General features: G+C 59.4%; 45 protein-coding genes and 1 tRNA gene. 17 read left to right on the forward strand and 29 right to left on the reverse strand.

The genetic code is table 11. The annotated features are described in order from the left end of the window. Positions 1 to 183: hypothetical protein (locus FVQ81_10175; GenBank protein MBW7996911.1), on the forward strand; the 183-nt coding region annotated here is incomplete at its 5' end. Here FVQ81_10175 and FVQ81_10180 read toward each other — a convergent pair. The 4 genes from FVQ81_10180 to FVQ81_10195 all read right to left on the reverse strand — a co-directional run bounded on the left by FVQ81_10180 (position 180) and on the right by FVQ81_10195 (position 5,417). Further along, complete coding sequence (locus tag FVQ81_10180; GenBank protein ID MBW7996912.1) at positions 180 to 1,481, reverse strand: hypothetical protein; 1,302 nt, start codon at positions 1,479 to 1,481, stop codon at positions 180 to 182. The genes FVQ81_10175 and FVQ81_10180 overlap by 4 nt on opposite strands. Positions 1,482 to 1,512: 31 nt before the next feature. After that, a complete protein-coding gene (locus FVQ81_10185) occupies positions 1,513 to 2,835 on the reverse strand; it encodes a hypothetical protein (protein ID MBW7996913.1) in 1,323 nt (440 codons plus the stop codon). A 93-nt stretch (positions 2,836 to 2,928) separates the two neighbouring features. Beyond that, a complete protein-coding gene (locus FVQ81_10190) occupies positions 2,929 to 4,113 on the reverse strand; it encodes a hypothetical protein (GenBank protein ID MBW7996914.1) in 1,185 nt (394 codons plus the stop codon). Then, positions 4,110 to 5,417, reverse strand: a complete 1,308-nt coding sequence (locus FVQ81_10195) for a Zn-dependent exopeptidase M28 (GenBank protein ID MBW7996915.1) — start codon at positions 5,415 to 5,417, stop codon at positions 4,110 to 4,112. Before FVQ81_10195 ends, FVQ81_10190 begins: the two co-directional genes overlap by 4 nt. A 31-nt stretch (positions 5,418 to 5,448) precedes the next feature. Here FVQ81_10195 and FVQ81_10200 point away from each other — a divergent pair, with 31 nt between their 5' ends. Continuing rightward, a complete protein-coding gene (locus FVQ81_10200; GenBank protein MBW7996916.1) occupies positions 5,449 to 7,821 on the forward strand; it encodes a tetratricopeptide repeat protein in 2,373 nt (790 codons plus the stop codon). Between the two features lie 72 nt (positions 7,822 to 7,893). Here the strand turns inward: FVQ81_10200 and FVQ81_10205 are convergent, their stop codons facing one another. The 5 genes from FVQ81_10205 to FVQ81_10225 all read right to left on the reverse strand — a co-directional run bounded on the left by FVQ81_10205 (position 7,894) and on the right by FVQ81_10225 (position 13,744). Continuing rightward, complete coding sequence (locus FVQ81_10205) at positions 7,894 to 8,607, reverse strand: outer membrane lipoprotein carrier protein LolA (protein ID MBW7996917.1); 714 nt, start codon at positions 8,605 to 8,607, stop codon at positions 7,894 to 7,896. 40 nt (positions 8,608 to 8,647) lie between these two features. Then, a complete protein-coding gene (locus FVQ81_10210) occupies positions 8,648 to 9,670 on the reverse strand; it encodes a radical SAM protein (protein ID MBW7996918.1) in 1,023 nt (340 codons plus the stop codon). Continuing rightward, the gene (locus FVQ81_10215) at positions 9,667 to 10,368 is read right to left on the reverse strand and encodes an ABC transporter ATP-binding protein (GenBank protein ID MBW7996919.1); all 702 of its coding nucleotides are present in this window, start codon (positions 10,366 to 10,368) and stop codon (positions 9,667 to 9,669) included. Before FVQ81_10215 ends, FVQ81_10210 begins: the two co-directional genes overlap by 4 nt. Before the next feature lie 150 nt (positions 10,369 to 10,518). Next, on the reverse strand, positions 10,519 to 12,891 hold the full coding sequence (locus tag FVQ81_10220) for a lytic transglycosylase domain-containing protein (protein MBW7996920.1): 2,373 nt from the start codon (positions 12,889 to 12,891) through the stop codon (positions 10,519 to 10,521). Positions 12,892 to 12,940: 49 nt separating this feature from the next. Next, complete coding sequence (locus FVQ81_10225; GenBank protein ID MBW7996921.1) at positions 12,941 to 13,744, reverse strand: inositol monophosphatase; 804 nt, start codon at positions 13,742 to 13,744, stop codon at positions 12,941 to 12,943. A gap of 128 nt (positions 13,745 to 13,872) precedes the next feature. Between FVQ81_10225 and FVQ81_10230 the strand changes: the two genes are divergently transcribed. The 4 genes from FVQ81_10230 to FVQ81_10245 are packed head-to-tail and all read left to right on the forward strand — an operon-like array spanning position 13,873 to position 18,378. Beyond that, on the forward strand, positions 13,873 to 15,120 hold the full coding sequence (locus FVQ81_10230; GenBank protein MBW7996922.1) for a DUF1343 domain-containing protein: 1,248 nt from the start codon (positions 13,873 to 13,875) through the stop codon (positions 15,118 to 15,120). Between the two features lie 18 nt (positions 15,121 to 15,138). Beyond that, positions 15,139 to 16,392 (forward strand): DUF819 family protein, encoded by a 1,254-nt coding sequence (locus tag FVQ81_10235; protein ID MBW7996923.1) that lies wholly within the window; start codon positions 15,139 to 15,141, stop codon positions 16,390 to 16,392. 11 nt (positions 16,393 to 16,403) lie between these two features. Then, a complete protein-coding gene (locus FVQ81_10240) occupies positions 16,404 to 16,748 on the forward strand; it encodes a hypothetical protein (GenBank protein ID MBW7996924.1) in 345 nt (114 codons plus the stop codon). A gap of 22 nt (positions 16,749 to 16,770) precedes the next feature. Next, positions 16,771 to 18,378: a SagB/ThcOx family dehydrogenase gene (locus tag FVQ81_10245; protein ID MBW7996925.1), complete on the forward strand. Its 1,608-nt coding sequence runs from the start codon at positions 16,771 to 16,773 to the stop codon at positions 18,376 to 18,378. 7 nt (positions 18,379 to 18,385) lie between these two features. On the opposite strand, the gene FVQ81_10250 is transcribed toward FVQ81_10245, so the two are convergent. Both FVQ81_10250 and FVQ81_10255 read right to left on the reverse strand, forming a co-directional pair. Then, complete coding sequence (locus tag FVQ81_10250; protein MBW7996926.1) at positions 18,386 to 19,780, reverse strand: sulfatase-like hydrolase/transferase; 1,395 nt, start codon at positions 19,778 to 19,780, stop codon at positions 18,386 to 18,388. A 228-nt stretch (positions 19,781 to 20,008) separates the two neighbouring features. Then, positions 20,009 to 20,893 (reverse strand): aldo/keto reductase, encoded by an 885-nt coding sequence (locus FVQ81_10255; GenBank protein ID MBW7996927.1) that lies wholly within the window; start codon positions 20,891 to 20,893, stop codon positions 20,009 to 20,011. 198 nt (positions 20,894 to 21,091) lie between these two features. Here FVQ81_10255 and FVQ81_10260 point away from each other — a divergent pair, with 198 nt between their 5' ends. The 4 genes from FVQ81_10260 to cysQ all read left to right on the forward strand — a co-directional run bounded on the left by FVQ81_10260 (position 21,092) and on the right by cysQ (position 27,925). After that, positions 21,092 to 23,059: a hypothetical protein gene (locus FVQ81_10260; GenBank protein ID MBW7996928.1), complete on the forward strand. Its 1,968-nt coding sequence runs from the start codon at positions 21,092 to 21,094 to the stop codon at positions 23,057 to 23,059. Positions 23,060 to 23,101: 42 nt separating this feature from the next. Continuing rightward, entirely contained in the window at positions 23,102 to 25,252 is a 2,151-nt protein-coding gene (locus tag FVQ81_10265; protein MBW7996929.1) for an alpha-galactosidase, read from the forward strand. 118 nt (positions 25,253 to 25,370) lie between these two features. Next, a complete protein-coding gene (locus tag FVQ81_10270; protein ID MBW7996930.1) occupies positions 25,371 to 27,107 on the forward strand; it encodes a bifunctional sulfate adenylyltransferase/adenylylsulfate kinase in 1,737 nt (578 codons plus the stop codon). Continuing rightward, the gene (cysQ, locus tag FVQ81_10275) at positions 27,104 to 27,925 is read left to right on the forward strand and encodes a 3'(2'),5'-bisphosphate nucleotidase CysQ (GenBank protein ID MBW7996931.1); all 822 of its coding nucleotides are present in this window, start codon (positions 27,104 to 27,106) and stop codon (positions 27,923 to 27,925) included. The genes FVQ81_10270 and cysQ overlap by 4 nt, the downstream gene beginning before the upstream one ends. A gap of 173 nt (positions 27,926 to 28,098) precedes the next feature. Here the strand turns inward: cysQ and FVQ81_10280 are convergent, their stop codons facing one another. The 6 genes from FVQ81_10280 to FVQ81_10305 form a co-directional block, all read right to left on the reverse strand. Next, positions 28,099 to 30,837, reverse strand: coding sequence for a DUF3365 domain-containing protein (locus FVQ81_10280; protein ID MBW7996932.1), 2,739 nt, complete (start codon positions 30,835 to 30,837; stop codon positions 28,099 to 28,101). Positions 30,838 to 31,511: 674 nt separating this feature from the next. Next, the gene (locus FVQ81_10285) at positions 31,512 to 31,769 is read right to left on the reverse strand and encodes a tyrosine-type recombinase/integrase (protein ID MBW7996933.1); all 258 of its coding nucleotides are present in this window, start codon (positions 31,767 to 31,769) and stop codon (positions 31,512 to 31,514) included. A 111-nt stretch (positions 31,770 to 31,880) separates the two neighbouring features. Then, positions 31,881 to 32,585, reverse strand: a complete 705-nt coding sequence (locus tag FVQ81_10290; GenBank protein MBW7996934.1) for an ATP-binding cassette domain-containing protein — start codon at positions 32,583 to 32,585, stop codon at positions 31,881 to 31,883. Further along, entirely contained in the window at positions 32,582 to 33,421 is an 840-nt protein-coding gene (locus FVQ81_10295; GenBank protein ID MBW7996935.1) for an ABC transporter permease, read from the reverse strand. The genes FVQ81_10290 and FVQ81_10295 overlap by 4 nt, the downstream gene beginning before the upstream one ends. After that, positions 33,418 to 34,911, reverse strand: coding sequence for a molybdate ABC transporter substrate-binding protein (gene modA / locus FVQ81_10300; protein ID MBW7996936.1), 1,494 nt, complete (start codon positions 34,909 to 34,911; stop codon positions 33,418 to 33,420). Before modA ends, FVQ81_10295 begins: the two co-directional genes overlap by 4 nt. Positions 34,912 to 35,123: 212 nt before the next feature. Beyond that, a complete protein-coding gene (locus tag FVQ81_10305) occupies positions 35,124 to 37,487 on the reverse strand; it encodes a TonB-dependent receptor (protein MBW7996937.1) in 2,364 nt (787 codons plus the stop codon). 793 nt (positions 37,488 to 38,280) lie between these two features. Between FVQ81_10305 and FVQ81_10310 the strand changes: the two genes are divergently transcribed. Both FVQ81_10310 and FVQ81_10315 read left to right on the forward strand, forming a co-directional pair. Next, positions 38,281 to 38,868 carry a hypothetical protein gene (locus FVQ81_10310; protein MBW7996938.1) on the forward strand — a complete coding sequence of 196 codons (588 nt, stop codon included), beginning with the start codon at positions 38,281 to 38,283 and terminating at the stop codon, positions 38,866 to 38,868. 180 nt (positions 38,869 to 39,048) lie between these two features. Continuing rightward, positions 39,049 to 39,261 carry a YceI family protein gene (locus FVQ81_10315; protein MBW7996939.1) on the forward strand — a complete coding sequence of 71 codons (213 nt, stop codon included), beginning with the start codon at positions 39,049 to 39,051 and terminating at the stop codon, positions 39,259 to 39,261. 246 nt (positions 39,262 to 39,507) lie between these two features. Here FVQ81_10315 and FVQ81_10320 read toward each other — a convergent pair whose 3' ends face one another. Further along, positions 39,508 to 40,926, reverse strand: a complete 1,419-nt coding sequence (locus FVQ81_10320) for a cytochrome C (protein ID MBW7996940.1) — start codon at positions 40,924 to 40,926, stop codon at positions 39,508 to 39,510. After that, positions 40,778 to 41,611, reverse strand: a complete 834-nt coding sequence (locus FVQ81_10325) for a hypothetical protein (GenBank protein ID MBW7996941.1) — start codon at positions 41,609 to 41,611, stop codon at positions 40,778 to 40,780. The genes FVQ81_10320 and FVQ81_10325 overlap by 149 nt, the downstream gene beginning before the upstream one ends. A 288-nt stretch (positions 41,612 to 41,899) precedes the next feature. On the opposite strand from FVQ81_10325, the gene FVQ81_10330 reads away from it, so the two are divergent. After that, entirely contained in the window at positions 41,900 to 42,010 is a 111-nt protein-coding gene (locus FVQ81_10330) for an IS3 family transposase (GenBank protein MBW7996942.1), read from the forward strand. A 267-nt stretch (positions 42,011 to 42,277) separates the two neighbouring features. On the opposite strand, the gene FVQ81_10335 is transcribed toward FVQ81_10330, so the two are convergent. From FVQ81_10335 to FVQ81_10380, 10 genes are all read right to left on the reverse strand, one after another. Further along, positions 42,278 to 42,354 (reverse strand) — tRNA-Pro (locus tag FVQ81_10335). A gap of 79 nt (positions 42,355 to 42,433) precedes the next feature. Beyond that, complete coding sequence (locus tag FVQ81_10340; GenBank protein MBW7996943.1) at positions 42,434 to 42,790, reverse strand: MerR family transcriptional regulator; 357 nt, start codon at positions 42,788 to 42,790, stop codon at positions 42,434 to 42,436. A gap of 53 nt (positions 42,791 to 42,843) precedes the next feature. Continuing rightward, positions 42,844 to 43,848 (reverse strand): NAD(P)-dependent glycerol-3-phosphate dehydrogenase, encoded by a 1,005-nt coding sequence (locus tag FVQ81_10345; GenBank protein ID MBW7996944.1) that lies wholly within the window; start codon positions 43,846 to 43,848, stop codon positions 42,844 to 42,846. Continuing rightward, complete coding sequence (plsY, locus tag FVQ81_10350) at positions 43,845 to 44,474, reverse strand: glycerol-3-phosphate 1-O-acyltransferase PlsY (protein MBW7996945.1); 630 nt, start codon at positions 44,472 to 44,474, stop codon at positions 43,845 to 43,847. Before plsY ends, FVQ81_10345 begins: the two co-directional genes overlap by 4 nt. An 18-nt stretch (positions 44,475 to 44,492) precedes the next feature. Then, positions 44,493 to 45,860, reverse strand: a complete 1,368-nt coding sequence (gene der / locus FVQ81_10355; protein ID MBW7996946.1) for a ribosome biogenesis GTPase Der — start codon at positions 45,858 to 45,860, stop codon at positions 44,493 to 44,495. Positions 45,861 to 45,875: 15 nt separating this feature from the next. Further along, the gene (locus FVQ81_10360) at positions 45,876 to 46,313 is read right to left on the reverse strand and encodes an SPOR domain-containing protein (protein MBW7996947.1); all 438 of its coding nucleotides are present in this window, start codon (positions 46,311 to 46,313) and stop codon (positions 45,876 to 45,878) included. Between the two features lie 57 nt (positions 46,314 to 46,370). After that, positions 46,371 to 47,732 (reverse strand): DUF512 domain-containing protein, encoded by a 1,362-nt coding sequence (locus FVQ81_10365; protein ID MBW7996948.1) that lies wholly within the window; start codon positions 47,730 to 47,732, stop codon positions 46,371 to 46,373. A gap of 69 nt (positions 47,733 to 47,801) precedes the next feature. Continuing rightward, positions 47,802 to 48,920 (reverse strand): hypothetical protein, encoded by a 1,119-nt coding sequence (locus FVQ81_10370; protein ID MBW7996949.1) that lies wholly within the window; start codon positions 48,918 to 48,920, stop codon positions 47,802 to 47,804. Positions 48,921 to 48,943: 23 nt separating this feature from the next. Then, complete coding sequence (locus FVQ81_10375) at positions 48,944 to 49,684, reverse strand: ParA family protein (GenBank protein MBW7996950.1); 741 nt, start codon at positions 49,682 to 49,684, stop codon at positions 48,944 to 48,946. Positions 49,685 to 49,754: 70 nt separating this feature from the next. Further along, positions 49,755 to 50,690 (reverse strand): tetratricopeptide repeat protein, encoded by a 936-nt coding sequence (locus tag FVQ81_10380; GenBank protein MBW7996951.1) that lies wholly within the window; start codon positions 50,688 to 50,690, stop codon positions 49,755 to 49,757. 320 nt (positions 50,691 to 51,010) lie between these two features. Between FVQ81_10380 and rpmE the strand changes: the two genes are divergently transcribed. From rpmE to FVQ81_10400, 4 genes are all read left to right on the forward strand, one after another. Continuing rightward, positions 51,011 to 51,304: a 50S ribosomal protein L31 gene (gene rpmE / locus FVQ81_10385; GenBank protein MBW7996952.1), complete on the forward strand. Its 294-nt coding sequence runs from the start codon at positions 51,011 to 51,013 to the stop codon at positions 51,302 to 51,304. A 37-nt stretch (positions 51,305 to 51,341) separates the two neighbouring features. After that, positions 51,342 to 52,277, forward strand: a complete 936-nt coding sequence (locus tag FVQ81_10390; protein MBW7996953.1) for a DUF1385 domain-containing protein — start codon at positions 51,342 to 51,344, stop codon at positions 52,275 to 52,277. A 67-nt stretch (positions 52,278 to 52,344) separates the two neighbouring features. Further along, positions 52,345 to 53,424 carry a peptide chain release factor 1 gene (gene prfA, locus FVQ81_10395; GenBank protein MBW7996954.1) on the forward strand — a complete coding sequence of 360 codons (1,080 nt, stop codon included), beginning with the start codon at positions 52,345 to 52,347 and terminating at the stop codon, positions 53,422 to 53,424. 165 nt (positions 53,425 to 53,589) lie between these two features. Then, entirely contained in the window at positions 53,590 to 54,522 is a 933-nt protein-coding gene (locus FVQ81_10400) for a hypothetical protein (protein ID MBW7996955.1), read from the forward strand. Positions 54,523 to 54,637: the final 115 nt, after the last annotated feature.

A 54,637-nucleotide genomic window follows, 5' to 3' on the forward strand; every position in this document is an offset into this window, starting at 1 on the left:
ATCTGTCTGAGCTGCCCGGTGTGCAACCACGCGCGCCGCAAACAGCGCGGCCTCCTTTTCTGGTTCGTCACCAGGGTGGAGAGCCGCTTCTGCCCCAACGGAAAAGCCTACGAGCGGGTGCACGGACGCAAGTCGCACGAGCCCCTGCCGCGCGAGGTGCGCCCGGACAGGGAACAGGCCTAGCGTTCGCTCCTCCTGTCCAGCGGAATCACGATAAACAGGTGGCCCTTGCGCTCTTCCTCGCCCAGGTAGAGCGTCCCGTCCAGGCCGGTCACGATCGTGCTGAAATTGTGCGGGTTCCAGGCATAGATCGGCGAGCGGTCCACCTCCAGCGGCCCGTAGTGGGTGTAACCGCCCCCGCAGGGTTCGTAATGGAACAGGGTGCAGCCCTTTTCATTCTCGCCCGCCACTCCGTAAATCCGGCCGTCAGCGGCGGTTGCCAGCGCCCGCATCCTCCTGTCGATTCTCACCTTGCCCAGGTTGGTCACTCTTGCCGCCTCCGGCTCGAACCGGAACAGGTAACCGTCGTTGGTCCCACCGTAGAGCTCGCCGCGCGCCCCGGATGTCCAGCAGGTAACCACCGGGTGGTAAATATCGAAATCGTAATGGATCAGGTAGAAATCCCCCGGCAGCCGGGCGTCCAGCCTTTCCAGCTTGCCCGTGGAAGCGTTGTACCTGGCCAGCCAGCCGCCGTCGGTGCTGTAGTAGCAGTTCCCGGCGGCATCCAGCGCCAGCGCCCGGGGCAGGGTCCGGATTCCGCGCCTGGGACCGGAGAATATCGATTCGGTCCAGGTATCCCCGATCACCGTCGTTTTTTTCAGCGCCGGATCGAAGACAAAAAACCTGCCGTGAGGGTAGGTCACGCCGTAAAGCCTGCTCCCGTCGATGCTGAGAGTCATGCAGTAGATCCCCTCGCCGGGTACGGCCACGCCCAGGTCCGTTACCTCGGCCGGGTCATTGGCGGCGTAACGGGCGCCGTCCCACGATGACGGGTCGAAACGGTACACGTGCCCGCCCTCGTAGTTCTCGTAACCCGCAACCAGATCGGCCCACATCTTACGCACCACGTGGTCGTGGCCCAGCTCGCGGCCGTAGTCCCGGCTGATCCGGGCCGGGGCGGTCATGTCCATGCCCGTGCCGAAATACACCGCGCCGGCGCTGTCCACCACCACGGCGTTGTTCACCCCGCCGGCGCCGGGGAGAATCCCCAGCGGACGGAGGTGGTTGGTGGCTGGCTCGAACGCGAATATCTGGCTGCGCTTCCCGCTGGTGGCTCCGTAAATCCTGCCCGTTGTCCTGTCGACAGCCAGGGCGGTGATCCGGCTGTCGTCGGGTTCGATCAGGTTGCTGCCCTTCTGGCCCAGGTCGCGGTAGTCGATCCTCTGCTTGTTGAGCACCAGGTTCTGCGGCGCCGCCTGCAGCGCAGCCGCGGCGATTATCAGCAGACAGGCCGAAGCCAGGTATTTTACGTGTTGTGTCATTGTCACCCCTGACATGCATTAACTGTACAGTTTATTTGCGCACCCTGAGCTGCTCGGGCGGATCCCAGTAGAAAAGCTGGAGGCTGTACGGGTCGGCTCCCGCCGCCTTGCCGGCCACCTTGTCGGCGTCATGTTCCTCGATAGCCCCGCAGAAGTACACGCGGCCGTCGTCAGCCACCTCGCAGGCGCCCATACCCAGCACCAGCCGGCCGTCGTCGATAAACACCATCCCCAGGTCATCCACCCGGCCTGTGGCCAGGTCGCAGCGTTTGAGGAAAGTGCGGGTCTCGGCCTGCGTTTCCTGGTCGACAGCGCTGTAGTCGAACGAGCGGTTGACTATTCCGTAGTAGAGCGCCTTGCCCGGCACCATGCCCACCGCCAAGGTTGCGTAGGGGAACCGGTGCTCCGCGCGGTGGACATCCAGCGCCATGTCGGCCACCAGGCGGGTGCTGCCGGACTGTCCGGCTCCGGGGTCGAACTCGAAGAGCAGGCTGCGGCCGCACTCGATCCCGTAGATTTTCTCGCTGACAGGGTCCCATTCCACATAGCGCCAGTTCTGACGGCGGTCCAGCGCGGGACGGCCCCGATGATAGGCCAGCCGGATGGTTTTATCGTGGGGTATCTGCAGCGGCAGCTCGACCAGCCTGTCCGCGGCGATATCGTATTTCCAGATCCAGTGGTTCTGGCTGGTGCCGTAGAGATTGCCCTCGCCGTCAAGGGCGATCATCCGGTTGATGTCCCAGTTGGATACGCGGCCCAGGTCGCGGCTGACCCGGCTGGCGAGATCGAACTGGTAGATGTGGTTATTGAAGCAGGAAAGGTAGGCCAGGTTTCGTTCGCGGTCGATCACCAGCCCATAGGAACCGAAATGCGGATTGACCTGCCCCAGGTCCTCCAGGATGCCGGTGGACGGCGTATAGCGCATCAGGTGGGAACCCTTGTCGTAGTATGTCGATGGGTCGATCCGTCCCGGACCAGCACCCTGATTGCCGGTGGCGAAACAGATCCGCCCGCTGCCGTCCTCGGCGAACCGGGTGTGAATTTTGGCCTGGGTGCGCTCGCCCGTGCCGTTGTCGCCGACAAACACGCCGATATCCGCGACCAGCCTGTTGATCCCGGTGGCCGGGTCGTACTCGTAGAACAAGGCGCTGCCGCCGTGGGTGCAGAGTCCCGAATAAACGCGCCCGGCCTCGGAAACGTAAAGCCCGGCCCACATCCCGTCGGGTTTGTAGTTATCCGGGTAGGGTGCCACTTTGACCACCACCGTATCGGTTTCGGCGGCGTACGATGGTCCGCCTGAGAGTACAGCCGGCACGGCTGCCGCCAGCAGGATTGCAATCGCTCTGGATATCATCACTGACCTCCGGGTTTATCTTAACTGGCGCCTCTGTTTCTCTTCAGTGAAGTTTAGACCGATTACAACCAGACTGCAACCACTTTTGCCCTGTCAGCCGAAATAGCGTTCGTTCTGCAACTGAAACTCATCGAGCAGGGCCATGAAATTCTCATAGCGCGTACCGACCGCCACCGAATGGCTGGTGCCGATAATGAACCCGCCGGGGCCGGCCCCTTCAGTTTCAAGCGCGATCCTGAACGCCCGCCGCACATCTTTCCGGACCTCCTGCGGTGCGCCGCCGATCATGTTTTCCACTCTCACGCCGCCCCAAAGGGCCAGGCCGCGGCCATAGCGTGCGCGCAGCTGACCGATATCCACTCCAGCGCTTTCCTGCAGAGACTGGTAGCAGTCGTAGCCGGCGCGGACAAAAAAATCGAGCAGGGCCGCGTTATTACCGCAGGCGTGTTTGAGGACTTTAAACCCCCGGCCGTGTACGCCGGCCGTGCGGCGGACGATATTCGGCAGACAGAAGCGCTCGAAATCAGCGGGCGAAATCAGCGGTCCGGTGTTGCAGGAGAAATCCATGCCCCACAGAACCGCGTCCTGGCCGGGGCGGAGATAGTATTCGTCCTCCAGTTCCCCGACCGCCAGCGCCCGCCGGTGGGCCGCCAGCACGGTTTCCGGGTTGAGCGCGAATTCCAGCAGCCCGCGCTCGTAACTGCCGCCCAGCAGCACCATCGAGGCCTCGTCACCGCTGGGACCAAGCACGAACCGCTCCCCGGTGAAATGCGAGATCACGGCGTCCACCGCCTCGAAACAGCTTTCGTGGGGCGGGTCGATCGATCCGGGCACGGGGAAATCCCCGGGAGTAAACGTTTTCTCGCGCAGAACAGGATCGTCGATACAGGTGATATCCTCGGTGCGGGGGCTGTAGCGGTAAATCCGTCCATCGCGGTCGCGCCAAGTGACATCGTCGACTCGCTCCGGCTGCAGCGGCTCGTAGCCTGCCGGCGGCAGCACAGAGGAAGCCATCGCATGCACGGGCACGATATCGATCAGGTCCAGTTTAGTGTAAAACTCGATCGCGTCCTCGCGCCAGCTCTGGGCCACTTCATCGCGCCTGCCCTGCCAGAGAGCGAGCTGGCTTTTGGCCTTGGCCCGCAGGAACGTTTCGCGGCCCAGCACCCGGCTGACCGTATCATGATCGACAGCGAAAAAGCCGAGGGGCAGCCTGTCCGGTTCCCGGTGCTCCAGGGCGGCCAGCACCCTTTCCCTGCTGTTCATCGCCCCGCTCATAACACCATCAGCCGGGTTGTATACTCCTTGAACAGACGGAACCAGTTTTCCACACAGTCGACAGGAACGGTCCCGGGGAGATCCTCGGGCCGGTGCCAGAGGTGGCTGAGATTGTATCCCTCGCTGTTGACATAAACCGCTTGGACAGCTTCATCGCGGAACGGCCGCGCGTCAAGCATGAAGCCGTCGCGCCCATCCCAGCGTGGACTGCCGGGAATCCCGGCCCTGCGGTCGATACTGAGGATCATCCTCAGCAGGTCGTCATCGGCGGTATGGATCTTCAAATCCGGTCCCCAGGTGACCGAATCCAGATTAATCAGAAAACGGATATTCTCGAACGTGCCTTCATCGCGACGGCGCCGGGCGTAGTTGATCGCCCCCAGTTTATCGTACTCCTCGCCGGTGGTGGCCACAAACGTGATTGTTTTTCCGTTGCGGGCGCCGCTGAATGCATGGGCGATCATCAACATGGCGATCACGGTAGCGGTATTATCGTTGGCGCCGGGTGAGTTGTAGACCGTATCCAGGTGGGCCAGGAAAACAACTTCCTCGCGATTCTGCCCCGGCAGGCTGCCTACCACGTTGGCCGTCGGGGTCTGCGGCGTAAACTCGACCCTGGCGACTGCCCTCACAGGCGTGCTTCTGCGGACCGCTTCCTCGAGCAGGGGTACGTCCTGGAGGCCGATATTGAAAATGGGCGGGCATTTGATTTCCTGCTCGAAACTGTAAAACGGCAGCGGGACAGCCCGCCCGTAGCGCGACAAGCTGATAAAAGCAAGCCGGCTGTCGGTGCCCGGATCGACAATGGCGTATTTCAACCCGCCCGGATCGTCAATCCGGCGGAGGACACCCCGCACTCCCTCAGGTCCCGTTCCGCGGCTGCCGTGTGACGGGCAGGTTTCGATCTGTCTGTCTCCCAGGTAAAACCCGGGCTCCGCTGTCAAGCGCCAGCGCTCGAACCGGAACGTATCCAGGAACACTTCGGGCATGGCCCGCTCCATCTCCCGCCTTACTATCCTGGCCGCACGGTCGTATTCGGGGCTGCCGATCGGGTGGGGGCCGAGTGCGCAGATCTCATCGAGCAGCACTCTCAGGTACTCAGCCCTTGACTCAGGCGTGGCCACCATCACGCGGCTGTCCGGAAACGGCATAGTCTCCTGGCAGCCGGACAGAATGCCGGTCCCCAGAGCCAGCCCGGAAGCGGCCTGAATAAATTTTCTCCGGGAAATATTTCGCATCGCCGGTTCCTCGTTCGGCATCCTGACGTCTCCTTGACAGCCAAACCCCGCGCAGTTCATATTCAAGTTTCAAATCCTCAAGTGAAAGAAAATTAACATGAGCCTTCCGCCCGCACAAAAATATTTTATATCAGGGTTTGCGATCTGGCTGACTGTCCTGGGCGCGGCGGCGCTGGCGTTCCTGCCCGTGCTGAGCGCCGGGTACGTACAGTGGGACGACTCCCTGCTGATCAACAACCTGGCCGTGCGCGGGATCGGCCCCGAGCACCTCCGCAAAATCCTGCTGCCGGGCGGCGGTGCATACCAGCCGGTACGCGACCTTCATTTCGCCGTTATCTACCTGTTCTCCGGGTTCGATCCGTTCGGCTACCATCTGTCAAATTGGCTGCTCAACCTGGCTGTGGCGGCGCTGGCGTTCAGAGCCGGGCAGGTGCTCGTCCGCCGGGCGGGATTGAAACAACAGCCGGCCGGGGAACTAGTGCCCTGGCTGACGGCGCTGGTGTTCGCGCTTCATCCGCTGCACGTGGAGGCGGTGGCCTGGATGCAGGGCAACAAGGACCTGCTGGCGTCCGTATTTTTCCTGGGAGCATTCTTGTGCTGGGAGAAATCCGGCAGGCAGGGAGGCGGGCTGGCCGGTTACTACGTCCTGTCGCTGCTGCTGTTCCTGCTGGCCCTGGGGAGTAAACCGACGGCGGTTAGTTTTCCACTGGTGGTATTCGCGTTCGATATGCTGTTCCCCGTCGGCAAAGCGGATAAAGATTTAAGTGTCCTTCCCAGAGCAAAAACCCTGTTGCCGCGCTACCTGCCGATAGTCCTGCCCGCCGGGCTGCTGACAGCCTATTTTGTGTTTTTCACCGGCGCACTGGACGCCAGCCGGCTGAACGCGGAGAATTTCCTGGCCATTCCGCTGATCCTGCTCGAGTGCTACCGCCTGATCCTGCTGCCGGTCGGACTGACCCACAGATATGTGGACCCTGTATTCATCTCAGTGGCCAACCCGGGATGGTGGGCGGGAATAATATTGACCGCAGTTCTGATAATGCTTGCCTGGAGATCAAGGCGCAAGAAACCTCTGGTGACTTTCGGCATCCTGTGGTTTTTCATCTGCTGGCTGCCGCAGAGCAACCTGTTCCCAATCGCGATCAGAGTGGCCGACCGCTATGTATTCCTCTCGCTATTTGGAATAGCGCTGGCTGTGTCCGCGGTGCTGGTTCCCATACTGCAAAATTTACGCAGGGGATCGGCGATTTACAGCAAGGTGGCCGTTGCCGGACTGTTACTCGCAATCCTGCTGGCTCTGGGGACCCTGAGCTGGCAGCGTTCCCGGGTCTGGCATGACGGAGTCAGTCTGTGGAGTGACTCCGTCGAAAAATATCCCGGTCACGATTTCTACCACTATGGCCTGGGCGAGGCATACCTTGCGGCGAACAACCCGGCAGCGGCCAGGGAATCCTACATCAGAGCGGCAGAAATCTCACCGCTGAACGCGCGCAACTGGACCGCTCTGGCGTATACCTGGAAACAGGAAGGCGAGCTGGAGCAGGCTGAAACTTTTTACCTCAAAGCGCTAAGCATAGACAATACGAGCTATTTCGCCGTTAACAGCCTGGGCAACATCTACTCCCAGACCGGCAGGGATTCCCTTGGCCTCGAGTTCTACCAGCGCGCCCTCAGCCTCCGTCCGGGCGATTACATGGCCGCCTATAACCTGTCCAGGCTTTACCGCAGGCTTGGCCGCGGCAATTCCGCTGACAGCCTGATGAGCCGGCTGGAAAGCGGCTCCCTGCCCAGGCCGGTGGTGCTGCTGCGGCGCGGGCAGGACTTTGTCGAACTGGGAATGCTGGACAGCGCGAGGGTAAGGTTCCAGCGGGCGGTCGAGCTGGATCGCAACCTGGCGCCGGCCTGGGCCGGGCTGGGCCAGGTTTATCTTCTCCAGGACTCGGCAGGCAAAGCGGTGGAGACAATGCGGCATGTGCTGACCAGAAGCGCTCCGGACTGGTCGCTGCTGAACAACATGGCCCTGGCTTTCGAGCGGACGCAGCAGGCTGATTCGGCGCGGGCCTATTACAGTCGAGCCTACCAGGCCGAGCCGGACTCGGTGCAGAGCGCGATCAATCTGGCGGTAAATCTCAATCGCTCGGGCAGGCGCGAAGAAGCAGTCGTAATCATGCGGCAAGTGCTGGAGCACCACCCTGATAATTTCCCGGCGCTGAGAAACCTGGGCAACTGGATGGCTCTCGAAGGGCATCACGCCGAGGCGGCCGGTTATTACCAGCGGGGCCTGGAGATTAATCCGGACGACGTCAACGTCCATTACAACCTGGGCAGGCTTTACCTCCAGTTCCTCAACCGGCCGTCCGATGCGCTGCACCACCTGCGCGAATGCCTCCGTCTCGATCCGAACCAGCCCCAGGCAGCGGCGGTGGGTCAGGCCGTGGAGCGACTTGAATCCGTCCTGGAAAACAAGTAAGCGCAGGCAAGAAAAAAAGCCCTCCGGGATGCTTCCGGGAGGGCTTTACAAAAACCACTTGCGAATCAGGAATTATCGGGCGCTCTGGCTGGCGCCGCCGCTGTGCTGGATCACCTGCGTGCCCGCCGGCGGCTTGAAAGTGAACCGGGCGTCGCTGAGCTTAAGATTTTCTTTCTGGTTGCTGTATTCCAGGAGTGTGCTGTCCCCGTTTTTCTGCACGATCATCGTCCGCACCGGATACCACTTGCCGTCGGCCACGGTCAGTATCACTTTTTCCAGGCCAAGCGATGGACTGGCGGCGGATGTACCGGGAATCGGCACCAGCGCCAGGGAGTAGAACTTGCCGCCCTCATCCAGCGACCCGGTTTCCACCAGTTCGACCGTAAACTGTTCCTGGATATCCGCCACCGAGCCGCCGAAACCGACAAACAGCGCGCTGAGACCCGAGGACTGCTTGAGCGACAGTTCGTGGACCTGCTTGAGCTCGGGGTAGTGCAGCCAGACATGGTTGTAGTTGATAATCAGCTGCTGGTGCTCGGGTGACTGGGTATCGAGCACGAGCTTGTCCGGGTTGCGGAAATAGAACTTGCCCTTCGAGACGATATTGTCATCGAACAGGGCGAGCTGCTTGGTCTGGACGAAATCCGCCTGCAGGTCCTCAAGCCGCTGGTTGGCCCGGCTCATCCGCTCCAGCACCTGGTCCACTTCCAGACCGGCCGCCTGCAAATTGCCGCAGAGAAACAGACAGAGCGCCGTTGCGATCACATTCTTCAGATTATTGTTCATCCTGATTATTCACTCCGTTTGCCTTATTACACCGCTGGTTTCAAACCGTTCGGGCCGCACTGCCGTTTTTGCGCCCGAACGAGTGCTGGCCCAGATACTCCTTGACCAGCGAGGGCAGCGACCTGTCGAGATAGCTCCGGATCGAGACATAACAACCGCCGCACTCGTTTACGGGTACGAACGAGCGCTTGATTTCCTTGAGCGAAGTGTACTCCTTGTCGTGCATCGAGCAGGGTTTGAGAAATCCCTCGGGCGTAACCACCAGGAAATGCTTCCCGGCGCTGCAGGGAGTGATTTCGCCCTTCTCGAAAAACTCGTAAGTACCCTGCAGGTTGAAATCGGCGTTCAATATCCGGCCGCAGTTGATTTCCTTGTATGACCGCAACTGGTCAAACTGGTCGCGCAGCTGGGCCAGGTCCTCCTCGGTCTCGATCGTGTAGGCCCGGTTGCCGGTGCGAAGGACCGAGTAGGCGCTGTAGGAGATGCTTACGCCCCAGCGCTCGGCCACCCGCGCGATATCCATCACGTGGGGCATGTTCTCCTTGGTGATCGCGCAGTTGAGCACGATATCGTCGTGACCCAGGGCCGCCAGTTCGGGAATCATCCTGTCGAGCTTGTCGAACAGCCCCTGGGTGCCGCGCCACTCGTCATGGCGGCTGTCCGGGAAACAGAGGCTGATCGAAAGCTGGTTGATTCCAGCCTCGCGCATCGCCAGGTATTTGTCCCTGCTCAGCAACCAGCCGTTGGAAACGACTATCAGGTACGGCGCGGCGCTGCCCGCGGGTTTGATCGCCCTGAGTACATCGATCAGGTCCTTGCGCAGCAGGGGTTCGCCGCCTGAGATCTGGACGATCACCGGCTTGAGCTGGCGCATCAGCCTGCGGTAGTCCGCCGGTCCGATCCGCTTTTCGTCATCGACTATTCCGCCCATGTTGCAATGCTTGCAGTCGTTGCAACAGGAATATGTCATCTCGAAAGAAACGACTGTCGGGTAAGCAGCCACGTAGGCCGGGATCCCTTTTGCCAGGATCGCCGTCGTCTCTTTGCGGGTCAGCTTTTTCATTTCCGCCGCCCTTCCCCGTTGATTTGTCCATCCACCAGATACATCGTGCGATCCCCGCGTTCGGCTACCTCGGGATCGTGGGTGACCAAGATGATGCTCTGCCCGTGCTCGGTATTCAGCCTGCAGAGGATATCGAGCACTTTTTCCGTGTTGGCCCGGTCCAGACTTCCGGTCGGTTCATCGGCCAGCAGGATCGCGGGCCTGCGCACCAGCGCCCGGGCAATCGCCACCCGCTGCTGCTCGCCGATCGACAGCTCCGACGGCCGGCGGTTCAGCTTGGCGCCCAGTCCCACCAAGTCCAGCAGCTCCGCCGAGGAAGGCAGTTCATTGCGATGATTGCCGTTGCCCCATACCGTCAGGCGCGTGGCGATTTCCACGTTGGCCTCGGCACTCAGCGTGGGCAGGAGGTTGAAGCGCTGGAACACGAATCCGATCTTGTCATAGCGCAGCCGCGTAATCTCGCCGTCGTTACGGCCGGTAAGCTCCGTGCCGTCCAGCCAGATCCTCCCGCCGCTGACATGGGTCAGTCCGCCCAGCAGATAGAGCAGGGTGGACTTTCCCGAGCCGGAAGGGCCCATCAGGCTGCAAAACTCACCGTGATCGACGCTGAAAGACACATCCTTCAGCACTCTCGCGGTTTCGCTTCCGCTCCTGTAGTCCTTGCAGAGATCCCGGGCCAGAACAGCCTTATTTTGCAACTCGGACGAGATTTGCCGTCTCCTGATTCATAAAGTACCGCACCGCCTCCCCTCAGAGACCACCAGAGTCTGAATACGTACCGACCTGCTGGCCACAGTATAACATTTCGGAAGCGTTTCGTCAAGTTTGAAAAATCCTGACAACTATTTCTATTTATTGGAACTAACTCCGTCAAACTGAAAAAGTTTCCAAGCAAACAAGTCTTGATGCTCGCCCCCAAGCTCCTGGTAGCGCCAGTAGTTGGTCAGGACTATCCTGTTGTAGTAGTGCGTCTCTTCAAGCGGGATCAGTTCGATAAACAGATCCAGGTCGAATGCGTCCTCGCCGGTCCCCGCAGGATGGGACCTTTCCAGCCAGGCAGGCAGGTTGCGCGGGTCGGCGTTATAGCTTGAAATCGCCAGTGCGATGTTGCCGTCGTAGCGCTCAAGGTTCATCGAGAGGAACTTGGTGCCCAGCCGGATATTCACCGCCGGGTCGTAGAGCCGCCGCGTGCTCACGCTGCCGATCCCCTCGCCCCTGGCCAGTCTCCTGCCCACCGATGGCAGGAGTTGCATCAGCCCCACCGCGCCGGCGTGGCTTTTTGCGCCCGGATTGAAATTGGATTCCTGGCGCATCACGGCCGTAATCAGGCCCGGCGGGATATTCCGGCGTTCTCCCTCGTGCCTGATGATCCCGATATTCTCCTCCGGGTTGAGGAAAGCTATCCGCCAGAAATTTTCCGGCAGCATAAGGCCGCCCTGCTGAAGAAAGCGGTGGAAAGGTCCGCGGAAACCGCGCAGAACGCGGTGGTACATACCGGCATCGAGAAAGTTCTCATGGTAGCGGAAGCGGAGCAGAAGGTCATCCGGTGCAAGCGAGAGACCGTGGCTGTAACAGTACGCAGCTTCGGCGTAGAATCCAAGCTCGCTCCACCATCCAGCCTGTTCCTGTACCATTTTTCCTGTGGCGTTAAGCGTATCCGGGAACACCGGGAGCTGCACCATCGGCAGTAAAGAGACCCAGGGCAACACGCCGGTGTTGTCTCGAAGGATTGCATGTTTCAGCAGCCTGGCCCTGATCCCGTAGTAGGTATAGGGGTAAACCCGGGCCAGGGTGGCGTATGCTCGCGCGGCCATTTCCCGGTCACCGAGAGCATCCCGGCTCTTGGCCAGAAACAGCATCGCCCGCTGCCACCCCTCGAAGCGGCTGAGCCTGACTTCCTCGAGACCGGCCAGTGTTTCCACCGCAGCCGCGTAATGTCCCTCGTGGTAGTGAATCAGTCCGGCGTAACCGGCGAGTTCCACTTTCTGTTCATCGTCCGGGTTTTCGCCCAGCAAGCCGGCCAGTATGCTCAGGGCCCGGGAGTAACGGTCGCGCTCGATCAGGCTCAATGCCCGCAGCAGCCCGGCCTGCATCCTGGCAGCGGTACCCGGATACGCGGCGGCGCAGATTGAGTCCACCGTGGCGACCCGGCCGAAATAAGTATCCGCGAATCCCTGATACTTGCGGGCGGTGGAGCGGCGGCTCTTGTTCTTGTACATGCGCCACGAATAGTCGTTCTTGCGCGCGATCGCCTGGCATTTCTTGCCGCAGCGGAAATTGAACTCGGAGCGCAGCAGCAGAGCGCGCTCCATTTCCGGGCTATCCGGAAAGCGGGCGGCGAACTGCTTGAAATAGCGCTCGAGCAGTTCGGCGTTGCGACGGTTGCGGGACAGCTGGCGGGCAGAGAACCCGCGGTTGACATTTTCGAATATCTGGAGGTAAGCCTGCTCAGCCTGCGACGAACCGGAATGGCGTTTTATCAGAGCCGTTAAATCCGAGTGGCCGGTAAGCCCCTGGGCGCGCGCCCATTCCAGCATCCTCTCCGGCCCCAGTTTCAGCCCCCCGGCTCCGTTCATCGCCTCCACCAGCCGGCAGGCGTCCCTGGCCTGGCTGCTGGTCCCCGACTCCTCCCAGAGCGCATGAAAACAGTCCGCGGCAGCCTGGTAATCCTGATCCAACAGAAAGCGGCAGCCGGCGAGCAGCAGGATTCTGCGGGTGAACCGGGATACCGGGTAAGTGCGGCCGTAGGCAGTACCGGCCCGAAGCATTTCGCCTCCGTCGTGCCAGTTATCGGCCACGGTCCCGGCCGCGGCGCTGTAACCGGCAGTAAATGGGAAAAGTTTTTCGAGCCGGGATAACTCGGCCGCGGCGGCGCGATAGTCGTCCAGGAAAGGAGGATCGCTGCGGGAAAGCTGGCGGAACGACGGCGCTTCGCTGATCATCCGGTCCACGAATTCGTCCTCGCCGTCCATCGCCCGCTGGAACAATGCCACCGCCCTGGCCAGCCTGCCCAGCGAGTCAGCGCCCATCGACTCGCCGTTGAGCTTGATAACTTCAGTGTAAATCTTGTTCCGTACCCCGGGCGAGGCATCGAAACTCTCCTGCAGCCTGGCCACCGCATCCCGGCTGTCTCCGGCGAGAAGTCCGGACTGACCGGATACGAATGCCAGGCCGGCAAGGCAGACTGTTAGCCGGACTAGTGCGCGGCAGATTGCAGGCATCGGATATGTTCTTCGTCGAAAATGTTCAGCCAGAACGTTCAAATCAGGATCACTCGCTGCCGCTGAGCAGCTTCAGCATTTGGCCATGAAGAGTCTCGCTGCCGGCGGCCAGGACAGTTTTGGCTGTTGACGGATCGAACGGGCGTCCCTCGAAATCGGTGACAATCCCGCCCGCTTCGCGCACCATCAGGCAGCCGGCGGCGGTGTCCCAGTGGTTCAGGTTTTCCTCCCAGAACCCGTCGAAACGCCCGGCGGCAACACAGGCCAGGTCGTAGGCCGCGCTGCCGTCCCGGCGGAGAGCGAAACTGGCCCCGAGGAATTTCTCGAACCTGCCGGTGTTGCGCTCCAGCACGCCCGGCTCGCGGATGTTATAGGGAAAGCCGGTAACCAGGAACGCCCTGTCGAGATTTTTGGCCGACCGCATGCGCTCAAGCCGGCGGCCGTTGAGGAAAACTCCGCCACCGGCGCTCGTCGTGAAAGTTTCGCGGGTCGCCGGCTGATGGATCACTCCCAGCATAGATTCGCCGGAGTGCTCCAGCGCAATCGAAACAACGAAACATGGATAGCCGTGGGCGAAATTGGTGGTCCCGTCGATCGGATCGATCACCCAGCGGAAGTCGGAGTCGCCGGTGGTATTCGTCTCTTCCTCGGCCAGGAATTCATGGCCCGGAAACTCCCGCCGGATATTTTCCACCAGGAACCGTTCGATTTTTCTGTCCAGCGCGGTTACCGGGTCGATCTCACCCTTGAGTTCCATCTCGGTGCCCCCGGCCAGGCTGGCCATCAGCATCTCACCCGCCCTGCCCGCCAACTCCACGGCAAGCTCCAGCGCCCGCCCGGCCACGTCCTGCAATCTCCGCCCCTTGCGAAATGCAACATTATCCGCTTGAAAGGCTTAAGATTACGCGCCCGCTGCCGGTTTGTCAAGCCAACCCGGACAGCCTTGCCCGCGTGGTGAGTGACTGCTAACTTTGGGGACTGATGAGCGAGTTCGGCAGACATATTACGGCCTGGCTGGTGCTGCTGATGGCTGCGTGGGCGGCTTCCGCCTGTTCCGCGACGGCGGAGAGCGAAAGTGCGCCCGCACGGAATAAGGTCGTGATGACCGGGCTGGATATCCTGGTGAAAGATGAGTTTGCTCAGTTTGCCGGCCTGCGGGTGGGTGCGGTTACCAACCACACGGGGGTCGACAGCCGGGGACGGCCGCTGTACCGTCTGTTGAGCGCTGAGCCGGACGTGGAACTGGCGGCGGTGTTCGCACCGGAGCACGGCCTGGAGGGAGTGCTCGAGGGCGAGTACGAATCGGCCAAAGCCGGCGGGAGCGGACTGACAGTCCACAGCCTATACGGCCTGGAGCGCAAACCGCGCCGGGAGTGGCTGGACGGGCTGGATGCGCTGGTGTTCGATATCCAGGATATCGGCACGCGGTTTTATACCTATATCTCCACGATGGCCCTGTGCATGCAGGCCGCGGCCGAAAACGGGATCACCTTCTACGTCCTCGACAGGCCAAACCCTGTCGGCGGGCTGAGCGTCGAGGGTCCGGTGCTGGAGGAATCGCTGCGGGGAGATTTTATCGCTTATTACCCGATCCCGGTGCGCCACGGGATGACTGTCGGCGAGCTGGCCCGGCTGTTCAACGATGAATTCGGGATCGGCGCGGACCTCCACGTGGTCCGGATGGACGGCTGGCGGCGCGGGATGTATTACGACCGGACCGGACTGGCCTGGATCGACCCCTCGCCCAACATGCGCAGCCTGAGCGCGGCGATACTCTACCCCGGACTGGGGATCAGCGAAGCCACCAACCTGTCAGTCGGCCGGGGGACTGACATTCCCTTCGAGCTTTACGGCGCCCCGTATGTCGACGGGGTGGCGCTGGCGGCCAGGCTCAACTCGGCCGGTCTGGCGGGGGTATCGTTCCGGGACACGACGTTTACGCCGGAATCCCATGTTTTTCCCGGCCGGGCCTGCGGAGGAGTCAGGGCCGTGTTGACGGACCGCGAGGCATTCAACAGTGTCGAGGCGGGACTCCACCTGCTGAATGCGCTGGAACGGCTTTATCCGGACAAGTTCGATCTCGAGCGGATCGACCGCTGGATCGGGCGGCGGGATGTCAAACGGCAGCTGGAGGACGGCGTGCCGGTCGAACGGATTATCGCGGCCTGGCAGGATGAGCTTGAGCGATTCAAACAGACCAGGGCGAAATACCTGATCTATCCTGAATAACTCGCCGGCGGGCACCATATGACTGGTAACGAACCGCTGATCACCAACGATGCAATCGTGCTGGGCATTCTCGTCCTGGTTCTGGCGGCGGTGTTTGTCACCTCTTCCAGCAACCGTCCGCTGTTTGTCAAATTCTACAAATACGTACCGTCGATACTGATCTGCTATTTCGTACCCGGCCTGCTGGCCAGCGTGGGACTGATTTCCGCCGACCACTCGAAGATCTATTTCGTCACCTCGCGCTACCTGCTGCCGGCCTGCCTGGTGCTGCTCACTCTCAGTATCGATCTCCAGGGCGTGCTGCGGCTGGGTCCTAAGATGCTGATCATGTTTTTCACCGGGACCGCCGGGATCATTATCGGCGGGCCGGCGGCGATCCTGATAATCTCGGCCGTGGACCCCACGATAGTCGGCGGAGCGGGACCGGATGCGGTCTGGCGCGGGTTGACCACCGTGGCGGGAAGCTGGATCGGCGGCGGAGCCAACCAGGTGGCGATGAAAGAGGTGTTCGGCGTGGGCGACAGGATTTTCGGCACGCTGGTGGCTGTGGACATACTGGTGGGCAGCCTCTGGATGGCCGTGCTGTTGATCGCCGCCGGCTACAGTGAGCGGATCGACCGGGCCAACGGGGCCGACAGCAGCGATATCGAAAGACTGCGCAAAAAGATAGAGGACTACAAGGCCGGTATCGACCGCCTGCCTACAACCGCGGACACGATGGCCGTGCTGGCGGTGGGCTTCGGTGTGACTGCTGCGGCTCATCTCGGCGCGGATATCCTCAGCCCCTGGATCGAAACCAACTGGCCGGGCCTGGCGAAATTCAGCCTCACCAGCCCGTTTTTCTGGATTGTGGTGATCGCCACCACCGGCGGCCTGCTGCTCTCGTTTACCCGGGCGCGCAGACTGGAGGGCGTGGGAGCATCGCGGATCGGGACGGTTTTCCTTTACCTGCTGGTCGCCGCTATCGGGATGAAGATGGACCTGCACTCGGTGATCGACTCACCGGGCCTTTATCTGATTGGCCTGGTCTGGATCTCGATTCACGCCCTGCTGCTGATCGTGGTGGCCCGGCTGATCCGCGCCCCCGTGTTTTTCCTGGCTGTCGCCAGCCAGGCCAATGTGGGCGGGGCGGCGTCGGCTCCGATAGTAGCCAGTGCGTTCCACCCGTCCCTGGCCCCGGTTGGCGTGCTGATTGCGGTGCTGGGCTATGCACTCGGTACCTATGGGGCCTGGATCTGCGGGCAGGTGATGAGAATAGTGGCGCCGATGTGAGGAGATTTACCGTGATCATGGAGCCGGAAGAACAGGGTAAATTCGAACCGCCGGAACACCCGGTTGATAGGCTGACCGGCCGGTTCAAAAAAACCGTGCTGGCCGTCGCGGTTGCCGAACTGGTGATCTACTGGCTGCTCGTGATCCGCTTTCCAGCGGCGATGCTGCCGGTGTCGGTGCTGCTGGGCGGGGCGGCCTGGTTTTTCCGACGGGCCGACAATTACCTGTCGTCCTTGCAGCAGGAAATGCGGCTCAGCCAACGTGACCTGGATTTTGTGGCCAAATATTGCAAGTCCTGGATCTATATTTCCGCCTACGGAGCGGCATTCGCCCTGTTCCTGCTTTTGAGAGGATGAACCCGGTTTGAGCGCTGACAAGCTGAAGGAAATTATCGCCTACCATGACCGGACCAAGCACGGGATCCTGCGTCTGGCTCCCTCGGCGGGCTACCTGGACCGGGCGAACCAGCCGCTGCCGTTCAGGTTTTACGAGGGCGCTCCCGGACTCGACCTTCCCCTGGGCCTCCCCGACCCGGATGAACACCACCTTGCGCTGTACCGGCGTTCTTCCAACCTACAGACCTGCGGCCTGAGCAACCTGTCCAAATTCCTGGAACTGTCGCTGGGCCTGTCGGCCTGGAAAGAGCTGCAGGGGAACCGCTGGTCGCTGCGGATGAACCCCTCCAGCGGCAACCTCCATCCCACCGAATGCCACCTGATTCTGCCCGGGTCGGAAGGACTGGACAGCGGACTTTACCACTACAGCCCCTTCGGCCATAGCCTGGAGCGCAGGGCCGCGCTCGGCGACGGAACAGGGAAAATTCTCGAGGAGCATTTCGGCGGCGAGGGCTTTCTGCTCGGGCTGACCAGCATTTTCTGGCGCGAATCGTGGAAATACGGCGAGCGGGCCTACCGCTACTGTAACCACGATACCGGCCACGCCCTGGCCTGTCTGTCGTTCTCCGCGGCTCTGCTCGGCTGGAAAGTCCGCTGGCTGGGAAATCCCGGAGACAGCGAGATCGCGGCATTGCTGGGGCTTGACCGCACCGGGTTCCCCGATTACGAGGACGAACGGGCTGACCTGCTGTGCTTCGTTGCCGCGGGTAAACTGAATGCCAGCGTTCCGGGAGGCGTTCCGGTGGAGCTGGCCGATCAATTGCGGAACGTGGAACTGGCCGGAACGCCTAACCGGCTCAGCAGGGAGCACCGCGAGTGGAAAATTATCGGCCATGTTGCGCAGACGGCCTCAAAGCCGTCAACTGAATATCCCGAAACCGCGTTCGGATCGCCGCCGTTACTGGAAAAAAGCGTCTCCGCGCTGAAAGCCGCGGAGATTATCCGCAGGCGGCGCAGCGTGTGGGAATTCAGCATGGAACAGAGTTTCGCCGGCCGCAACGAGTTCCTTTCCATCCTGGACAGGACTGTCCCGCGCAGCGGGATGGCCCCGTTCGACTGCGGCCTCGGTCCGGCCAGGGTACAGCTGGTGCTGTTCGTCCATGATGTCAGCGGGCTGGAACAGGGGCTGTACGCGTTTCTGCGCGACGAGTCGTGCAGGGAGGAGCTGGAGGACAGTTTCAGCGCGGAATTCGCCTGGGAGCGAGCCGATGGCGCTCTCCCGCTGTACGTCCTGCGGACGGGCGACTACCGCAACCAGTCGATGACCCTGAGCTGCAACCAGCAGATCGCGGGGTTCGGGACGTTCGCCGTGGCGATGGTGGCCCGGTTCAGGGAGACTCTGGAGGAGGCTCCCTGGGCTTACCCGCAACTGTTCCGCGAGTGCGGACAGGTGGGACAGGCGCTGTACCTGGAGGCCGAGGCCCAGGGCCTGCGGGGTACGGGGATCGGCTGCTATTTCGACGACCCCGTGCACGAGCTGCTGGGAATTCAGGACAACCGCTGGCAGAGCTTATATCACTTCACCGTGGGCGCGCCGATCGAGGATGCGCGGCTGCAAAGCTATCCGCCATATTTCCATCTCAAGCGCTGAGCCTCCCTTAGTCCGCTCCGGTCCGCATTTCCCACTGGCAAAGCCGCCGGTCCAGGTCGTCCTGGACTGATTTTACACCCCTCTGGCCGAACAGATTGTTCTCCTCGGCCGGATCGCTCTCCAGATCGTAAAGCTCGTGGTCCATCCCCGGTTCATAGTGATGGACCAGCTTCCAGTTTCGCGTGCGGATCATCCGCATCCGGGCGTGGGGCGTGTAGTGGTGCTGGTTGTAAATCAGGTAGAGTTCATCGCGCCAGACCCTCTGCCCCCCGGCCAGCAGAGGGGACATGTCCATGCCATCCAGCAGCAGCCCCGGCCTGCGCACAGCCCCGGCAACAGTAAGCAGCGTGGGGAAATAGTCCAGCGAGCTGACCAGCTCATCGCACACGCTGCCGGCCCGGATCCTGCCCGGCCAGCGCATCACCAGCGGCACCATCGCCGAAGTATCGAAAATGTTGGGCCGGGTCCGGTCTGTAGCCAGCAGCCTGCCGTTGCCTTTATGCCACATCCCGTGCTGGCCGATATTATAACCGTTATCGCCGGTAAAAATGACGAGCGTATTCTCCAGTTCACCCTGCTGTTCAAGCTCCTCCAGCAGGCGGCCCAGGTTGCGGTCCACCGAGGTGACGCTGGCGTAGTATTTCTCCGTGATCTCCCTGATCCGTCCCGGCTCGACTCCCTCCACTTCCGGTACGCGCAAGGTGCGTCCCCTGTACGGCTCCCAGTCCTCGTCGGGTACGGGCACGTAGGGAGAGTGCGGCCTGAACGGGTGGAAAAACAGGGCGAACGGCTGAGTCCGGTGGGTGCGCAGGAAACGGATCGCGAAATCAGCAAGCCGGTCGGTGAGGCCGCCCTTGTAGTCACGGGTCACTCCGTTTTCCATCAGCGGCGGGTCCCACATTTTCGAGCCGCCGGTCAGCCCGCCGGCGAAATAGTCGAACCCCCGGCTGGTGGGCCAGAAATCCTGGCGGGTGTGGCCGAGGTGCCATTTGCCCACCAGTCCGGTCCGGTATCCGGCCGCACGGAGTTCCTCGGCCAGAGTCGGCACGTTGGCCGGCAGACCGACCGGTTCCCGTACGCCGATCCAGTCCTCGACCCCCACCCGGTGGTTGTAGTTTCCGGTCATCACCATCGCCCGCGACGGCGAACAGACCGGGCAGGTGAACGCGCGGGTGAACTTCATCCCTTCGTCGGCCAGGCGGTCCATCACCGGCGTATGGATCTGCTCATTGCCGTAGGCCCCCATGGCCCATTGCGCCTGATCGTCGGTGTTGACAAACAGGATATTTGGCCGCCGGCCACGCTCCGGTCCCGGCGCCAACGCTCCGGAAGCTGAAGGGCGACTCAGCAGCGATGCACCGGCCAGTGTCGCTGAAGCGGCGAAAAACGCTCTGCGGTCCATACGCGCTCTCCGGGTCAAAACTGTCGGATGATATGGATTATCAATATTGCGGGGTCCAGCTGATAAACGTCCTAATTATTCCTCCCCGGCTTCAGTATATAAATTTAGCTATCAGGCATTTTATGTTTATCTTAACTTTTATAGCTAAATGCAAGTGAAACATAAAGTCAAGGAGTTTTCCGCGGCTGGCGGAAAATCCCTTGATCTCATCCCGGTTCCGGATCCGGATCATGCGCCGAGAGCGGCAACCTTGTCGCAGAAATCATCCAGCTCCGCTGTGGATTCGAATCCCATCGTAAACGCGTCCACCGAACCCAGGCTCAGCACGTAGCTCAGCGACTCGCTGAGCTGGTCGCGGATACGGCCCGCTCCGGCCAGTTTCATGCCGATTATGCCCTTGCCCTTGTCGTGAGCTTCCCTCAGCACAGGGGCAACCACTTCCGGCGATCCGTCCATCGCCGCGCCCGCGTGGTTGATCCGCGCCAGGATCACCTCCACCCAGTCGCTGGCCACAGCCGCTTTCAGCGCGCCCAGGTCGTGGCAGCTCACGCCGAATGTCCGCAGGACCCCCTGTTCGCGGGCCTCGGAGACAACATCCATCGTGGCCTGCATCTTCGCCGTCCAGCCCGGATCCATCAAGCTGTGCAGCAGCAGGATATCGATCACGTCGGTGTCCAGCTCGCGGCGGAAGCGCTCGATATCCGCTTTCATCCCGGCGGCGTCGCGCGTGGTGGACTTGGTCAGGATCACCACTTTTTCCCGCGGTACGTGTTTCAGCGCCTCGCGGTAACAGGGGTGCGAGCCGTACTGGTCGGCCATGTCCCAGAATGTCACACCGCGCTCGAAGCCGTGGCGGATCAACCCGACGAACTTGTCCAGCCCAAGCCGTGTCTGGTTGGAACTTTTCCGCACTCCGTGCGTACCGCTGCCGACGGCCAGCCGGCTGGTTACTATCCCCGAGCTGCCGAGGGTGACCATGTCCGTGGCGCTGCAGCCGGCCGCCGGGGCCGCGACAAGCGTGTCGAGGGAGCCGCCGGACCACGACGGCAGGGCCAGCGCGCCGGCGCCGACCAGCGCGCTGCGGATAAAGGTTCTGCGATCTATGTTTCGCATCGTCTCTGTTCTCCAGGTTGAAATGGATGCCTTGGGCTACTACCATTTATAAGGTTGAACAAAGTGTTGCGCAATCCTAAACCGGACAATTCAGTACGAAAATCTTTGCCAATCTCATTCAGCCGTGCAATATTGCGGTTTGCCGAGGTTATGAAAAAATCACAAACCGACTGATTCGACGCTGCACGGGGAAATTCGATGCCGCACATTGTCCGCACCTTTCTGGTCATCATCGCGTCTGTTACCATCCTGGTTCCCCGGTCGGTCGAGTGCGCGGTCGGGTTTACCGCCGGAGAAGCGCAAAACGGCGCGGTAATCGAGGCACGCGCCGGTAACTGGGGCTTGACGATCGTAAAATCCCCCTGGCGGATGAGCCTGGTGCGCGACGGCGAGGTTATCGCGGCTACCGCACCCGGCGAGGCCGGATCGGCGACAATCGATGGCCGACGGATAACTTTCGACGCGGTGGAGGACTGGCTGGTCCAGGGTGACGGTCTCTGGCTGCAACTGGCGACCTCCGACCCGCAAACGCAAGCGATCATGACTGTCACCCCGTTCGAGGACAACGCGTTCGTCCGGGTCTGGCTGGAGGGCGAGCCGCTCTGCGGCCAGATCGAGCAGGTCTGGGAGCTGGAACCCGGTGGACACTGGTACGGGGGGAATATCACCAGCACTCACAACTGGCCCCTGGAGACCGGCGAAATCGAGCTGGACCCGTTCCTGTCGAGCAGCAACCAGACCACACCCGGATGGCTGACCTCCTCGGGCGCGGGCTTTTTCGTACCCACCTACCAGCCGATGGGCTTTGCGATCAACCGTGACTCCGACGGCCGGTTCCGGTTTAATGTCAAGCAGACGGCGCACCTGGAATACCGCCTGATCGCCGGTTCCGATATTGTCGAAGCTTTCGACACGTTCACCTCTCTGGCCGGGCGGCCGCGCACTGTACCGCCGCGGGGATATTTCGCCAGTCCGATTTTCAACACCTGGATCGAGTTCCATCTCGACGTGAACCAGCAGGACGTGCTGGAGTACGCCAACACGCTGAGGAAAAATAAATTCGGCTGCGACGTGTTCATGATCGACGACCGCTGGCAGGCGCACTACGGCGACCGGGTGTTCGATCCGGTCAAATTCCCCGAACCGGAAATGATGGCCGACAGCATGCACGCCCTGGGATTCAAGCTGATCCTCTGGGTCACCCCTTTCGTCGATTTCGACGCCGATAATTTCGCCCACCTCAAACAGCGCGGCTGGCTGGTGCGTGAGTCCGACGGAGTCACTCCGGCGGGTATCGAGTGGTGGAACGGGACCAGCGCCCTGGTGGACCTTTCCAACCCGGAGGCTTTCGGCTGGTATGTCGACCAGCTCAAGGGCCTCCAGCGGCGCTTCGGGATCGACGGGTTCAAGCTCGACGCCGGCGACGCCGGGTTTTTCAAGCCGGACTTCGTCACCTTCGGCAATGTCAGCCCCAACCGCTACACCGACCTGTTCGCCGGGGTCGGCACCCATTTCCTGATCAACGAGTACCGGGTGAGCTGGCTGATGCAGGAGGAGGGACTCGTCCAGCGACTGCGCGACAAGAATAACAACTGGAGCCGGAGGTCTGGATTGGGCTCGCTCGTGCCCCACGGCATGAGCGAGGGACTGATCGGTTATCCCTATTTCTGCCCGGACATTATCGGCGGCGGCCTGGACGGCGATTTTATCAGCGCCGAGTTCAAGGGCATGGACCCGGAGCTGTTTATCCGCTGGACCCAGGCCAGCTGCCTGATGCCGATGATGCAGTTCAGCTACGCCCCGTGGAATCTCGACCGGCGGTCCGCTGAAATCTGCCGCCGCTACGCCGAGCTCCACGAACAGTTCGGCGACTATATCTACCGGCTCGCGCTCGACGCTCAGCAGACCGGCCGGCCAATCGCCAGGCCCCTGTTTTTCCTGGACCCGGCCGATGAAATCACTTACGGTATCTCCGACCAGTTCATGCTCGGCGACAGCGTACTGGTGGCGCCCGTGCTGGAAAAAGGTATCCGGGCGCGGGATATATACCTCCCCAGGGGGCAATGGAAGGACTTCCACAGCGGCGAAACCCATCTTGGACCGAAACAACTCAACGGGCACCCGGCCCCGCTGGACATACTGCCCCTATTCCTGCGCCAGAATTAGATTTCCCCGAACCGGCCGAACAATCAACAGGAGCCAGTTACCATGTTCTGCACCAGAATTTCCGTAGTCACTTCGACCATTGTTACCATGATGCTTACCGCTCTTTTTGCCTGCGGTTCATCTTCGGGCGGGCGGGTGCTCGAAGACGAGCAGATCAGGGTGGAACTGACCCCGTCCGGAGGCCTGCAAGTGAGTCTCAAGGCTTCCGGCGGAGAGGTGCCGCTCAGCACGGGTAAGAATGCCGCGTTCGCCCTGGTGGATTCGGACGGCAATCTGGTGGAGCTGATGCCGTCCTCGGTTGAAAGCTACCAGGCTCCGGCGGACGATGAGTTCGGGCCGGGAGAGGGGCTGAAGGTTGAGATGCAACCGGTTGGAAGCAGCCCGCTTTCCGAACTGAAGGTGCGGGTGGAAATCCGTCTTGTTGATAAAAAACCCGGCGTGATTGTCTGCCGGGCCGATATCTCAGGACTGGACAGTGCTGCGATGGCCCGGCTGGGAGGAGTCAGTTTCTACCGGCTGAACCTCCGCGCCGACCTGGCCGACCCCCAGGCGGCCCCCCATGATTTTTACCTGTTTCAGGGAGCGGGTTACCAGTGGGGCAAGTGGCACACCCGGATCGAGGTTACCGAGGACTACGCGGCCGAAAACTGGACTGTCCGCCATCTGCCGGAACAGCGCGAGGGCGGAGGCTATCCGTTTAACTACCTCTGGACCGCCGGTGCCGGCCTGGCCCTGGCCCAGATCGATACGGTGCACCACGTGATGTCGCTGCCGGTAAATACCGGTCCCGACGGCTCGGTGACAATCTCGCTGGACAGACCCGCCGAGTTCATCCGGCCGGACGAAACAGGCGCCGAGCCCGGGCTGCCGGTGATGGTGGGCGCGTTCCGCGGTGATTTCTATGCGCCGTTAAAAGCCTACGGAGCCTTGCTTGAGCGGGGTCCGTTCACGTTCGCCAAAGTCCCGCCGGACGCATACGAGCCGATCTGGTGCGGTTGGGGATTCGGCCGCGATTTCACTCCGCAGGACATCTATAAAACCCTGCCGGCTGTCCGTGATCTGGGGATCCCCTGGGTGGTGATCGACGACGGGTTCCAGCAGAGTATCGGAGACTGGCCGCTGATCAAGGAAAAATTCCCCCGCGGTGACGCCGACATGCGGGCGCTGGTGGACAGTATCCACGCCGCCGGGTTCAAGGCCAAGCTGTGGTGGGTGCCGATGAACGTCCAGAGCACCGACCCGCTGATCGAGGAACATCCCGACTGGGTGGTGCTGGACAGCGAGGGCCGGGAAAAACGCGAGGACTGGTGGGATGTGTCCCAGCTCTGCCCGGCGTATCCTCCGGTAGTGGAGCAGCAGAAAGAGCTGGTGAGGCGTTTCCTTGAAGACTGGGATTACGACGGATTCAAGATGGACGGCGGCTGCCTGGGGATGGTGACCCCGTGCTACAACCCGGCCCACGGCCACAAGCACCCCGAGGAGTCGTGCCGGGCGGTGGCCTCGTTCTTCCAGGCGCTGCAGCAGGAAGCCGAGCGGATCAAGCCGGGCGCGGTAATGGAGGTCTGCGAATGCGGCCTGCCCCACGATCCGTTCAAGATGCAGTTCTACAACCAGCAGGTCTCCGCCGACCCTGTCTCCAGCGATCAGGTCCGCGCCCGGATCAAAACCTACCGCGCTCTGCTGGGAGATGACGCCGCTCTCTACGGCGACCACGTGGAACTCTCGACCGGGCCTTATCCGGGCGATGGAGTCGAAGTCAGAGAGGTCGGCAGCGATTTCGCCAGTACGCTCGCCCTGGGGGGAGTGATCGGCAGCAAGTTCACCGGTCTGGCCGACTCTCCCGGTGAGGACGAGCGCAAAAGACATCTCGGAATCCGCAGCCACTGGCGGCACTGGTTTGAGCTCTCTGACCGGCTCCGTCTCCACGAGGGCACCTACCTCAACCTCTACGATATCGGCTGGGACCTTCCAGAGACGCACGTGGTGGCCCGCGGCGACACGCTCTACTACGGGATTTTCGCCCAGGGGTTCGACGGTAAGGCAGAACTGCGGGGCCTGGAACCCGGCAGACAATACCTGCTGACCGACTACTCCACCGGCAAGGAACTGGGCCGGCTGGCAGCCACCGGACACGATACGTTCGAGTGCAGCGTGGACGGTAACCTGCTGGTGCGGGCCGCTCCGGCGGAGTGAGATGTCTCACGTGTTCCCGGACAGAGACCTTGATAATATTGTGCCTGGGGGTTATTTATCTCCTTTTTCCGTCTGTCGCAGGCAGCCGTATGTAAATTATCAAAACAAGGATCGAGTAATGACGCCGCATCTGATTGCCCCCCACGGGGGCGAATTGTCCGAATTAATAGTTGACCGGCAGCGGGCCGATGAGTTAAAAACCGGCTCCAAAGATTGGTCCGAATGGAACCTGACTCCCCGTCAGCTCTGCGATATCGAACTGCTGATGAACGGCGGGTTCAGCCCGCTGGCCGGGTTCATGAACCGCGAAGACTACGAAAAAGTCTGCTCGGACATGCGCCTGGCCGATGGAACTCTCTGGCCGATCCCGGTTACACTGGATGTGGATGAGCAGACCGCCTCCTCGCTGGAACCAGGATCCATGCTGGCGCTGCGGGACATGGAGGGCGTGATGGTGGCCGTGCTGGAAATTCAGGACGTCTGGCAGCCCGACCGCGCCGAAGAGGCCCGCCGGGTATTCGGCACCGACAACCCGGAGCACCCCGGTGTGAACCACCTGCACTACATGTCGCACCCCTGGTATGCAGGCGGAAAGCTCCATGGCATCCAGCTGCCTCATCATTACGATTACAGGGAACTGCGCCAGGGTCCGCGCGAGGTGCGCGAACGCTTCAGCGCTCTCGGCTGGCGCAAGGTGGTGGCGTTCCAGACCCGCAACCCCATGCATCGCGCCCACCAGGAACTAACTTTCCGCGCCGCCAGGGACCTGGAAGCCAACCTGCTGATCCATCCCGTGGTGGGCATGACCAAGCCGGGAGACGTGGACCATTACACCCGCGTACGCTGCTACCAGGCGATTCTGAAAAGCTATCCCTACAACACTGTTTCGCTCAACCTGCTGCCGCTGGCGATGAGGATGGGCGGCCCCAGGGAGTGTGTCCTGCACGCGATTATCCGCAAGAACTACGGCTGCACGCACCTGATTGTCGGGCGAGATCACGCCGGTCCGGGTTCCGACTCCAGCGGCAAGCCGTTCTACGGCCCGTACGACGCCCAGGAGATGCTGAAAGAGTACGAGCAGGAACTGGGAATAGGGATGGTGCCGTTTAAGATGATGGTTTACGTGAAGGACCGCGATGAGTACATGCCGGATGACGAGGTCCCCGAGGGAGCCAACGTTTACAACTTGAGCGGCACCCAGCTCAGGGACCGGCTCTCCAAAGGCACGGATATCCCGGACTGGTTTTCGTTTCCCGACGTGGTCAAGGAGCTGCGCAAAACCTACCCGCCCCGGCGCAAGCAGGGATTCACCGTCTTTTTCACCGGACTTTCGGGCAGCGGCAAATCAACTGTGGCCAACGTGCTGATGGTCAAGCTGATGGAGATGGGCGGCACGCGGCCGATCACCATGCTCGACGGGGATATCGTGCGCAAGAACCTCAGCAGCGAACTGGGGTTCAGCAAGGAGCACCGCGATATAAACATCCTGCGGATCGGCTACGTGGCCGGCGAAATCACCAAGAACGGCGGCATCGCGATCTGCGCGCCGATTGCCCCCTACGACAGCATCCGCAAGCAGGTCCGCGCCGAAATCGAGCCGCTGGGCGGGTTCCTGCTGGTCCACGTTTCGACGTCGCTCGAAGTCTGCGAGCAGCGCGACCGCAAGGGTCTCTACGCCAAGGCCAGGGCCGGGATTATCAAGCAGTTCACCGGCATCTCGGACCCCTACGAGGAACCCGCCGACGCCGAGATCGTGCTCGACACCGGCGAACTGACCGCCGAGGAAGCCGCCCAGCAGGTGATTCTATCTCTCGAAAAAGAAGGCTACATCGGCCCGATGGAGAACGACGAATGAGCCGGCGGCTGGAATTCGACGCCGAACTGCTCGGCAAAATCCTGCCGGAGATTATCGGTATCGCCAGGGGTGCGGGAGTTAAGACCGTTGCCTTCCAGCCATCCGCGGGCGGCACCGTGGAAACCAAGAGCGACGGCTCCCCAGTCACGCTGGCCGACAGGACCTCCCACGAGCATATCATGGATGGTCTCGCCAAGCTGGAGCCAGGGCTGGTGGTAATCAGCGAGGAGGGTGACCTCGACGGGGTCGAGTCCGGCTCCTGCGAGCAGTTCTGGCTGGTGGACCCGCTGGACGGAACCAGGGACTTCCTGGCCGGGCTGGACGAATACACGGTCAATATCGCGCTGGTGGAGGACGGCAACCCGATCATGGGCGTGGTAGTGGCCCCGGCAGGCGGAACCGCCTATTTCAGCGCCCGCGCCCTGGGAGCCTGGAAACAGATTTCCGGCTCACCTGCCCAGCAGATTTCCGCAGCACCAAGTGGTGACAGCCTGCGGGCCGCGATCAGCCGCTCGCACAGCTCCAAATCCACCGAGGAGTTCCTGGCCCGCCTGGGGGCTACAGAAACGCTGCGCAGCGGCAGTTCGATCAAAATCTGCCTGGTGGCCGAGGGCGCGGCCGATATCTATCCCCGGCTCGGCCCCACCAGTATCTGGGACACTGCCGCCGGCGTGGCCGTGGCCCGCGAAGCGGGCTGCGAGGTGACCGACCTGGATGGGAATCAACTTGGATTCGACCCGGCTGACGGGATTCTGCAGCAGGGCTTTCTTGTAACCCGGCCGGAGTTACTGGAGAAGGCGCTCGAGGCGCTGAAATAATCTCGAAAGCTGCGCAATTTAAAGTCCAGGCACACTTATTTGCCCAGCCGGTTGGCGGCCTCGAACACCTCGCCCTCATCGGCCCCGCCGGCTGTGGCAAACAGCTTGCCCACCTGGCTTAGTTTGGAATTGCCCCGCTAAAATGGACACTAAGTTAAACACTTTTTCCCAAATCAACCGCTCTCTTCCTTCATCACCCTGTGCAGTACGTTTCTCAGTTCCTCAATCTTGAACGGCTTTGGCACAACACCTCTGAACCCATAATCGTGATAGTTGGCCATCACAGGATCGTTGGAGTAGCCGCTCGATACTATTGCTTTTACTTTCGAGTCTATTTCCTTCAACTTCTCGATCGTCTCCTTGCCTCCCATGCCGCCGGGAATCGTCAGGTCCAGAATCACCGCATCAAACGGTTTGCCGGAGTCCTTTGCCTGCTCGTACATCTCGATGGCCTGAGTACCATTTTTGGCGCATTCCGCCTCATGCCCTATGTGCTCCAGCATCCTGATGGCCACTTCACGCACTTTACGCTTATCATCCATCACCAGAACCCTGCCCTTGATTACGGCGGTTTCCACCCGCTCTTCTTCTTCTCTCTCTGCCTGCTCGGCTGAAGCAGGAAGATAGATCTGGAAAGTTGTCCCGATGTCACGCTCACTCTCCACGGCAAGATGACCACCGTGCCTCTTGACGATCGAATACGATGTGGTAAGCCCGAGTCCACTCCCTGTCTGCTTGGTCGTGAAATAGGGATCGAATATCCTCGGTAGATGTTCTTCAGGTATGCCGGTCCCCTGATCCTTGATCGTTATCCTTACATACCTTCCCTCAGCCAGCGGCAAAACATCCTCGGAGCTGACAGCAACGTTCTTAGCCCGGACGCTGATCGTCCCGCCCTCCGGCATGGCCTGGTCGGCGTTGATTATAATGTTGTCGATCATCTGGCCGATCTGACCCGCATCAACCTCGCAGGGCCAGAGGTCTTTTGAGATGTAATGCCTGCATTTTACATTGGAACCTCTAAGAGAGAATTCTGTAGCCTCTATTATCAATCCTGAAATCGAGGTCGTCTCCTTAACCGGTTCTCCACCTTTCGAGAAAGTCAGTAGCTGCTGGGTCAAATTCGTCGCTTTCAAGCTGGCCCTCTCAGCTTCGACCAGTACCTCCCTGGTCTTCTTAACGTCTTCGCCTGCAAATATATTTGCCAGGGATATATTACCCAGAATAACTGTCAGGATATTGTTGAAATCGTGGGCGATCCCACCGGCAAGAACACCGATGGATTCAAGCTTGGAGGCTTTGATACGCTCTTCTTCGAGTTGGTTGCGATCGGTGATGTCGAAGGCGAAGTGCAAGTACAAATCCTCTGTTACTGGTATCCAGTAGGCATCCCATAATATGCCTAACGCCCATACTTCTATATGTTGAGATTGGCCTGTCTCCCACACTTTTGGAGCTAAACACCAGGGACAAGGGTCTCCTCGTTGCCCAATTGTCGAAAAGCATTGAGTGCAAGGATCGGCACCACCATCTCTGGCAATTCTATTGGATATTACAACTTCACGAGTAGAGACTCGCAACAACATTACAAAACCTGGAAATCCATCCAGAAGAATTTTGTTCAATCTAATTTCCTGTTGCAGTTTCTCCTCGGCCCGCTTGCGCTCGGTGATGTCCTGAATAGTTCCAATCATACCGGTTGGTTCACCTTTTTCATCTAACACAACCTCTCCCCTCGAGTGAACAATAATTTCCTTTCCATCTTTACGGATGACCCTGTACTCCATATCGTAGGGATCACGGGTCTTCATCGATTTTTCCACCCCGTCTTTTACCCGCTCGGAATCATCAGGGTGCAACATTACCAGTAACCATTGCAATGATGGTACTATTTCCTTGGGTTGATATCCAAAGATACGGTAAGTTTGATCTGACCATACCGCCTCATCGGTATGCGCATCCCATGCCCAACTGCCAACTTTTGCAACGTCCTGGGCCTTGACCAGATATCTCTCGCTCTCCCGCAGCGCCTCCTCTGCCTGCTTGCGCTCGGTGATTTCGCTCTTAAGTTCTTCATTCGTCCTTTTCAAGTCTGCTGTACGTTCTTCAATCAGTTGTTCCAGCCCTTCACGATGTTTTCTCAATTCCTTCTCTGCCGCATTTCGGCTGTTCTCATGGGCACGGATACGCCGATCTGCAACTGCTATACCCAATAGCCCTAAAAGCCAGATAACACTGAGCTCATATAGCAGAGACGTTTTCATCTTTTTGGCCTGTGCCAGGTGGGGAGCCATCGGTACTGAAACACTGATACCACCCCTGATATCACCTGCAGAATAACCTTGAGCAGCATGGCATTTAAGACACCTTTCCTCGGTTATCAAAGGCCGCATCATACGCATGTGTGCTTTACCCTCGATGAACGCGATAGAACTGACTTCCGCCTCCCCTCTTTCAAATGCTTCAAGTGCTGTCCTCTCCCATGGATCAGGGGCATTTTCCGGCCGGATCAGCTTAAGGCTCGTGATATGGCCACGAAGCCCATTTTCACCAAGTGAAAGTTCATTGACTTGGCGTGTCATGCAGGCAGGATTTATCAAGGTTAAACGCTTTCCGGAAGAAGCCGTAATATCACGCTCCTCAACATGGGAAAGATATGGATTGGGAGGTGTCTCTTCTGTTATCGGTACATAAACACCGCCATGCCTCGCTGCCCAACGCCGGTACAATAAGTCCTTGCTAAAAGCGACTTTTGCTTCCAAAAACGCATCCTCATTATTATTATTCTCCACTTGAATAAATCCCCGCCATAACGCTGCGCCAATTATCAATGTCCAGAAAACTGCAACACTCAAAATCAAAGGTCTGAGATGATGTGGCCAGGTTAGGAACACTTTGCTTTCTTTCCCCATGGTGCTACTCTCCCATTCCTGTCTCTGGATGTATTACCGACATTCACCATATCAAAGTTGATAGAGGTTATCTAAGCCGATATTCAGCCGAATTAACCCGGCGATCATGGTGATAATAATAAAAAGGGCAATTAAACCGAAAATTGTGGCCATAATAGTCATCGAAGCCTCCTGGCGGGGATTAAAGAAGAAGAAAGGGATGCACAAATTTTACGCAGCTACATTCCATACTTCCTGTAGCAGGTTATTTATAAGCCTTTCGGATTGTTGTAACTGCTCGGTGGTTATTGAATGCGAGGGTTTCAAGCCGCATGGGGGCAGGTCGGGGAGGATAAAAACAAAAGCCCCCGTTGCCTACTTGCGGGAGTAACCTTCGCTGACTGCCACATCAGGACGGACTACCGTTTTCGGCAACAGGGGAACCTTGAGATGGCCAAGGTTACCCCTATAAAAAAAACGGCAATCCATTGTTACTTCCTAACGTGGCAGTTTTGTATTGATAATACTGCGCATCAGAAGAAGCAAGAGGAAGTTGCCATTCCTTGCTGTCACTCTTTTCCACTGATTCTAATTTTATTGATATGTATGCCCATGCGACTCTATTTCATTCTTCCGGCCTCCTTAATCCGTTTTTGATATATTCCGCAATAAATTGTTAATTGGAAAATGGGAAATTACTCGTCTAACCGATCAACTGCCTGCCCGTTTTCTGCTGTCCGAATCCAATGGCCGTAGATGTCCACCGTCATCTGAATGCTGGCATGGCCCAACTGTTCTTTGACATAAACCGGACTTTCACCCTGGCTAAGCAGGTGACTGGCAAAAGTGTGCCTGATGTCGTGGAACTTTCGGTAGCGGACTTTAGCCCTTTTTAGCAACCTTATCCCAGGGTGCGACTCCCCCATTCCTGTCGCTGGATGTATAACCGACATTCACCATATCAAAGTTGATCTAAGTTATCTAAGCCTGTTTTTTCGATTTTGAAGCCACGTTTTCACCTTCCCGTCTCAACCCCTTGGCCGCACTTGTCATTGCCGCAAATATTACTCCTTATCAACAGGATGGCCGATTGCGTCAGGACTCGCTCCCCCCGCGGCCGGCAGGCGAGTCCTCTCCAGGGAAACCGCCCCGTCCTCCAGGACGAACAGATGGTCGGCCAGCCGCTCCATTTCGCTCCGGCTGTGGGTGACGTGCAGGGTGGTCACCCGGCTCTGGCGGCGCAATTCCACCAGCAGCCGGCACATCTCCTCATGGGTTTCGTCATCCAGGGCGTGCAGCGGTTCGTCCAGGCAAAGGACCCGGGGCCGGATGGAAAGGGCCCGTCCCAGGGCCACCCGCTGAATTTCGCCTCCGCTCAGACCGGCGGGCTTGCGCTCCAGCAGGTGTTCGATCCCGAGCATCTCGGCCAGTTCCGCCACCCGCCGGGCCACTTCATCCGGCTGATGCCGGCGGATTGTCGGTCCCAGGGCGAGGTGCTCCCGGACGGTCATGGTGGTAAACAGGGCCCCGTCCTGGGGCACGTAGCCGATGCCGCGCTCACCGGGTTTCAGCCGGGTCACGTCGCGCCCCATCAGGCAAACGGTGCCCGAGCGCACCGGGCGGAGCCCGCAGATGCCCTCGAGGATGGTGGTCTTGCCGCTGCCGGTCCTGCCCATCAGCACCCCGTAGCCGCCGGTGGGGATTTCGAAGGACACTCCCCGCAGGGAAAACCCGCCGGCGTCGAGATCCAGTTCGTTCACCGATATCATAGGCGCAACAGCTTTCCAAACGGCGCATCCCTGCCGTAGATGCGCACGATTACCAGTACGGCGGCCGCACAGAGGACCATCAGCAGCGAAACCGCCACCGCCGCTTCGATGTTCCCCACGGTCAGCTCCAGAAAGATAGTGGTCGGCAGCACTTCGGTTTTCATCCGGGTGGCCCCGGAAAAAATCAGTATCGGGCCGAATTCACCCAGGGCCCGGGCCCAGGCCAGGCTGGCCGCGGTGAGCAGTCCGCGCCGGGCCTGGGGGAAAACCACGATCCAGAACGCCTGTGCACGGCTGCAGCCCAGAGTGAGGGCCACCTGCTCCTGGCGCTGGTTGATCTGGTCGAAAGTGACCTGCATGGTGCGCACGGCAAAGGCGCAGGCCACCATGAACTGGGCCAGGATCACGCTGGGTATCTCGTAGGTCACCTTGACCAGGCCCTGGAACAGGCGGCCGGCCGGGGTCTGGAACAGGATCAGCAGGCTGAGTCCAATCACCAGGGGAGGCAGCACGATCGGGATGTCCATCACCGCATCGATCACCACCTTGCCGCGAAACTGGAAGCGGCTCATCAGGTAACCGATCGGCACCGCCACCCAGAGGGACATCACCGTGGTGATGGTGCACGAACAGAGGCTGAGCCAGATGGCGTAGCGGATTTCAGGACTCCTGAAGGAGGCCAGAAAATGCGAAGGGGTGGTAAAGGTGGCGTCTGCCACCAGCATGGCGACGATGATCAGGATGTAGCTGGAACCCAACAGGATCAGGCAGAAAAAGAAGACCCTGTCCGATGGCGGCCGGTAGCCCTCCGGGGCCTTGTCCGGCGCGGCGGTCATTGTGCTTTCACCAGCCACTCGAACCCCGCTTGCCTGAATCGTTTTTCCGACTGGGCCGAGCGGATGGCCCGGACCAGCCGGGAGGTCAGCCGGGGATAGCCGGTTTCGGCGGCCACGCCGATAGGCTGCACCGCCAGGGCCGACCGGTGGTCGATCGGCACTATCCCCAGCAGGTCCCTGACCCTGGACAGGTTGGCTTGGTAGACGATGACCGCGTCCAGGCTGCCCGTGCGCAGCTGGTTGACCAGCAGGTCGGCCGTGGGTGTCCGGGAGTTGACGTTCTTCATCACCGCCTGGTAAATACCCAGCTCCTTCAAGAGCTTCGCGGTCAGCGCCCCCAGGGCGCTCTGCTGCGTGTTGGCCACGCCCAGACGGAGCCCGGGGCGGGCCAGATCATCCAGTGACTTTATCCCGAGGGGATTGCCCCAGGCCACCGCGATCACCATCGGGGTGCTGGAAATATCCTCGGTATCCAGAAAGATGTCGGCCACTTCGGTCATGAACGACACGTCGCAGGCAAAGTAGGCGTCCGGCCGCTCCCCGGCCTTCATCTGGGCCACCAGGATGCCGCAGCCGTTGTAGACGGTGGTGACGGTCACCCCTTCGCGGCTGGAAAACTCGGCTACAGTTTCCTTGATCGCCAGCCGGTTCACCCCGCCGCTGAAGAGGACGATCTCGGGGTGCTCGCTCCACCGGTCACCTCCCGGGGCCGGCTCGAACCCCCAGTTGGCGAAAACCCTCTGGCCGCGTTCGGGCGCGCCCAGATAACGGCAGAAACGCAGGGCCGCAGCCGGGTTCCGGCAACTGGTGAGCACGCCGATCACCACCTCGGTGGCCGCCCCGTCGAACAGAGGCACCCGGACCGCTTCGATCTCTTCGTATTGGTTGGCGGTGGCGTCCCAGATCACCCCGGCGTCGACGGCCCCCAGCTTGATGTCGTTGGCGATTTCGGTCACGGTGGGCTTGTAGACAACTGCGGCCTGCTCGATCTGGTGCCAGAGGCCGGTCTGCTCGAGCAGCTTCCTGGTCTTTCTGCCGATGGAAGCGGCTTCTGGATTGGCCAGGGCCAGGCGCACGCCGCCGTCGAGCAGATCCTCCACCGAGCGGATGTTCTTCGGGTTGCCCCGGCGGACCCCGATTACCGGGCGCAGCACGGCCAGGGGAACCGATTCTGCCACCAGGCCCCGGGCGCGGGCCGCATCGAGATAGCTGCGGTCGGCAGCCAGGTAAAGGTCTCCCGTGCGGGCGATGGCCAGATTGCTCAGCAGCGTGCCCGACCCTCCGTACTGGAGCTGGACCCGCACCCCGTAGGTCCGCTCGTATCGGGCGGCCGCTTCGGCTACCGGCAGCTTGATCCCGGCCGCGCAGTAGAGCACCAGTTCGCCTGCCCCGGGGCCGCTGGTTTTATCTTCCTGCTTCCAGAAGAGCAGGGCCGCGCAGCCGGCCACGATAAAGAGGGAAATACCGAAAATCTTCCAGAAAGTGTTCATCAGCCGGTTCACTCCGCTGCGATTGCCGGAAAGACGGCGAGCGATTTTGTGCACTCCCGGAGGCCGCACGAAGCTACAAAATACCTCAATGCCGCACTCCGGGCAACACAATGCAGAGGAGGGTAGCCGGTGCAAGGGCCGCGGGGTGCCCCGGAGTGAGGAAGGGTCCGCAGGCGAGGCGAAATCCCGGAAAAAACACCGCCGGCCACAGATCAAAGCAGGTTGAACGGTACTTTCAGCTTGAGGTAGACGTTCCTGCCCGGACTCATCGCATAGCCCTTGTAGGTGTCGAGGAAGTCCCGATAGTCTTCGTCGGCAAGGTTGAGCACACCCAGGTTGACCGTCAGCCGGTCCCTGCCGGCGTCGATATCGAAACCCACGTCCAGGTTCAACAGGGTATAAGAGCCGGTAGAAGCCACGCCGAAGGGAATGGAAATATCGAACTGGGAAAACGGCTCGTAGAGTCCGGCCGAACGCTTGGACCGGGTGTGCCTGAGATTGAACTCGACCCTCAGGTTTTTAATCCCGCCCAGGCTCCGGCGCGAAAAGATGAGGGTGGAGCCGTACCTGTCCGGCGGCATCAGGGGCAGTTCGGCCCCGGTACGCTCATTTTCCCCGTTCACCGCCGCAAAAGTGTTCTCCCAGGCCAGCCAGGAAAGGATGGACCACTTGACCGACAGGTCGAAGCCCGTGAGCAGGGCGTCGGTCTGCCGGGTGCGGTATACCGGCAGGTCCTTGACGTTTTCGGCGATTGCCAGAGCGGGATCGTTGAGCAGAAAAATGTAGTTGTCGATCGAATTGCGATAAACGGTGGCGGAAGCTTCGAGCCGGGGGGAGCGCCACCTGAGGGACAGGTCGGCGTTGAGCGATGATTCCGGTTCGAGACGGGGGTCGCCCAACTGGAAGGCGAGAACTCCGCCGTGTTCGCCGAATGCGTGCAGCTCGAACACGTCGGGCGCCCGGAAGCCGCGGCCGAGGTTGAAAGCGGCCGCCAGCTCTTCGACCGGCCGCCAGCTCCCGCCGAAAGATGCGGCCATCGAGTTGTAGCTGTTTTTCAGGTCTCCCGCGGATTCCCCGGCCCCGTAGTCCGGCAGTTTGAGGTTCGGGTTGGCCCGGGCTTCGACCCGCCGGTGGTCGAATCGCAATCCGGCCGAAAAACTCCAGCGCTTCAGCAGGGCCTCCTCGAAGAGGTAGACTGCATAGTTGCGGATTTGGGCGCTGGGGGTGAGCGGTTCGGCCCCGCTGGTGTTCTGATCGTGGAAGGCGAATTCGGTGCCGAAAGTGCCGGAAAAGACTTCACCGGCCGTATGCAGGCCCTCCAGGCGCAGGGTGTAGACCTCGCGCCCCATTTCCCTGACGATGGCCCCGGGCAGCTCGCTGCGGCCCTTGCCGGGCGGATTGGCCTGGCGCAGATTGCGCTGGTAGTTGAACACCGGCCTGAAGTTGATCGGTCCGGCTGCGAAGCGGGCCTCCACCCGCAGTTCGTCGTTTTCCAGATTGTTGCCCAGGGCTCCTCCGCTGGGCAGGAGGAAATTGCCCTCGTTGCGCCAGAAATCGTAATGCACGGCCAGCGTGGCGGTGGGAAACAGGTAGCCCAGTCCCAGGGCGCCGGTGAGCTGGTCGAAATCGGTGTGGTCCAGCTCGCCGCTGAACCTGGGGTCGCCCCTGACGCCCGTCTGGCCGAAAGTGGGAACGGAGGGGCTGTTGAGGTTGCCCGCCGAGCGTCTGGTGAGGATCCCGTAATAACCCAGGCCGCCACGGGCGCCCTCCAGTTTCAACTGCCCGGTCACCTCGCCGTTGTTCGCAAAATACTGCCCCGTGGCGGCCCCGCGCAGTTCGGCCGTACCGGCCGGGGCGACGGGAACCAGCGGGGGGATCACGTTGATCACCCCGCCCAGTGCGTCCGAGCCGTAGAGCACGCTGGCCGGCCCGCGCACCACTTCGATCCGGCCGGCGTTCATCGGGTCCAGGTACGGCGCGTGGCGGACACCGAACTGCTGGTACTCCATGGCCACCCCGCTGTAAAGCACCCGTACCCGCTGCCCGCTCAGGCCCCGAATCACCGGTTTTCCCATGTTGGAACCGGTGGCCACCACGTCCACCCCGGCGATACTCTTCAGGGTCTGGCCCAGCGACCCGGTCCATTCGCGCTGCAGCGTCCGGCCGGCCAGCACATCCACCGCCTGGGTCGCCTCCAGCGGAGCCTGCGCCCTGGGGGTGCCGGTGATGGTGACCGCCTCCATCTCGATCAGGCTCAACTCGAGGGTTATCTCGAGCCGGCTGGTTTTCCCCCGCTCCAGCACCGCCAGCCTGGTCTGAGGCGCGAAACCGGTAAAGGAAAAGCTGACCCGGAAACTACCCGACGGCAGGTTCTCCAAGGTGAAAGTGCCGTCCCGGCCGGTGACGGCCGAGCGCCTCAGCTCCGGAACGTAGACCGATGCGCCCTTGACCGGCGCCAGGTCTTCGGCGTTTCTGACCACGCCGGTGAGCGTGGAAGACGGGGTCTGCGGCTGCGGATATGACCGGCCGGGTACGGCCAGAAGGCAAAGCGCAGCAGTCAGGCAAAAAGCCCGCACAGATAAAAAAACCGGTTTGAGCCGATATTCACCATCTAAAAATTGAAACAGCAAAAGATGGTTTTCCTTTTCGATCCTGAGCGAAATTTTTCGTCCTTTTCAGCTTGCATCAAGGGGTTCCCGTCGTTTCTGTGATAAATTATCCGTTCTCATCAGAAGTATCAATGATTTGCTGGGTCTGGGCAGGGAAAAAGCAACTATTCTCCCACAGTTCATACCAGGGAGTGTCATTTTTCAGGCCGTGCAACATCTCAATCGCTCAATCCGGAGCAGAATTTCAGCAAATATCTTCTTGCTGACTGCCACCTCTGCCATTTGAAACGTAATGTGACCTTGCCCTCCAAAGTTGATCCAGTTTATAAGTTAGAGCCTGGATTAAAACTTTTGGAAAGGAGTCGAGGTCTATGGACTCGTTTTCGGGGGGGGGGCAGGTCAAGGGGTAAACGCAAAAGCTTGAGTTCTCTTATAATTAGTGGTACAGCTTTTGTGGGCAGGCCAGAGGAATATGATCAAACGGGAAGCTCTGAGAATGAGGAAGACTTTTAACCTCGGGAAAGGAAGGCTCCAAATCAGTTGCAATTACTGAGAACTACACCTTAAATTTCAACATCAAATGTCCAACATGTTCTGACGACGTACAACATCGTGCATGCTGAAATGCCGGTAATTACTGTTTAAAAGTAAGATGCGCAATAAACTCTGATTTTCGATTCCAGAAGTGGGAAAAGCCTACTGTAAAAACGAAAAGCAAGTCCTGACTAACTTGGGTCAACTTCTGATAGGGAAAAACGAGTTGAATTTTGTTTTTTTCGCAACCCTATTCCTGACTTTGGGTTTTAATGCATACTCCGCGGAGGCGAAAGCACAGAGCCCTACTGAGTCCCGGAAGGCAAAACCGTCTGTATCAGCGTTCAAAGTTGAAGGCGGTCTTACGATGGCCGTTGGCTCGATTGCTATCCCGTATTGCCAGGACGCGATCTGGCAAGTGTTGACAGATTATGAGCATCTATCCCAGTTCATTGAGGAGATGGATTCATCTGGAGTTCTGGCGGATTCGGGAAATGCGAAAATTATCTATCAAGCGGGAACCGGGAGCTTTCTGTTCTTCCGAAGACATCTGTATGTGAAGCTCATGGTTCAGGAATTCTTCCCGGACAGCATCTCCTTTTACCAACTCCACGGCCCGTTTAAAGATTATTATGGTTATTGGCATCTGACAAAGGACGAGACCACTGGAGTTACCACCACGCAGTGTATTGTAGTGGCTAAACCTGATTTTTTCGTACCAGGCTTTATTTACCGCCTGGTGATCAGTAAGAATTATCGAAAGATTTTAACAGATGTATTGACTGAAGTCGAACGCAGGGTAAAACATCCTTGAGCTTACTTTCGAACACGTACGCAGTTGGGCAAGACTATGATAGATAAGATTCAATCTGACAATAATCCCCTTAAAATAGTCCGGTATGGGCGCTATTTTAGATTTTTTAGACCTTCCGCCTGAATTTTGCTTTTCGAAGTGTATTGAGAATTCTTAAAAAACAATACGAAACGAGTTGCATTGTCTGTCATCGTTATTTTTGCTTTTATCGCTCCTGTGATTGCCAACTCTTCTTCATGGAACATCGACGCTGAGCATTCAAACATACACTTTAAAGCAAAGCGCTTCCTGATTTCACACGTCAGTGGAAGTTTCAGCGAGATTAGCGGGGTGATGATCGGCAATAACGTAGAGATTACCATCAACTTAGAATTCACCAAAGAAGCCCCCTGAGGAGTTAAAGGGGATTTCCTTTTCTGCGAGGGAACATACGGCCATAGTGTAACGGCAAGTCGGATCACTGCACCCCGAGGTGCCGCCCCCGAAAAAGTCGAGGCAGGGTAGCTGAGGTTCGCTGAGGAACAGCTTGTTGCAAGGAGCATCCTGCGGGAAAACGCGATCAGGCTCTACAGGCTGAAAAGGCACCTCTCTGAGTTTGACGAAGCTCAAGAACAACCAGCGGCGGTTTCAGGCTGAGGTTTACTCGAATTTCCAGTTGGTGATCTCTTTAAAAGCCCATTCCGGGGATTTGTCCTGGTGACAGTTATTGCACCCATTGGGGGTTCCGTTGGCCAGTGTCGATCGCGGCGACAGAAAATTGAAGCTGTGGTCACGGGAATCCCATTTCACCGCATTTTTACCGGTCTCCGGCATGTGACACTCTATGCATTTACTACCCGGGCCCTGCTCCTGATGGTGAGTATGCTCGGAGAGAGAAATTTTATAGACCGCCTGGGGTGAGTTTTCTCCGTGGCAGGAGAGACATAATGAGTTGGTGCCGGAAGATTTTACGGTAAAAGATGTATAGCGGCTGCCGTGAGAATCGTGGCAGGTAAAACAATTAATCCCGTAATGGTACATTTTGCTTTGGATAAAAGTGTTGCCTTGAACGCGGTTTTTATGCGCATTGCCATCGGCCCACAGTTCATATGAATTTTCTCCGGTCGGCCTGCCGTAATTCCAATATTGCTTCAAATCTTCCCCTGGTTTATAACCCACCGGCCAGGCATATTCCTCGAAATCTCCTTTGGGCGGCCTTCCGCTCATATGGCATTGAAAACAAATCATATTGCCCCGCTCATGGCTGAGCTTTAGCGGATTGATGATATTTCCCCCTTTTTCGTCGTCGAGATGAAGACCGCCGGGGCCATGGCACGCCTCGCAGGCGATATTCGGTTCAGCGGGAATTTTTTTTAACACATCGAAACCGGTGGTGTGGCACCCTTCACACAATTTCGAACTCGGGCGTTTATTCCATTGCCTGGGATAGATGTCTTCTGCAGCCCACCAGTCATTTTTAGGGAAATATTTAACCCATTCCTTTGTTTCAACATTCCACTGAGCAGGCAGAATATAATAATCGTCACCTATCTTTTTGGCATACCTCTGCTTGAATCTACTCCCTATCAGCATATCTACATCATTTATGGTAAAGGTGAGATCGTCATCCCGGCTGGAAAAATCTCCCAGGACGTTTTTCTCCGGGCCGCTTTTTACCACCTCCTGTTCCATCCTGGAGTGCAGAGTCGTTTTCCAGCCCGTATAATGCTGCTCATGGCAGGCTTCACAAATCTGCGAGCCTACATATAAATTATTGCCTGCCTCTGCACAGTGGCCGGAAGAAAAGGCCAGAAAAACAGGCAACAGAGTGAAACTCATTATCCCGTACATTACAGCTATCCGTCTCATCATCCGTTCCTCCATCTCCAGCCCCCCCGGGGCTAAAGGGTATCGTATCTCGCGTGATGTCTCAAAAGATGAACTGCGCTCCCAGGTAAAGAAGCAAGTCCGAGCCGCCACTTGCGCCACCACCGAGACTTCTCCCGCCTGAGGCCAGCAAGGTGAATCCCTGGTGAGTCTCAAATCTGGCGCCCAGGTTGAAAACCCACTCGCTCTCATCAAATCCGGTAGTAGAGGTACCGTAGATTTCCCCCATTAATTCGAGCCTTTCCGAGAATTCATGTCCCAGGGCAAGGCCAAATAGCAACTCATCCTCGCCGCTTGAAAGGAAAGCGTAGCCGAGTTCTCCGTTCACCGAAAGAGGACCCAGCTCTCCTGCCACTTCTAAAGGCAGGAGAAATTCCGAACCATCTTCAACGAGGCCCCGCCGGGCAGACGAAGTCGGGTTGTTGAATTCAAACTGAGGGTAGGTCGAAATATCTACTCCATGATCCTCCCGATCAATAAATCGCCATTTCACTCCCAGTGTCGAATTGCCCAATCCGTTTTTTGTCTTCCCGCCCTCGTTTTTAAGTAAAAGCCAGGGCACTTCGAACTTTAGCTGTAACCGGTCTCCCAGGCCGTAATTAATATCGAGAAGCGGGCTCTCTAAGAGATGCTCTCCCCTGTTTTTCTCTACAGTCACGGCTAGATTGATTTCCAATCGACCATCTCCCGGCGTGCCGGGATCATCGGTAAGCATAGGGGGACCGCCCTGAGCATAGACTCCTGCCGCGCCGAGGGCCAGGCAGAGAATAACGACACCGGTAAAAACAGCGATTTTCATGTGAGACGGTAGATCTGCAGAGTGCGCTCTGTACCGTTTGCAAAGGAAGCCGTTACACATAAATACCGAAACTCTCACCCGGAATCTCTCCTGAGAAATGTCCCCGTTTCTATTTAACGTTCAGGAAAGAGGTATTATTACAAATAAAAGTTTTTCGCGGTCAGGGAGAATCTACGGGGGGAATAATCTCTCTAAATCATCTTCTCAAATAGCTAATTTAGTTCATTAGAGAAACTTTTTTCAACTTTTATCAAGTCTTCTGTATGTTGTAGGTGAAATCGTGCTGCGGCAGAAGTTTTAACCGACATGTACCAGCTATGATAAAGCTCAAGCTCAGTATGTTAGGGAGGCTGCTGGGATAATGCTGTGGCTGAGTCGTTTTTCAAAACCATCGAGACCGAACTAATCCGTCAGAACACATTTTTCACCAGAGATCAGGCGAAGAAGGAAATATTTGAATATATCGAGTCCTGTTAGAACCGCATCAGGAGACATTCGACATTGGGGTACAAAACTCCAGTCCAGTATGAAGGCTTAAAAAAAGCGGCTTAATCAGGTGTCCATTTTTATGTGGCAATACCAGTCGGAGATGTACTGAATATCATTCCTCGGCTCAGAAAAAAAAGGCCCCAACAGTGAAGCTGTTGAGGCATAATCAAGGATGTTTTTGGCACATATTGGCACAAAACTGTGATTGACAACTGGTCAAATGTGCCGGGGATTAATGTAACCCGTTGAAAAATATGGTCGGGGCGACTGGATTCGAACCAGCGACCACCGGCCCCCCATGCCGGTGCGCTACCGGACTGCGCCACGCCCCGAAAACACTCGGCGGATTCCCAGGGGAAACAGCCCATAATCTATTATCTTCAACGCAGTTTGACAAGGATGTCGCCGGTATTAGCCGCGGATCAGCTCTCTGATTTCCACTAACTGGCGGCGGACATCTTCGAGCACCTGACGGTTACGCTGCTCAGCGGGCAGGGCGTCCAGCCCCTTCTTGCGCATCTGTTTGAGCTGCTGGAGCTTACGCTGCGCACCCTCGATTGTGTACATCTCCGTGTAGAGCAGGTGCTTGATCAACTGGACCACCTGGATATCGCTCTTGCGGTAGGCCCGGTTGCCGGCGCGGTTTTTCGAGGGGCTGAGGACCTTGAACTGAGTTTCCCAGTAACGCAAAACATGGGCCTTCAGATCGGTGATCTCGCACACCTCGCTGATCGAGTAGTATTCCTTATCCGGAAAAATATCGGACATGGCATCTCCGAAGTGGATATTCTCTCCCCGCGACAGGTTGGTGCGCAGGGACGTTACTCGTATTCTTTTTTGAGTTCCCGATTCATCAATTCACGGATCGCCAGCTCGACCGACTGGCCCTCGAACAGGATCCGATGGACCTGCTCCACTATCGGCATCTCCACACCCAGCTTGCGCGCCAGTTCGTATGCCGACTCTGTTGTACGGATACCCTCGGCGACAGTGCGCTCCTCTCCACCCGTTATCTCCTCCAGAGACTCTCCATGGCCGATCCGCAGCCCGACCTTGCGGTTACGGCTCAAATCGCCGGTACAGGTCAAGACCAGATCGCCCAGTCCGGAAACACCGGAAAACGTCGCGGCGCTGGCGCCCAAAGCCGCTCCGAGACGGGCGATTTCCGCCAGGCCGCGGGTGATCAGCGCCGCGCGGGTATTGGTTCCCAGACCGGCGCCCTCAATCATTCCGGTGGCGACCGCGATCACGTTCTTCAGGGAACCGCCGAGTTCCACCCCCACCACGTCATCGTGCTTGTACACCCGGAAATACGCAGTCGAAAACAGGCCCTGCACCAGTAGGGCCGCCTGCTCATCCCTGCTGGCGGCGGTAATTACTGTCGGGCGGCGCGCGGCGACCTCGCTGGCGAAACTGGGACCGGATAGAACCACGTACGCCTTGACCTTCTCTGCCGGCAGGACCTCGGCCACAAGTTCGCTGATCCTCTTCAGCGAGCCGCACTCGATTCCCTTGCTGGCGTTGACCAGCACGGTACCAACTCCGATCCTTCCGGCGGCCCCGGTCAGCACCTCGCGCATGACATGGGTCGGGCAGACCGTGACCACCACCTCGGCCCCGTCCACTGCCTGCTGAATGTCGCTGGTGGCGCCCAGGTCGCCGCTCAGCTCGACTCCGGGCAGATAGAGCTCATTACGGTGTTCGCGCCCGATCTGCTCTGCGACCTCGGCTTCCCAGGACCAGAGAACAACGTCCTTGGCCTTCGATGCCAGCAGGTCTGCCAGAGTGGTGCCCCAGCTTCCGGCTCCGATCACCGCGATCCTCATCTGGAGCCACCTCCGCGGCTGAGACGTTTTTCTTCGCCGCGAATCAGTCTGCCGATATTCGAACGGTGGGTGATGAGCACACCGCAGGCTACCAGGACCCCGAAAGCCTGGAAGACCGGAAATCCCGGCGAACTGGTGTCCATGGTCAGGAAAATCGCCGGCGGCAGGGTCAGCACTGCTGCCAGCGATGCCACCGAGACGATCCGGAACACCGCGAAAAGCGCCGCCCAGACCAGCACACAGATTCCCACCGCCGCCGGGCTGATCGCCAGCATGACTCCCGCGACGGTGGCGACTCCCTTGCCGCCCCTGAATCCGACAAACGGGCTGTATATATGTCCCGCCACCGCGGAGATACCGAGTACGCACTGCAACAGGACAGTGCTCGAAATCTGAACCGTCGAGGGCAGCCAGAATACCGTTGCGAACCCCTTTAAAATATCCACCGAAAGCACCAGCATGGCCGGCACCGTACCCATCACGCGGAACACATTCGTGGCGCCGAGGTTTCCGCTGCCGTGCTCGCGGAGATCGATCCCCTGCAGGAGACGGCCGGCCAGATAACTGGTGGGGACCGCTCCGGCAATAAATGCCGCCAGTGATACCGACAGATATATTAAGAACATGATCGCTCTGGTTTTCGTTTATCTGGTTTTGCGGTGCTGACGGCTGCCCGCGCGACGGCGCTTCGGGTTTTTCCGGACAAAATGCAACCAGACAGGAGTCCCGGGAAACGGGAACTCCTCGCGCAGCCTGTTGAGCAGGTAGCGACGGTAGTGGTCGGGCACCAGGTCCGGATGGTTGGCGAACACCTCGATCACCGGCGGCGCTTCCCCGCTCTGACGGGCTCCGTAAAAAATCAGCCTGCGTTTGCCCACAACCGGGGGTTGGAGCCTCTCGGTAGCTCTCAGCAGCACGCTGTCGAGCTGCTCCCGGGTGAGCTTGCGTTTACGCTCCTGGGCGACCTGGACCGCCAGTTCAATCAGCTTGCCGATCCGCTGGGCGGTAATCGCCGAGATAAAAATCATCGGCACATGCGCCAGGTGGGGATAGTCCGCCTTGATCCCCTTCTCGATTTCAGCGGCGGTGTTGGTTTCCTTCTCCGCCACCAGGTCCCACTTGTTCATCGCCAGCACCAGTCCCTTGCCGGCGTTGATCGCCATGTCGGCCACGCGGAGTTCCTGGCGCAGCAGGCCCTGGCCCGAATCGAGCATCAGGACCGCCACCTCGCAGCGCTCGATACAGTTGACCGTGCGCAGCATGGTGTAGTAGTCCAGCCCCCTGGCCGTTTTCATCTTGCGCCGCAGGCCCGCCGTGTCGATCAGCACCAACTCGCGGCCCTGGAACCGGATCCTGGTATCCACCGGATCGCGGGTGGTCCCGGCCACCTCGCTGACCAGCATCCGCTCCTCGCCGGCCAGCTTGTTGACCAGCGAACTCTTACCCACGTTGGGTCTGCCGACAACGGCCAGGTGGATCGCCTGGTCGGTCTCGTCGGTATCGGTATCGGGCCACCGCCCAATGGTGTCCACCAGCAGGTCGAGCAGGTCTCCGCTGGCGTTGCCGTGCAACGCGGAAACCGCTATGACGTGCTCGAACCCCCAGCGCTGGAACTCGCCTGCGGGAAACCGTCCCTTGAGGTCCGATTTATTGACCGCCAGAACTACCTGCTTGCCCGTGCGGCGAAGGTAGCCGGCCAATTCCTCGTCACCGGCGGTGGGCCCCTCGCCGGCATCCACCAGGAACAGCAGCACGTCGGCCTGGCTGATCGCGATATCGACCTGCACGCGCAGCTCATCGCCGAACTCCTCGCCGACCGCATCCATGATCCCGGCGGTGTCGATCAGGGAAAACACGCGGCCGTTCCAGTCCACCTGGCCGTAAATCCTGTCGCGCGTCACTCCCGGGGTGCTGTCAACTATCGCCACCCTCCTGCCGACAAACCTGTTGAACAGTGTCGACTTGCCCACGTTGGGCCTGCCGATAACCGCTACCCTGGGAAGCGATCTCACGACTAACCGACCCTCCTAAAGCCTGACAAGCCAGATATCGCTCTTGTACTTGTCGACAATTTCCCGGGCCACCTCGTGGGCGTCGCCGCTGCTGCTGTACTGTCCGATCCGTACCCGGTGCCAGCGGCCGCTGTCGAGATCGACTTGTTCCACCCGCGAGTCGTAACCTTTATTTCTGTAAAATTCCGCCAGCTTGTTGGCGTCCTCGAGAGTGGACCAGGAAGCTACCTGGATAGTGTAGTCGCCGGGTACTGATTTGAACGCCTTCTCCACCGGTTCCGGCTCCGGTTCGGGTTCCGGCTCCGGTTCGGGTTCGGGCTCCGGCGCGGGCGCGGGCTCGGGTTGCTGGACCTGTGCCTGCGGCTGGGGCTGGGGAGCAGGCTCCTCTTTTTTGCCACAGGCAAAAGCCAGCACCAGCAATGAGAGACAGACTGCCAGTAAGATCCTGTTCATCGGGCACTCCGTGGTTTGAGAGAAAGCACAGGGGTAAAATAGCTGATTAAGTTTCCGCTAGCGAGTTTCCTTCATATCCACTGTCATGAGTTCCAATGCCCCGGCCGGACTGCCGGCGGCGATTGCCCTGGCCGGGGCGAGCTTGCCGCGCAACTGATCCAGCGTCATGTCGTCGAGAAACAACCTGTCCTCATTCAGCGCAGCCCCGGGCAGAAGATAGATATCGGCCGGTGGAGATTTCCTCACCGCCGCAATGATATCTCTTCCGCAGAGCAAACCCGCCACCGTGATCGAATCACCCAGCAGGCGGTTGGCGACCGGGGTAACGCGCCACGATGCGGGCAGAACTTTTTCTATCCGCGGCAGAAACCGCTCCCTGAATACAGGAGCGAACAGCTTGCCTGTCAGAAAGTTTATCCGGCTGTTCCTGCTCAAATTGCCCGGACCGATACGCCGCAGCAGCTTGTCCAGCTCGGACAGCGCACTGCGCACAAGGCCGATCCCGTTTTCAAGCTGCGGGTAGCCCTCGCAGCTCGCCGCCGACGGCAGCCGCGAGCCGCTCAGAATGTAGAACTCATCGGCCGCGAACACGAACCTGCCGCCCCGCTTCCGGCGGAAACCGCGCTGGAGGCGATGGATCGCCCGCAGCGTTTCGGCCGCCCCGGCCGGGGTCACCGGTTCCAAGGCAGGCAGACGCCGCCGATGGGCGGTGAGGCCGACCGGGACAACAGCCAGACTCAGTATTTCCGGCCCCAGCGCTTCCAACTCCAGTGCCGTGCGTTCCAGCACCACTCCGTCATTTATCCCCGGACAGAGCACGAGCTGGCAGTGGAGTTCAACTCCGCAAGCTATCAACTCGTCCAGCAGGCTCAGGATATCCGCCCGGCCCCGTCCGCCCAGCATCCTGCCGCGGATTTCCTCATCCGTGGCGTGGACCGAGATATAAAGCGGGCTCAGACCCATCCCGGCGATCCGGTCCAGATCGCGCTCACGGAGGTTGCTGCCGGTGATATAGTTACCGTACAGGAAACTGTGACGGTAATCCTCGTCCTTGACATACAGCGAGCGCCGGAGGCCTTTGGGCAACTGATGCACGAAACAGAACATGCAGTTACAGCCGCAACGGGTAATCCGGCCCTGATCGATATCGAGACCCAGGCTCTCGCCGCTCGTGCGGTGGAGTGTCAGCAGAGTGGCAGCGCTGCTGCCCGCCCTGCGGTACTCCAGTTCCAGTTCGGCGTCGGCTGTCAGAAACAGAAAGTCGAGGAAATCCTCGACCTGCTGACCGTTTATCGTCTCGATTGTGTCGCCCGGAGTCAGTCCGGCTCTATCCGCAGGCGAGTCGTTTTCAACCGCTGTAATCCTGACCATTACTTGTTTTACTATACCAGACGGTAAAAACATCGTCAAGAGAAACATCCCGTACGGGGAATTTCCCCGCCAGGGACAAGGGACTTGGTTCAATTCTGAACAGCAGCCGGAGGTGGATCAGCGTCCGGGCGGCAGGTCCAGCAGCCAGAGATCGCAGTTCCCGCTGCGGGTGGTGGCATAGACAGCACGGTTGCCGTCCGGCGAGAACCGCGGGCTGAGCACTCCGCCGGAATCGCGGGAAAGGGGACGGATCGCACCGTCGCCCGTGCTGAGCAGATACAGCTCGCCGTCGCGCACCAGCAGCACCCTGTCGCCCCCGGGGCTGATATCGGCGTCCTCGCAGCCCGGGGGTCCGGTTTCGATCAACGCGCCGGATTCGGTGGAATAGCGTATCAGTACGGGAGTTGAACCGGCGAAGGAAGTGAACAGCAGTTCCCTGCCGTCAGAACTCCAGCGGGGAAACATCGGGTAGCGCTCGGGACCGACCACCTCGACAGCCGTTGTATCCATAGGGCCGAGAGTCATGACCATCAGCCGCAGTTCCCTGTCGTGCTTGGCAATGTAGGCGATTTTCGACTCCAGCGGATGGAAGGCGGGCATCCATTCATCCGCCGACGATTTAGTCAGGCGGACAGCTTCTCTGGGGTCTTGAGCCAGGTCCACCAGCCAGATATCCCGGCTTCCGGAGCGCTCGCTCCAGAAGGCGAGGCGGGTGCCGTCCGGGTTCCAGACCGGGGTGCGCCCGCCGTTGTAGGTAATCCTCTCGGCGAACCTGTTTTCCACTTCAGCCACCCAGATTTCCGGATCGCCGGAGCGGTATGACGTATACGCCAGCCGCCGTCCCGAGGGACTGAATTCACCTTCCCAGTCGGTGCGCTCACTGAGCGTAAACTGCTCGGGACTGCCGATCACGTGAACAACAGTCCGGGCGCGCCCGGCCAGGGAATCGCCGCTGAAAGCCTCGATCGTAATCCGGTGGCTGGCGTAACTCAGCGCCTCCGCCGAGGTAACCAGCCCGGTCCCCAACTCGCCGTCCACATCAGAACTCCAGCGGAAACTTAATCCAGCGGGGTCGCCGCTCCAGCGCGCCACCATGCGTAGGCTGGCCCCGGAATAGACAGTCTCGGCGCCGGTGGGCTGGAGAATCCTCAACTCCGCCTCGAGGCCGGCGGCGTAAAAAGTAAGCGCGGCTAACGCTGCTGTCAGCATTGATTTACGATTCATCGCGGCAAACATATCCTTTCGCGCCCGGAAATCCCTCACCTGTTCTTATTCAGGACTTCATTGGTCAGGCTGAAATAATCCTCGGCCCCGGTGCTGTTGATCGCATATTCGAACACTGTCTTGCCGTAGCTCGGCGCCTCGCGCAGCCGGGTATTGACCCTGATTACGGTTTCGAACACCTTGTTGGGAAAATACTTGAGCAGAACTTTGTAGATTTCCTGGCTGAGGTTGGTTCGGACATCGTACTGAGTACTCAGAATACCCATCAACTCGAGATTGCCCTTGGTATACCGGTTGATTTCGCGCATCAGCTCGATTGTGTGGCGCGCTCCGTTCATCGCCAGGTAATCCATGCTGACCGGGATAATCACCTTGTTGGCCAGGGCCAGGGCGTTGATATTGACCAGGTTACGGCTGGGGGCGCAGTCGCAGATCAGGTAGTCGATATTGCGCAGGTCGCTGAGTGAGTTCCGCAGCACGAACTCACGCCCGTCGCGCTGGGCCAGGAACATTTCCGCGTCGTTCAGTTCCTTCCCCCCTGAAGGGATCAGGTACATGTTATCGCGAACGCGAGTGACCGTGGTTTTGCCGGTTTTGAGCAAGTCGGCCAGGCTTTTGCTGCTGTTGGTCGAGAACATCAGGCTGAGGTCGCCGTGGGCGTCGCAGTCGATCAGCATCACGCGCTTTCCGGCCAGAGCCAGCCCGTGGCCCAGGTTGATGGCGGTGGTGGTTTTCCCGGTACCGCCCTTGGAAGTAATAATCGCTATTTTGATCATGTATACACTTGCAGTCTAATGGCTTACGATCAGCAGGGCCGTCCCGTCAACGGTCTGTTCACCGCCGGGCTCATTTCTTTTTGCTGCCCTTGATAATTTTCAGCGCTTCGTTGATTTTGAGGCTGGCTTTCGTCAGGTCCATCGTCCCCGCCCGGTCGAACTCCTGCTCATCCCTGTCCAGAACCGGGTACGGTTTGCTGCCGGTCTGGCTGCGGCGCAGCTTCTCGTAGCGTGCCCGGTCCAGCTTGGCGGTTTCCTGCTGGCCCTCACCCGCTTCGATAACCGTCAGCGACCGGCTGAAAAACTCACCCCCGCCGGCGGGAGTGACTATCGGCTTCTGTTCGATTTTCTGCCTTGGTTCGGTCAGTTCTTTCGCCCGGCGGTACATCGAACTGGCCTTTTCGGGCATGGCTTTCTTGTCGTAGAGGATACCGAGATTATAGTAGACTCTCGGATTGTCCTGCTGCAGGGCCATCACCCGCTCGAAACTTTCGATCGCCTGGTCGGTCTTTTCCAGGTTGTTATAGGCCTCGCCGAGCATGAACATGATGACCGGGTTGTCCGGGTCGATCTGCACGCCTTTTCTGAGCACGTTGATCGCATCGTTGTAGACACCTCTGCGGTAGAGCACCTGGCCCAGCCCCTGGTACGCCTCGGGGCAGTTCGGGTTGACCGAAATCGCCTTGCGGTAAAACCGCTCGGCGTCGTAGTAACGGGTAAGGCTGATGCAGCACTCACCGCTGGAGATCAGGATTTCCTCATTGGAGGGATCGAAGTCAAGGAATTGGCCGAATTTCTGGATTGCCAGCTGCCACTTACCCTGACGGTACTGTGACAGGCCCAGGCATTTGAGACTCTCGTTGTGCCGGCGGTTGAGCTGCAGCGCCCGCTCGAACTGGACCTCCGCCTGGGCGTAGTTGCCCGCCTTGAACATTTCCAGTCCGGACTGGAAATATCTCTCGAGGGGTCCGCTCACCTGCTCTTCGCCGGTTCCGCCAAATTTCATCTGCTCGCCCGCCCCTTGCCATTTCCAACAACTTTAATTATTTTAGCAACTTACGCAGGCACGATGCGCAAATTTACGGAATGGTTATTATATTATCAATGTTACACCGTTTCTATTGAAATTCAACTGTTTTGATTGTAGTTTTAGCGGTTATTTCGGGCATGAAACTAGTTCCAGCCCGTTGATTGGTAAACAGGCTCCGGCATCAGGATAACCAACTCCGTTGTCCGCTTTCGGGCGCTGGAATTGACCGCAGCCGGCAGATCGTTCGCACGGACAAAAATACGGTTGCCTGAAGAAACGTTTTACAGGAGAGAAAAGTGAAGAAAGACCTGCATCCCGAATACAAGAAATGCGTAGTGACCTGCGCCTGCGGAAACTCGTTCGAGACGCATTCGACCGTGGAAAAAATGCACCTGGATATCTGCTCCCAGTGCCATCCGTTCTATACCGGCAAGCAGAAACTGGTCGATACCGCCGGCCGTGTCGAGAAGTACATGCGTAAGTTCGAGAAAACAAAGAAGATGCGCGAGACCGCAGACAAGAAAAAAGTGGTGAAGCAGACCAAAACCGCGGATAGCGCCGAACAGGCCGCACCGCCGGCCGCCGAGTAAGCTCTCCGGCTGAACAGTTGCTCCGGGAGAATGGGTGATGTTGGGCAAGCCGAAAGAACTCAAGATGGGCGGCCAGGCGGTGATCGAGGGCGTGATGATGCGGGCCGAGGACAACTGGGCCGTGGCCGTGCGTAAACCCGACGGCACTATCGCCCTCAAAAAAGAAACCTGGCGCTCACTTAGCAAACGGCTCCGCTTGCTGGAGCTGCCCGTGCTCAGAGGAGCGCTCGTGCTGGTGGAAACTCTGTTCCTGGGTGTGCGGGCATTGAGCTTTTCGGCGGAAGCTGCATCAGAGGAGGAGTCCGAATCGGCACAGAACGAGACCGGATTCTGGTGGAAAGTGTCGATGGCCGGCACGGTCCTGTTCAGTCTGACGGCCGGGCTGGCGCTGTTTTTTTACCTGCCCCTGTTTCTCACCGAGCTGACCGGTATCGAAAATCCGTTCTGGTTCAATTTTGTCGACGGGCTGCTGCGCATGGCCGTGTTCATGGCTTACCTGCTGCTGATCTCCCGCTGGAAAGACATTCACAGGGTGTTCGAGTACCACGGCGCGGAACACAAAACTATCGCGACCTTCGAGAGCAAGCAGCCGCTGGACTGGATTCATATCAAGGATCACAGCCGGTTTCATCCCCGCTGCGGCACCAGTTTCGTGCTGATCCTGCTGCTGGTGAGCATCCTCGTTTTCCTCTTTTTCGGCAAACCCGATGTCTGGGCCGACCGGCTGGTACGCCTGTCCGTCGTGCCGCTGATCGCCGGGGTCAGCTACGAGCTGATCAAGCTCAGCGACCGTTTCCCAGCCAGCCTGCTGAGCAGAATCGCGGTCGCCCCCGGATTATGGCTGCAGAGAATCACCACCTACGAGCCCGATGAATCGCAGGTGGAAGTTGCCGTGGCCGCGCTGAGCGCCGCCATGGAGCTCGACCGGGAATTGATCGAAAGCGCGATGGCTCCCGCCGCCGCCGAAGGTTAGCTCCCCTCCCCCGCAGTACGTGACCCTGAGTATTTCCCGTTTCATTTAACCTTGTCGATTACCGAAAATGAACGAAAAAATACAAAGCGTACTGGATAGATACGCCGAGTTGGAACGGCTGATGGCCGACCCGGCGGTGATTTCCGACCCCTCTCGTCTGCAGGAGCTGGCCCGCGAACACGGCCAGCTCGGTCCCGTGGTCGAGACCTGGGGCAAGCTGCAAAAAACGCGCGGGGAAATCGAGGAGCACAGCCGGATAATCGACAGCGGCGAGGACCCGGAACTGGCCGAACTGGCCGGGGAGGAAATCGGATCGCTGCGGGAGGCTGAGAAGCAGCTTGCCGCCCAGTTCGAAGGTCTGCTGGTGCCGCCCGATCCGCTCGACAGGAAGGACATCATCATGGAAATCCGCGCCGGTACCGGAGGCGAGGAAGCCGCCCTGTTTGCCGGCGATCTGTTCCGCATGTACATCCACTATGTCGAATCCCAGGGCTGGAAACACGAACTGATCTCGATCAGCCAGGCCGGGCAGGGCGGGATGAAAGAGGTGGTATTCAATATCCGCGGCAAAGGGGTTTACGGACGGCTCAAATATGAAAGCGGCGTCCACCGCGTCCAGCGCGTGCCGGCTACCGAAACTTCCGGGCGAATCCACACCTCGGCGGCCACGGTGGCGGTGCTGCCCGAGGCCGAGGAAGTGGATATCGAGATCAGGGCCGAGGAACTCAAGATCGACGTTTTCCGCTCCAGCGGGCCCGGCGGCCAGAGTGTAAACACCACCGACAGCGCCGTGCGGATAACCTACCTGCCGACCAACCTGGTGGTCACCTGCCAGGACGAGAAGAGCCAGCATAAGAACAAGGCCAAGGCGATGAACGTGCTGCGCAGCCGCCTGCTCGACCAGAAAATCCAGGAGGTGGAAAGCGAGCGCGCCCGCGACCGCCGCCTGCAGATCGGCACCGGCGACCGCAGCGCCAAGATCAGGACCTACAATTTCCCGCAGTCCCGGGTTACCGATCACCGGATCGGGCTGAGCCTGCACAAGCTCGAAGCGATCCTGGGGGGCGATCTCGACGACCTGATCGACGCCCTGGCCGAGGCCGGGCACGAGGAAAAGCTGGCGGAAACTCACAAAGCAGCCAAATGAATTGATACCCGCGGCGAGTTTTGAAACGGGTTCGCCGATCGGCGAACTCGTTTTTTTTGCCGACTTTTTTTTCTCGTTTGGAATTGATAATGCTTCTCAATTTTTATATTGTTATTCATTGCCTAGAGTATAGCCAATTGCCAATCTGTCGACTGGAGGCGGAAGATGTTCGAGGTAAACGAGCTGCACCCGGTGATGATCCACCGCAGGCGGGGCATGGAGGAGGTCAACAGGACTCCGGGCGGCAAGAAACTGGCTCACCCGGCATCGCGCGCGGCGCGGATTTTCGCCGACACGGCGGATATCGATGAGATCAAGCCGCTGTACGAGGCCGGGATAATCAACGGCGTTACCACCAACCCGAGCCTGCTCAAGAAAGCCGGCGCTAAATCGTGGAGCCAGGCCAAAGAGATGCTGAGCAGCATTCTCAAGCTGATGGCGCCGAACCCGGTCAGCCTGGAACTGACCGAAACAGAACCGGATAAGATGGTGGCGCAGGCGGCCGAGCTGTTCGAGCTGGGGCCGGAGAACGCGGTGATCAAGGTTGCCGTCGGCGGTTACACGGCACTCGCTGAGCGCAACGACCGTCACACGGGACTGAAAGTGCTGCGCAGGCTCTGGGAGAAAGATATCCGGACCAACGCCACCCTGATATTCAACACCACCCAGGCGTTCTGGGCGGCCAACGCCGGGGCCACCTACGTGAGTCCGTTCATGGGCCGGCTGGCCGACTACATGTACAGGCATGACCTTCCGGAGCTGACGCCCGGCAACTCGCTCTACCACGTGGTTGACCACAAAAACTCCGCCGGCCGCCAGCAGGTGGCCAACTCCGAATACGTGGCCTCGGGCGGAGCGCGCAAGGATTCCGGGATCAGGCTGATCCGCGAGATCGCCGCCGCGTTCGCCAACTACGATATCCACTCGGAAATCCTGGCCGCCAGCGTGCGTAACGCCGTCCAGCTCACCGAGGTCCTGCTGGCCGGGGCGGATATTCTCACCGTACCGGCCGAGATCCTGACCACGGTTGCCGACCACCCGCTCTCCGATGAGGGCATGGTGAGGTTCGACCAGGACGCGCAGGTGTTTTCCGGGTAAAATATTAACCACTGCGGGGGAAAAAAACGGGGCTAATCGATTTTAAGGCGGCTGCGGAGTTCCTGCCGTAACTGACGGGTAAACTGTTCGATATTCTGCTGCTCGAACCGTTCCC

The organism is Candidatus Glassbacteria bacterium, from assembly GCA_019456185.1.
In the GTDB taxonomy this organism is placed as follows: domain Bacteria; phylum Gemmatimonadota; class Glassbacteria; order GWA2-58-10; family GWA2-58-10; genus JAJRTS01.

Excerpts from the sequence above, each read along its gene's own strand:
- FVQ81_10185 (MBW7996913.1), bottom strand. The coding sequence starts at position 2,835 with ATGATATCCAGAGCGATTGCAATCCTGCTGGCGGCAGCCGTGCCGGCT.
- FVQ81_10375 (MBW7996950.1), bottom strand. The coding sequence starts at position 49,684 with ATGATCAAAATAGCGATTATTACTTCCAAGGGCGGTACCGGGAAAACC.
- FVQ81_10250 (MBW7996926.1), bottom strand. The coding sequence starts at position 19,780 with ATGGACCGCAGAGCGTTTTTCGCCGCTTCAGCGACACTGGCCGGTGCA.
- FVQ81_10255 (MBW7996927.1), bottom strand. The coding sequence starts at position 20,893 with ATGCGAAACATAGATCGCAGAACCTTTATCCGCAGCGCGCTGGTCGGC.
- FVQ81_10370 (MBW7996949.1), bottom strand. The coding sequence starts at position 48,920 with ATGTTTGCCGCGATGAATCGTAAATCAATGCTGACAGCAGCGTTAGCC.
- FVQ81_10210 (MBW7996918.1), bottom strand. The coding sequence starts at position 9,670 with ATGAAAAAGCTGACCCGCAAAGAGACGACGGCGATCCTGGCAAAAGGG.
- FVQ81_10290 (MBW7996934.1), bottom strand. The coding sequence starts at position 32,585 with ATGATATCGGTGAACGAACTGGATCTCGACGCCGGCGGGTTTTCCCTG.
- FVQ81_10270 (MBW7996930.1), top strand. The coding sequence starts at position 25,371 with ATGACGCCGCATCTGATTGCCCCCCACGGGGGCGAATTGTCCGAATTA.
- FVQ81_10180 (MBW7996912.1), bottom strand. The coding sequence starts at position 1,481 with ATGACACAACACGTAAAATACCTGGCTTCGGCCTGTCTGCTGATAATC.
- FVQ81_10380 (MBW7996951.1), bottom strand. The coding sequence starts at position 50,690 with ATGAAATTTGGCGGAACCGGCGAAGAGCAGGTGAGCGGACCCCTCGAG.
- FVQ81_10285 (MBW7996933.1), bottom strand. The coding sequence starts at position 31,769 with ATGTCGGTTATACATCCAGCGACAGGAATGGGGGAGTCGCACCCTGGG.
- prfA (MBW7996954.1), top strand. The coding sequence starts at position 52,345 with ATGAACGAAAAAATACAAAGCGTACTGGATAGATACGCCGAGTTGGAA.
- FVQ81_10340 (MBW7996943.1), bottom strand. The coding sequence starts at position 42,790 with ATGTCCGATATTTTTCCGGATAAGGAATACTACTCGATCAGCGAGGTG.
- cysQ (MBW7996931.1), top strand. The coding sequence starts at position 27,104 with ATGAGCCGGCGGCTGGAATTCGACGCCGAACTGCTCGGCAAAATCCTG.
- FVQ81_10345 (MBW7996944.1), bottom strand. The coding sequence starts at position 43,848 with ATGAGGATCGCGGTGATCGGAGCCGGAAGCTGGGGCACCACTCTGGCA.
- FVQ81_10190 (MBW7996914.1), bottom strand. The coding sequence starts at position 4,113 with ATGAGCGGGGCGATGAACAGCAGGGAAAGGGTGCTGGCCGCCCTGGAG.
- FVQ81_10360 (MBW7996947.1), bottom strand. The coding sequence starts at position 46,313 with ATGAACAGGATCTTACTGGCAGTCTGTCTCTCATTGCTGGTGCTGGCT.
- FVQ81_10220 (MBW7996920.1), bottom strand. The coding sequence starts at position 12,891 with ATGCCTGCAATCTGCCGCGCACTAGTCCGGCTAACAGTCTGCCTTGCC.
- FVQ81_10230 (MBW7996922.1), top strand. The coding sequence starts at position 13,873 with ATGAGCGAGTTCGGCAGACATATTACGGCCTGGCTGGTGCTGCTGATG.
- FVQ81_10295 (MBW7996935.1), bottom strand. The coding sequence starts at position 33,421 with ATGACCGCCGCGCCGGACAAGGCCCCGGAGGGCTACCGGCCGCCATCG.
- FVQ81_10260 (MBW7996928.1), top strand. The coding sequence starts at position 21,092 with ATGCCGCACATTGTCCGCACCTTTCTGGTCATCATCGCGTCTGTTACC.
- FVQ81_10205 (MBW7996917.1), bottom strand. The coding sequence starts at position 8,607 with ATGAACAATAATCTGAAGAATGTGATCGCAACGGCGCTCTGTCTGTTT.
- FVQ81_10235 (MBW7996923.1), top strand. The coding sequence starts at position 15,139 with ATGACTGGTAACGAACCGCTGATCACCAACGATGCAATCGTGCTGGGC.
- FVQ81_10200 (MBW7996916.1), top strand. The coding sequence starts at position 5,449 with ATGAGCCTTCCGCCCGCACAAAAATATTTTATATCAGGGTTTGCGATC.
- FVQ81_10265 (MBW7996929.1), top strand. The coding sequence starts at position 23,102 with ATGTTCTGCACCAGAATTTCCGTAGTCACTTCGACCATTGTTACCATG.
- FVQ81_10365 (MBW7996948.1), bottom strand. The coding sequence starts at position 47,732 with ATGTTTCTCTTGACGATGTTTTTACCGTCTGGTATAGTAAAACAAGTA.
- FVQ81_10320 (MBW7996940.1), bottom strand. The coding sequence starts at position 40,926 with ATGAGAGCGAGTGGGTTTTCAACCTGGGCGCCAGATTTGAGACTCACC.
- FVQ81_10400 (MBW7996955.1), top strand. The coding sequence starts at position 53,590 with ATGTTCGAGGTAAACGAGCTGCACCCGGTGATGATCCACCGCAGGCGG.
- plsY (MBW7996945.1), bottom strand. The coding sequence starts at position 44,474 with ATGTTCTTAATATATCTGTCGGTATCACTGGCGGCATTTATTGCCGGA.
- FVQ81_10280 (MBW7996932.1), bottom strand. The coding sequence starts at position 30,837 with ATGGGGAAAGAAAGCAAAGTGTTCCTAACCTGGCCACATCATCTCAGA.
- modA (MBW7996936.1), bottom strand. The coding sequence starts at position 34,911 with ATGAACACTTTCTGGAAGATTTTCGGTATTTCCCTCTTTATCGTGGCC.
- FVQ81_10390 (MBW7996953.1), top strand. The coding sequence starts at position 51,342 with ATGTTGGGCAAGCCGAAAGAACTCAAGATGGGCGGCCAGGCGGTGATC.